Below are 57671 nucleotides of genomic sequence, written 5' to 3'. Positions count from 1 at the left end.
TGATGATGCTGTGGCTGATCGCCCGCCCGCTGAACGTGCCTGGCAGACAGCGTCGCTGGTTCGCCGTGCTGCTCGGACAGGGAAGCGAATTCGCGTTTGTGGTTTTCGGCGCGGCGCAAATGGCCAATGTGCTCGATCCCGAGTGGGCGAAAGCGCTGACGCTGGCGGTCGCGCTGTCGATGGCGGCAACGCCGATCCTGCTGGTGCTGCTGACGCGTCTGGAAAAAACAGGCAGCGAACAGGAACGCGAAGCCGATGAGATTGACGAGGAACAGCCACGTGTGATCATCGCCGGATTCGGTCGCTTTGGGCAGATCACCGGTCGTTTACTGCTCTCAAGCGGAGTAAAAATGGTCATTCTCGATCACGATCCGGACCATGTGGATACCCTGCGTAAGTTCGATATGAAAGTCTTCTACGGCGATGCGACGCGTGTTGATCTGCTGGAATCAGCCGGCGCAGCGAAAGCGGAAGTCCTCATCAACGCGATTGACGATCCCCAGACCAGTATGCAGCTGGTTGAGCTGGTGAAGGAGCATTTCCCGAACCTGACCATTATCTCCCGCGCGCGCGATGTGGATCACTACATCCAGCTGCGACAGGCAGGGGTGGCCGCACCCGAGCGTGAAACCTTCGAAGGGGCGCTTAAGTCTGGCCGTATGGCGCTGGAAAGCCTGGGCCTGGGCGCGTATGAAACGCGAGAACGCGCGGACCTGTTCCGCCGCTTCAATACCGATATGGTGGAAGAGATGGTGGCGATGGCGGGCAGTACGGCCACAGAACGTGCGGCGGTGTTTAAACGCACCAGTGCAATGCTGACAGAGATCATTAACGAGGATCGTAATCATCTGTCGCTGGTGCAGCGTCATGGATGGCAGGGAACCGAGGAGGGCAAGCATACCGGCGATCCGGCGGACGAACCGGAGAGTAAACCTTCCGCGTGAAGTGGAGTTGCCAGCAATATTAAAAAATTTCTCTTTCTTTACCATGCCGCCAGTCGACGAAAGATTAAGCTTTCCGTATAGTGGCGGCAATTTTTTGCATCCGGGAAATTTTCAATGATCAGTCTGATTGCAGCGCTGGCGGTGGACCGTGTTATCGGTATGGAAAATGCCATGCCGTGGAACCTGCCTGCCGATCTCGCATGGTTTAAACGTACGACGTTAAACAAGCCGGTAGTGATGGGCCGCCTGACCTGGGAGTCGATTGGTCGTCCATTGCCGGGCCGTAAGAATATCGTGATCAGTAGCCAGCCTGGCACAGACGATCGCGTCGAATGGGTGAAATCCGTGGACGAGGCGATTGCCGCGTGCGGTAACGCCGACGAGATCATGGTGATTGGTGGTGGGCGTGTGTATGAGCAGTTCCTGCCGAAAGCGCAAAAGCTCTATCTAACGCATATTGATGCGGAAGTGGAAGGCGATACCCATTTTCCGGACTACGATCCGGACGAATGGGAATCGGTATTCAGCGAATTCCATGATGCGGATGCGCAGAACTCACACAGCTACTGCTTCGAGATTCTGGAACGTCGCTAGTTGCTTTTCCCTCTCCCGGCCGGGAGAGGGAATTCACTCTCAGGAGGCGACCGCCTCGCCTTCCCCCAGATCCAGCTGTCGGTTGGACGGCTGCACGAAGTAGGTTTTATCTTCCCAGCGTAAGCAGGTTAAATCCCCGCCCCAGCAACAACCGGTATCAAGACCGTAGATCCCGTCTGGCGTGCCTTTCCCTTCTAGCGCGGCCCAGTGGCCAAACACCACGCTGTACTCACTGGTGACCGGTCCGGGGATCGCAAACCACGGTTTAAGCGGCGCAGGCGCACTTTCCGGCGTCTCTTTGGAGTACATATCCAGTTGCCCGTTCGGGAAGCAGAAACGCATCCGTGTGAACGCGTTCGTGATAAAACGCAGGCGTGCCAGACCGCTCAGATCTTCGCTCCAGTGGTTTGGCATATCGCCATACATGGCATCAAGGAAGAAAGGATAGGAATCGCTCGCCAGTACCGCTTCAACGTCACGTGCGCAGGTTTTTGCCGTCTCAAGATCCCACTGTGGGGTGATCCCGGCGTGGGCCATAACCAGTTTTTTCTCCTCATCGACCTGCAACAGCGGCTGACGACGCAGCCAGTTGATCAGTTCGTCGGCGTCTGGCGCATCCAGCAGCGGGGTGAGGCGATCTTTCGGCTTATTGCGGCTGATGCCGGCAAAGACGGCCAGCAGATGTAAATCATGATTACCCAGCACCATGCGTACGCTGTCGCCAAGCGATTTTACGAAGCGTAAAACCTCGAGGGAACCTGGCCCACGCGCCACTAAATCGCCCGTCAGCCAGAGAATATCCCGTCCTGGCGTAAAGTCGACCTGTTTTAATAATGCGATCAGTTCATCGTAGCAACCATGAACGTCGCCAATCAGATATGTAGACATTAGATTAATGAATGAGTGTTGTAACGGCGAGACGGAACACAGGGATCGCAACGCGGAATACATTGCCATCGACGTCGACCATTTCATAATGGCCTTGCATGGTTCCCAGCGGCGTTTCTATCACCGCACCGCTGGTGTACTGATACTCTTCGCCAGGGTCGATGTGGGGCTGTTCACCAACCACACCTTCACCCTGAACTTCGATTTCACGGCCATTGCCGTTAGTGATAAGCCAGTAACGCCCGAGCAGCTGCACAGGCATCCGCCCCAGATTGCGAATGGTCACGGTGTAGGCAAAAACAAAGCGCTCTTCATCGGGTGAGGACTGCGATTCAACGTAAACGCTTTGTACCTGGACACATACGCGGGGCGAATCAATCATGGCTTAACTCTCCTTCGGCGGCGCTTTTTCGCTAATGTAATTAGCCAGTTTACAGTACTGCTCAACAGAAATATTTTCTGCACGCATTGCCGGGTCAATGCCCAGCTCGGCCAGCACGTCAACGGTGAACAGATTGCCGAGGCTGTTACGGATCGTTTTACGGCGCTGGTTAAACGCTTCTGTCGTGATGCGGCTCAGTACGCGCAGGTCTTTGACCGGGTATGGCATCGTTTTATGCGGCACAAGGCGCACAACGGCAGAGTCGACTTTCGGTGGCGGCGTGAAGGCGGACGGCGGCACTTCGAGCACCGGGATCACATTGCAGAAATATTGCGCCATCACGCTTAAACGACCATACGCTTTACTGTTTGGTCCTGCAACCAGACGGTTTACGACCTCTTTTTGCAACATGAAGTGCATGTCGGCAATGGCATCAGTATAGCTAAAGAGGTGGAACATTAGCGGCGTGGAGATGTTATATGGCAGGTTACCGAATACGCGCAGCGGTTGACCCATTTTTTCTGCCAGCTCGCCAAAGTTCATGGTCATGGCATCTTGCTGATAAATAGTCAGCTTTGGCCCCAGGAACGGGTGCGTTTGCAGACGAGCAGCGAGATCGCGGTCGAGTTCGATTACGGTCAGTTCGTCCAGACGTTCGCCTACAGGTTCAGTCAGTGCTGCCAGACCCGGGCCGATTTCGACCATCGCCTGGCCTTTTTGTGGATTAATAGCCGAGACAATACTGTCGATCACGAACTGATCGTTGAGGAAGTTTTGCCCGAAGCGTTTACGGGCTAAGTGGCCCTGATGGACTCGATTAGTCATTGAGTATTAACAATCATTTTGATGGCGAGATTAAGCGCCGTAATAAAACTGCCGACATCCGCTTTTCCCTGGCCTGCCAGATCCAGCGCAGTACCGTGGTCGACGGACGTTCGAATAAAAGGTAAACCGAGGGTGATATTCACCCCACGGCCAAAGCCCTGGTATTTTAGCACGGGCAGGCCCTGATCGTGGTACATCGCGAGCACGGCGTCGGCATTATCCAGGTATTTGGGCTGGAAAAGGGTATCGGCAGGCAACGGCCCGCTGAGGTTCATCCCTTTCGCACGCATCTCATCAAGCACCGGAATGATGGTGTCGATCTCTTCGGTACCCATATGCCCGCCTTCCCCGGCGTGCGGGTTCAGGCCGCAGACCAGAACGTGCGGCTGTTTAATGCCAAATTTGGTCTGCAGATCGTGATGCAGTATCCCGATGATCTCCCGCAGCAGTTCTGGGGTGATGGCATCAGGAATGGCCTTGATGGGCAAATGGGTTGTCACCAGGGCCACCCGCATCGCTTCCGTCGCCAGCATCATCACCACTTTCGGGCTGTGCGATCGCTCTTCAAAAAACTCGGTATGCCCGGTGAACGGAATACCCGCTTCGTTAATCACCCCTTTGTGCACGGGGCCCGTGATCAAGGCAGCAAACTCACCCTTCAGGCAACCATCGCAGGCGCGCGCCAGGGTTTCGACAACATAGTGGCCGTTTTCAGTGCTGAGCTGACCTGGAATTACAGGAGTACGAAGAGGGACGGGAAGAAGCGTGAGCGTTCCGGCTTGCTGCGGTGCAGGCTGTTGACCTTCAACGTAGGGGATGAGCGTTAAAGGCAGACCGAGCAGTGTTGCCCGGTCTTGTAACAGTGTTGCATCAGCACAGACAACCAGTTCCACCGGCCAGCTACGTTGGGCAAGCTGGACCACGAGGTCTGGCCCAATCCCGGCGGGTTCGCCGGGTGTGATCACAACACGGTGCTGTTTCATTAGTTGCTCAGAACTTTCACATAAGCACTGGCGCGTTGTTCCTGCATCCAGGTCGCCGCTTCTTCAGAGAACTTACGGTTGAACAGCATACGATAGGCTCTGTCTTTTTGCGCCGCGTCGGTTTTATCAACGTTGCGGGTATCCAGCAGTTCGATCAGATGCCAGCCAAAGGAGGAGTGTACCGGCGCACTCATCTGGCCTTTGTTCAGCTTCATCAGCGCATCGCGGAATGCCGGATCGTAGATATCCGCAGCCGCCCAGCCCAGGTCGCCGCCCTGGTTAGCAGAGCCAGGATCCTGAGAGAACTCTTTTGCGGCATTCGCAAACGACGTTTTTCCGCTCTTGATGTCCGCGGCAATCTGTTGCAGCTTCGCACGCGCCTGATCGTCCGTCATGATCGGTGACGGTTTCAGCAGAATGTGGCGGGCATGAACTTCAGTGACGGAGATGTTCTGGCTCTGACCACGCAGGTCGTTGACTTTCAGGATATGGAAGCCGACACCTGAACGGATTGGACCCACGATGTCGCCTTTTTTCGCCGTGCTCAGCGCCTGTGCAAAGAGGGATGGCAGTTCCTGAATACGTCCCCAGCCCATCTGGCCGCCTTTCAGCGCCTGTTGGTCAGCGGAGTAGGTGATGGCCAGCTTGCCAAAGTCACTGCCGTTACGAGCCTGCTCGACGATAGCGCGTGCCTGGCTTTCCGCTTCAGCGGCCTGATCGGAGGTTGGGTTCTCTGGCAGCGGGATCAGAATGTGGCTCAGGTTCAGCTCGGTGCTGGCGTCGTTCTGGTTGCCTACCTGTTTTGCCAGCGCGTCGACTTCCTGCGGCAGGATAGTGACGCGGCGACGGACTTCATTGTTACGCACTTCCGAAATCAGCATCTCTTTACGGATCTGATTACGGTAAGTTGAGTAGCTGATGCCATCATAGGCCAGACGACTGCGCATCTGATCCAGGCTCATGTTGTTCTGCTTTGCGATGTTAGCGATCGCCTGGTCGAGCTGCTCGTCAGTGACTTTCACCCCCATCTTCTGACCCATTTGCAGGATAATCTGATCCATGATCAGACGTTCCAGGATCTGGTGGCGCAGCGTTGCGTCATCCGGAAGTTGCTGACCCGCTTCGCCCGAATTGAGCTTCACAGATTTCATTAAACCGTCAACGTCACTTTCGAGCACGACACCGTTGTTAACTACAGCGGCGACCTTATCAACAACCTGGGGGGCCGCGAAGCTGGTATTCGCAACCATAGCGACACCGAGCAGCAGCGTTTTCCAGTTCTTCATACTTTTTCCATTTCAATTAACCGCAAAGCGGATTACGTTGCAAATCAAGCACATTACAAGGAACTGCGGTACGGCAGAATGTTCGAGCGCAGCATCTGCTGCGTGCCCAGGCCGTAGTTGGAACTCAGGCCGCGCAGTTCGACATTAAAGCCAATCACGTTATCGTATTTGCCCTGATTATTTTGAGTATCCCAGCCGTTAAGCTTGCGTTCGTAGCCGACACGCAGCGCGTAGCAGCAGGAGTTATATTGCAGACCAACCATCTGGTCAGCTGGCTTATTGGCGTTGGTGTCAAAGTAGTAAGCACCTACAATTGACCAGCGATCGGCAATTGGCCAACTCGCTGCACCACCCACCTGAGAAATGCCGTCTTTGTACTGTTCGCTGGTGGCATAGTTTGGCAACGTCGCCTGAATATATTCCGGGCTGGCGTAACGATACGTCAACTGCATCATGCGGTCTTCATCACGACGGTACTCAATTGCCGCACTGCTTGTGGCAATATTGTCGAGACGCGTATCGTACTGCAGACCACCGCGTAAGCCCCAGCGATCGGTCATGCGCCAGTAGGTATCGCCCGCCCACACCAGGGAACCTGTTTTGTTGTCTTTCTCCCAGTTGATATCGTCATCACCGGTACGAGACTCGGTGAAATAGTAGATTTGACCAACAGAAACGTTAAAACGTTCAACGGCAGCGTCATCATAAACGCGCGTTGTGACGCCGGTCGTTAACTGGTTCGCGGAGGCAATACGGTCGAGACCACCATAGGTACGGTCACGGAACAGGCCACTATAGTCAGACTGCAGGAAAGAGGAGTCGTAGTTCTGGATTTTGCTCTGATCGCGATAAGGCACGTATAAATACTGCATACGCGGCTCCAGCGTCTGGGTATAACCATCTGCCAGCAGCCCCATATCACGTTCGAAGATCAGTTTGCCGTCCATTTTGAATTGTGGAAGGACGCGGTTCACGGATTCGTCAAGATCGGTGCCGTAACGGTTGTTGTACCAGTCCACGTTTTTCTGCTGATAGTGGGTCGCCATCAGCTTGGCTTCGGTATTCAGGCTCGACCAGTTATTAGAGATCGGTAAATTGATCGTCGGTTCTAAGTGAACACGCGTGGCTTCTGGCATATCCGAGTTGGTATTAACGAAATGTACCGCCTGAGCGTAAACGCGGGTGTCGAACGGACCAACATCGTTCTGATACCAGTTAACATCCAGCTGCGGTTCTGCACCGTAAGTGCTTCGCGTCTGGGTGTTAAAGACCTGGAACTGCTTCGTCGACACCGTGGCATTGAAGTTCTGAACGGCGTAGCCAACGCTGAATTTCTGCGTGGCGTAGCCATCGGTACTGGAACCGTACTTGGAATCGAAGTCGTTGAAATAGTACGGATCGCTGACTTTGGTATAGTCGACGTTAAAACGCCAGACCTGGTCCATTACGCCAGCGTGACGCCAGTAATACATCCAACGGTGTTTATCACCTTCTGTTGGATGCTCATCCTGGAAGACTTTATCCGATGGCAGGTAATCCAGCTCCATCAAACCGGTACCCGCCTGGGTCAGATAGCGGAACTCGTTTTCCCACATGACGTTGCCGCGCTTATGGATATAGTGCGGCGTGATCGTGGCGTCCATGTTGGGCGCGATGTTCCAGTAATACGGCAGGTAGAACTCAAAATAGTTCGAGGTGCTGTATTTGGCATTCGGGATCAGGAAGCCTGAACGACGTTTATCGCCCACGGGAAGCTGCAGGTACGGGCTATAGAAAACCGGTACCGGGCCGAGTTTAAACCGGGCGTTCCAGATTTCTGCGACCTGTTCTTCACGGTCGTGAATCACTTCACTCCCGACCACGCTCCAGGTATTTGAACCCGGCAGGCAGGAGGTAAACGAACCGTTTTCCAGAATCGTATAGCGGTTTTCACCGCGCTGTTTCATCAGGTCTGCTTTACCGCGCCCCTGACGACCCACCATCTGGTAATCACCTTCCCAGACGTTAGTATCTTTGGTATTCAGATTTGACCAGGCTTTCGGACCTTTCAGGATGACCTGATTGTCGTCATAGTGCACATTACCCAGCGCATCCACCGTTCGTACCGGCTCGGCCGCACCTTCCGGCTGCTTCTGGTGCAACTGCACTTCGTCTGCCTGCAGGCGGCTGTTACCCTGGTTAATATCCACATCGCCAGTGAACGTCGCGTTGTCAGGATAGGTACCTTTAGAACTGTCGGCAGTAATGGTTACTGGCAAGCTATTTGTATCGCCACTCACCAGTGGGCGATTATAACTTGGGACGCCAAGCATACACTGCGAGGCAAGATCGGCCGCCAGCCCCTGTTGACTGTACAGGGCGGTGCCAATCATTGTGGCCAGAAGGGTGGGGATACGTTTTTTCATACGTTATATTTTAGTGTTCCGTCATCAGTGGCTACGGCTTACAAACGCTCAGAGACTATCTTACTCATCAGCGCAGTACCAGCGTTAATCCTGCCCGTTTGCGTGCCAGAGTGTTAGGCTCGCTATCGAATGACGAGTATGATAATGCAAATTATAGGCGATGTCCCTCAATTGACCGTGGCTCGACCACTGTAATGATGGCGTTGCGTCGACAAGGGACATGACTATCCGGGGAGTATATGCAGTATTGGGGTAAAATCATCGGCGTTGCGTTCGCCATCATAATGGGTGCCGGGTTTTGGGGCATCGTTCTTGGCCTGATTATTGGCCATATGTTCGATAAGGCACGCAGCCGCAAAATGGCCTGGTTCGCCAACCAGCGCGAGCGTCAGTCCCTCTTTTTCTCCACCACCTTTGAGGTGATGGGGCACTTAACCAAATCAAAAGGGCGAGTGACGGAAGCCGATATTCAGATCGCCAGCGTATTTATGGACCGCATGAATCTGCACGGGGAATCTCGTGTGGCGGCGCAAAATGCGTTTCGCATCGGTAAATCGGATAACTATCCGCTGCGCGAGAAAATGCGTCAGTTCCGCAGTATCTGTTTCGGCCGTTTTGATTTAATTCGGATGTTTCTGGAGATCCAGATTCAGGCGGCGTTTGCCGACGGGTCTCTTCATCCGAATGAACGCGATGTCTTATACGTGATTGCTGAAGAGCTGGGGATCTCCCGGATGCAGTTCGACCAGTTCCTGCGCATGATGCAGGGCGGGGCACACTTTGGCGGTGGTTATCAGCAACAGCAATCCTCTGGCGGCGGCTGGCAGCAGGCGCAGCGTGGCCCGACGCTGGAAGATGCCTGTAACGTGCTTGGCGTGAAACCTTCGGATGATGCGACAACCATCAAGCGCGCCTATCGTAAGCTGATGAGCGAGCACCATCCGGATAAACTGGTCGCGAAGGGCTTACCGCCACAGATGATGGAAATGGCGAAGCAGAAAGCGCAGGAAATCCAGAAAGCGTATGAGCTGATAAAAGAGCAGAAAAATTTCAAATAAAAAATGGCCCGACACAGTCGGGCCATTTTTTTAGAAGTCCACCGGTGCTTTAAACGTCATTGCGTTGCCAAACGCCGGATGGGTGAGGGTGAGCGTCTGGGCATGAAGCTGCAGGCGTGGCGCTAACGCCAGTGCCTCAGGCGGTGCGTAAAAGCGGTCTCCCAGTATCGGGTGCCCCAGCGCGAGCATATGCACACGCAGCTGATGTGAACGCCCGGTAATGGGCTTAAGCAGCACGCGTGCGGTGTTATCCGGCGCGTACTCCAGCACTTCATACTCGGTTTGCGCGGCCTTGCCGGTCTCGTAACACACCTTCTGCTTTGGCCGGTTTGGCCAGTCGCAAATCAGCGGCAGATCCACCAGCCCCTCCGCCTGCGCGGGATGGCCCCAGACGCGTGCGACATACTGCTTTTTCGGTTCACGCTCACGGAACTGGCGTTTGAGTTCACGTTCAGCCGCTTTATTCAGCGCCACCACAATCACACCGCTGGTTGCCATATCCAGGCGATGAACGGACTCCGCCTGGGGATAATCACGCTGAACACGTGTCATCACGCTGTCTTTGTGCTCATCCAGACGCCCCGGCACGGACAACAGGCCGCTTGGCTTGTTGACCACCATAATGTGCTCATCCTGATAAAGAATGACCAGCCACGGGTCTTGCGGCGGATTGTAAGGCTCCATCACCATCTTGTGCTCCGTTTACTGATGCGTCACAACGATAAGACGCAGGGCATCCAGACGCCAGCTTGCCTGATTCAGGCTTTCCAGCACCTGCTGACGGTTGCTCTCAATCGCGGTCAGTTCGTCATCACGGATGTTTGGGTTCACCGCTTTTAACGCTTCCAGACGAGACAGCTCTGCAGACAGTTTCTCATCGGCTTCCTCGCGCGCGGCATCAATCAACGCCCTGGCCGCTTTTTCGATTTGCGTTTCACCCAACTGCAGAATGGCGTGCACATCCTGTTGGACGGCGTTGACCAGTTTGCTGCCCGTGTGGCGGTTTACTGCGCTCAGCTGGCGGTTGAAACTCTCGAATTCAACCTGTGCGGCCAGGTTGGTGCCGTTTTTATCCAGCAGCAGACGCACTGGCGTTGGCGGCAGGAAGCGGGTGAGCTGAAGCTGTTTCGGCGCTTGCGCTTCCACAACGTAGATCAGCTCAACCAGCAGCGTACCAACGGGTAATGCTTTGTTTTTCAACAGGGAAATTGTGCTGCTACCCGTGTCGCCGGAAAGGATCAGGTCGAGGCCGTTGCGGATCAACGGGTGTTCCCAGGTGATGAACTGCGCATCTTCGCGAGACAGCGCCACATCACGCTCGAAAGTGATGGTGCAGCCATCCTCAGGCAGACCCGGGAAATCCGGAACCAGCATATGATCGGATGGGGTCAGCACAATCATGTTCTCGCCGCGATCGTCCTGGTTAATCCCGACGATGTCGAACAGGTTCATGGCGAAGCTGATCAGGCTGGTGTCGTCATCCTGCTCTTCGATGCTTTCAGCAAGCGCCTGCGCTTTCTCCCCGCCGTTGGAGTGGATCTCCAGCAGACGATCGCGCCCCTGCTCCAGCTGCGCTTTCAGCGCTTCATGTTTTTCGCGACAGGATTTGATCAGTTCATCAAACCCGTCCGTATTTTCCGGCGCAGCGAGGTAACCGATCAGATCCGTATGCACCTGATCGTAAATGGTGCGTCCCGTCGGACAGGTATGTTCGAACGCGTCCAGACCTTCGTGGAACCAGCGTACCAGCACCGACTGGGCGGTTTTTTCCAGGTAAGGGACATGGATCTGAATATCATGCGCCTGACCGATACGATCCAGACGACCGATACGCTGTTCCAGCAGGTCGGGGTTGAACGGCAGATCGAACATCACCAGGTTGCTGGCGAACTGGAAGTTACGCCCTTCAGAACCGATTTCAGAGCACAGCAGAACCTGTGCGCCGCTGTCTTCTTCACTGAACCAGGCCGCGGCGCGGTCGCGCTCGACGATGGACATCCCCTCGTGGAACACGGCGGCTCGAATACCTTCACGCTCGCGCAGAACCTGCTCCAGTTGCAGCGCGGTGGCCGCTTTGGCGCAGATCACCAGCACTTTCTGTGAACGATGAGCCGTTAAATAGCCCATCAGCCATTCAACACGCGGGTCGAAGTTCCACCAGGTTCCGGTATCGCCTTCAAATTCCTGATAAATCTGCTCCGGGTAGAGCATGTCGCGCGCACGTTCTTCCTGGCTTTTGCGCGCCCCCATAATGCCGGAGACTTTTATCGCCGTCTGATACTGCGTCGGCAGCGGCAGCTTGATGGTATGCAGTTCGCGTTTTGGGAAGCCCTTCACGCCGTTACGGGTGTTACGGAACAGCACGCGGCTGGTGCCGTGGCGGTCCATCAGCATATCGATCAGCTCTTTACGCGCGGATCCCGCGTTGTCGCTGTCACTGTTGGCTGCCTGCAGCAGCGGCTCAATGTCCTGTTCGCCAATCAGATCGCTCAGGGTGTTCAGTTCGTCATTCGAGAGGCGTTTGCCCGCCAGCAGCATGGCGACAGCATCGGCAACCGGGCGGTAATTATTCTGTTCTTCGACAAACTGCTCAAAGTCATGGAAACGGTTTGGATCGAGCAGGCGCAGACGCGCGAAGTGGCTCTCCAGCCCCAGCTGCTCCGGCGTTGCGGTCAGCAGCAGGACGCCCGGCACGCGCTCGGCAAGCTGTTCAATCGCCATGTATTCACGGCTCGGTGCCTCTTCGCTCCAGACCAGGTGGTGCGCTTCGTCGACCACCAGCAGATCCCACTCTGCGTCGCACAGATGCTCAAGACGCTGCTTGCTGCGGCGCACGAAGTCCAGGGAGCAGATGACCAGCTGTTCGGTTTCAAACGGGTTGTCCGCGTCATGCTGGGCTTCGGCGTAGCGCTCGTCGTCAAACAGAGAGAAACGGAGGTTAAAGCGGCGCAGCATCTCAACCAGCCACTGATGCTGCAGCGTTTCCGGTACCACGATCAGCACGCGCTCGGCGGCGCCAGAGAGCAGCTGTTGATGCAGGATCATACCGGCTTCAATGGTTTTACCGAGGCCCACTTCGTCTGCCAGCAGTACGCGAGGCGCATGACGACGGCCAACGTCATGGGCGATATTCAGCTGATGAGGGATCAGGCTGGTACGTTGACCGCGCAGGCCGCTCCACGGCATGCGGTACTGTTCACTCTGGAACTTACGCGCGCGATAGCGCAGAGAGAAGCGATCCATACGGTCGATTTGCCCGGCAAACAGGCGATCCTGCGGCTTGCTGAAAACCAGTTTGCTGTCGAGCAGCACTTCACGCAGGATGACATTGCTCTCGTCAGTGTCGAGGCGAGTCCCAATATAGGCGAGCAGACCATTCTCTTCTTTTACGTCTTCAACCTTTAGCTGCCAGCCGTCGTGGCTGGTCACGGTGTCACCTGGATTGAACATCACGCGGGTAACAGGGGAGTCATTGCGAGCGTACAGGCGGTTTTCACCGGTAGCAGGGAAAAGGAGGGTGACCATGCGTGCGTCGACTGCAACCACGGTTCCCAATCCAAGTTCGCTTTCTGTATCGCTGATCCAGCGTTGACCAAGTGTAAAAGGCATATGTGTTCGGCTCTAATCTTTAATTGCAGGCAATAGTTCAACCACCGTCAAAAAAGACGGTCATCGAAAAATGGGTCCGGGAGTGGAAAGGGCGCTATGGTACTGGATGGCAGCGATTTCGTCACGTGTCAAAATAGGCCAAGTTGCCCTGTCACTAGTGTAGCAAAATCGTCGTCAATGAAAGGCAAAATTCCATCCGCGACGGGCTGAAGCTGGCGCGTCAGGTAGTGATCGTAATCCAGCGGAGACTGCTGATAATCCACCGGCTCTGGCCCGTTAGTCGTCCAGACATACTTGATGGTGCCCCGGTTCTGATACTGCGGCGCGCGCCCACGACGGACGTTCTCTTCATCCGCCAGACGCGCGGCACGGACGTGCGGCGGAACGTTACGCTGATACTCCGCCAGCGGGCGACGCAGGCGTTTGCGATACACCAGCTGGTCGTCGAGCTCGCCGGCCATCAGGCTGGCTATCGTCTCGCGGACATAGTCCTGATAAGGCTCATTGCGAAAGACCCGCAGATAGAGCGTTTGCTGGAACTGTTGCGCCAGCGGTGTCCAGTCAGTACGCACCGTCTCCAGCCCTTTAAACACCATGCGCTGCTTTTCACCTTCCTGAATCAGTCCGGCATAGCGCTTCTTGCTGCCCTGATCGGTTCCGCGAATGGTGGGCATTAAAAAGCGGCTGAAATGTGTTTCAAACTCCAGCTCTAACGCACTGGTTAACCGCTCTTTTTGCAAATGCGCTTGCCACCAGTCATTCACGAAGGCGACCAGTTGTTTGCCAATTCGCGCGGCATCCTCTTCGGCGTGCGCGCCTTTCAACCAGACGAAGGTGGAGTCGGTATCGCCATAGATCACTTCATAGCCCTGGGATTCGATAAGCGCCTTTGTCTGACGCATAATCTCATGCCCGCGCATGGTGATGGAGGAGGCGAGACGCGGGTCGAAGAAGCGGCAGGCGCTGGTGCCCAGCACACCGTAAAAGGCGTTCATGATAATTTTTAGCGCCTGAGAAAGCGGCTTGTTGCCATGGCGCTTGGCCTCATCGCGACCGTGCCAGATCTGCCCCACGATCTCCGGCAGGCAGTGTTTCTCTCGTGAGAAACGCGCCCCCAGAAACCCGTCGGTGCTGTGCGTATCGTCCGGCTGCGCCATCCCCTCAACCAGCCCCACCGGATCAATCAGAAAGGTGCGGATAATAGACGGATAGAGGCTTTTGTAGTCCAGCACCAGCACGGAGTCATACAGCCCCGGCCGGGAATCCATCACGTAGCCGCCAGGGCTTGCCTGCGGCGGCACATCACCCAAATTAGGGGCGACGTAACCTGCCCGGTGCATACGGGGGAAGTAGAGGTGGCTAAATGCAGCCACGGACCCGCCGTGCCGGTCCGCGGCAAGACCGTTCACGGTGGCGCGTTCCAGCAGAAACGGCATGATCTCGGTTTTGTGGAAAATTTGCGTAACCAGTTCACAATCTTTCAGGTTGTAGGTGGCCAGTGCCGGCTTGTCTTCATTGAAGCGGCGGTCGATCTCATCCATTCGGTCCCATGGGTTATCGATGGATTTCCCTTCACCCAGCAGCTCCTGCGCCACCGCCTCCAGCGAGAAGGAGGAGAAATTCCAGAACGCCGATTTCAGCGCCTCGATGCCGTCGATGATCAGGCGACCGTTGGCCTGTACGAAGAAGACGCCGTTTTTGAAACCGTGCTCGCGCCATTCCAGTTCGCTATGACCCCGCCCAAGCATGAGCGGGATGCGGTAACGCTCGGCGTGTTTTTGCAGTACCCGCAGGTCGAACTGCACCACGTTCCAGCCGATCAGGACATCGGGATCGCGATCGGCAAACCACTGGTTCAGTTTCTCCAGCAGCTGCGGCCGGCTGTTGACGTACTCCAGCCGGAAGTCCAGCGCGGAGGCATCACCATTCGGTGGCCCGAGCATATAGACAACCCGGTCGCCGCAGCCTTCAAGGCCAATACAGTACAGTTCACCGTGACGGGTGGTTTCGATATCCAGTGAGACCCATTTCAGCGGCGGACGGTAATGTGGGTTGGGCTTCAGACGGGCATTAATCAGCCCACCGTTGTGCGCCGTGCCATCAACCCAGACAGGGGCGGTAATAAACCGCTCCATCAGGAAACGTTCCGGGGGACGAATATCGGCTTCGTATAGCGTGACGCCCGCCTCGCGCAGCAGTTTCTCATAGCGCATGAGCTGGCGATGGGCACGACAATAGAGACCGTAAACCGGCTGGCGATGGAAATCTTTCAGCTCAAGTGGCGTGATGCGCCAGTTGTTTTCCCCGCGCAGTAGCTGCTTTACTTTGTCGACGTGGGCTTCAGGAATAAACGCCACGGACTCCTGTGGCGGCAGCGTAACGTGCAACGGGCCGTTGTCCGTCGCCAGCCAGAACTCCACCTCTGTTCCCTGGGGCGTATCCCGCCAGTGTCGGGTCAGTAAAAAACCTTCTTGCGCCTGCGTCACGCCGTTATCCCATAAAACAAAACCAGGCCTGATTATAGCCTGGTTAGCGGTTTTATGCTGGGTTTATATACAGTTTATTGCCCGTAATAGGCTTTTGCACCGTGCTTGCGCAGGTAGTGTTTGTCCAGCAGCGTCTGTTGCATGTCCGGCAATTGTGGTGCCAGTTGACGACAGAAGATGCCCATATAGGCTACCTCTTCCAGCACAATCGCGTTATGCACTGCATCCTCCGCATTTTTGCCCCACGCAAACGGGCCGTGGGAATGCACCAGCACCCCGGGCATCTGTGCTGCGTCGATGCCCTGTTTTTCAAAGGTTTCGACAATCACATTGCCGGTTTCCCATTCATACTCGCCGTTGATTTCCGCATCGGTCATCAGGCGGGTGCACGGGATGGTGCCGTAAAAGTAGTCTGCGTGCGTGGTACCGGTAGCCGGGATGGACTGGCCTGCCTGCGCCCAGATAGTCGCATGACGCGAGTGGGTATGCACAATGCCGCCGATGGTCGGAAATGCCTGATACAGCAGGCGATGGGTGGGGGTATCGGAGGAGGGTTTTTTCTTCCCTTCCACCACTTCACCGGTTGCAATGCTGACCACAACCATATCGTCAGCGGTCATTATCGTATAATCCACGCCGGAAGGCTTGATGACGAACACCCCTTTTTCGCGGTCAACGGCGCTGACGTTGCCCCAGGTCAGGGTCACCAGATTATGTTTAGGCAGCGCCAGGTTAGCTTCGAGTACCTGGCGTTTGAGATCTTCTAGCATTGTTGTCTCCCGCCGGATGGCGCTTCGCTTATCCGGCCTACATAATCGTAGGCCCGGTAAACGCAGTGCCACCGGGCACGTCGTACTTAACGTTTCGAACCGTAATAGACTTCATTCCAGCGCAGCGCATCTTTAAACGCGGGCAGGCGGGTATCGTTATCGATCACAGTCAGTTCGATATCGTGCAGTTCAGCGAACTGACGCATATCGTTGAGATCCAGCGCGTGACTGAAGACGGTATGGTGCGCGCCACCGGCGACGATCCAGGCTTCGGAGGCGGTTGGCAGGTCGGGCTGCGCTTTCCACAGGGCGTTGGCGACCGGCAGTTTTGGCAGCGCGTGTGGCGTTTCAACCGCATCCACACAGTTCACCAGCAGGCGGAAACGATCGCCCAGGTCGATCAGGCTGGCGTTGATGGCCGGGCCGGTACGGGTGTTGAAGATCAAACGTGCCGGATCCGCTTTACCGCCAATGCCGAGATGCTGCACGTCGAGGATCGGTTTCTCTTCGACGGCAATGGACGGGCAGACTTCCAGCATGTGTGAACCGAGTACCAGGTCGTTGCCATTTTCGAAGTGGTAGGTGTAGTCCTCCATAAAGGAGGTGCCGCCCTGCAGACCGGTTGACATCACTTTCATGATGCGAAGCAGAGCGGCAGTTTTCCAGTCGCCTTCGCCCGCAAAGCCGTAGCCCTGCTGCATCAGACGTTGTACTGCCAGACCCGGCAGTTGTTTCAGACCATGAAGATCTTCAAATGTCGTGGTAAAGGCGTGGAAGCCGCCTTGTTCCAGGAAGCGTTTCATCCCCAGTTCAATGCGTGCTGCATCCAGCACGTTCTGGCGTTTTTCACCGTGAACCTGCGCCGCTGCAGTGAGGCGATAGCTGCTTTCGTATTCGTCGACCAGCGCGCTCACGTCGCCATCGCCGATCTCATTCACGACCTGCACCAGGTCACCCACGGCCCAGGTGTTCACGGAGAAACCGAACTTGATCTGCGCGGCAACTTTGTCACCGTCAGTGACTGCCACTTCACGCATGTTGTCGCCAAACCGCACCACTTTCAGGTGGCGCGTATCCTGTTTGGATACGGCCTGACGCATCCAGGAGCCGATGCGTTTCTGCGCATGTTGATCCTGCCAGTGTCCGGTTACTACGGCGTGCTGCTGACGCATGCGGGCACCGATGAAGCCGAACTCACGGCCGCCGTGTGCGGTCTGGTTCAGGTTCATAAAGTCCATATCAATGCTGTCCCATGGCAGGGAGGCGTTGAACTGGGTATGGAATTGCAGCAGCGGTTTGTTGAGGATAGACAGACCGTTGATCCACATTTTGGCGGGTGAGAAGGTGTGCAGCCACACCACCAGACCCGCGCATTTATCGTCGTAGTTCGCGTCACGGCAGATATGGGTGATCTCATCCGGCGTGGTGCCCAGCGGCTTCAGCACCAGTTTGCACGGCAGTTTGGCTTCCGCGTTCAGCGCGTTAACGACGTGCTCCGCGTGTTTCGTCACCTGTTGCAACGCTTGCGGTCCGTACAAATGCTGGCTGCCAATCACAAACCACACTTCATAATTATCAAAAATGGTCATCGTCGAGTCCTTAATGGGTCAGGGTTGCCGTCGTGTCCGCGGTGTGTTTTGACGGGGCGGCGACAGGGAGATAGTGAAGTTCGGCGCTTTTTGCCCATTGCTGGTAGCGCTGATAAAGCTGTTCAAAGCGTTGCGCCTGTTGAGCACGCGGCTGAAGGGTGTTTTCGACCGCGCTTGCCATATGCTGCTGTGCAGTCGGGATATCGGCGTGTACGCCCGCGGCAACGGCGGCGAAAATGGCCGCACCCAGCGCGCAACATTGATCGGACGCGACAATCTGCAGCGGACGGTTCAGCACGTCGCAGCAGGCCTGCATGATCACCGGGTTTTTACGGGCGATACCGCCCAGCGCCATGACGTTGTTGACGTCGATGCCCTGTTCGGTGAAGCACTCCATAATCGCGCGGGCACCGAAGGCGGTGGCTGCAATCAGGCCGCCAAACAGGGCCGGGGCATCGGTCGCCAGATTGAGATCGGTGATAACGCCTTTAAGACGCTGGTTGGCAAATGGCGTACGGCGGCCGTTGAACCAGTCGAGCACCACCGGCAGGTGTTCAAGAGACGGATTTTTCGCCCACGCGGCGGTGAGCTGGGGCAGCAGCTGTTTCTTACTCTCGGCAATCTGGGTTTTCAGTTCCGGGTGCGCGGTCGCGAGCTGGTCCAGCGGCCAGCCCAGTACCCGACCAAACCAGGCGTAAATATCGCCAAACGCAGACTGGCCGGCTTCCAGACCGATAAAGTCCGGCACCACGCTGCCGTCGACCTGGCCGCAGATACCTTTCACTGCGCGGTCGCCGACGCTGGCTTTATCCGCCGTCAGGATGTCGCAGGTGGAGGTACCGATCACTTTCACCAGCGTATTGGGTTGGGCTCCAGCGCCCACCGCGCCCATATGGCAGTCAAACGCACCGCCGGAGATTGCCACGTTTTGCGGCAGGCCCAGACGTGTTGCCCACTCTTCGCAGAGCGTGCCCACCGGAATATCGGCGGTAAAGGTGTCGGTAAAGAGCGGGTATTTCAGGCTCTTGTTGATAATGGGATCGAGTTCATCGAAGAAGGCTGCTGGTGGCAGACCGCCCCAGCTTTCATGCCATAGCGATTTATGCCCGGCGCTGCAGCGGCCGCGGCGAATATCCTGCGGACGGGTGGTACCCGAGAGCAGGGCAGGAACCCAGTCACACAGTTCAATCCACGATGCGGCTGCCTGTGCAACCGCTGCGTCAGCGCGGGTGACATGCAGGATCTTGGCCCAGAACCATTCACTGGAATAAATTCCGCCGATGTAGCGCGAATAGTCGGTTTTGCCTGGCTGGTGGCACAACCGGGTGATGGCTTCGGCCTCTTCGACGGCGGTATGGTCTTTCCACAGCACAAACATGGCGTTCGGGTTGTCGGCGAACTCAGGACGCAGCGCCAGCACCCGGCCTTCCGCATCCACTGGCGCGGGGGTAGAACCGGTGCTGTCTACGCCGATCCCAACCACCTCTGCACGCTGTTCGTCAGTCAGTTCTGCCAGCACGGTTTTGATTGCCGCTTCCATCGACTCGATATAGTCGCGTGGATGGTGACGGAACTGGTTGTTTGGCGCATCGCAGTAGCGCCCCTCTTGCCAGCGTGGGTACCACTCAACGCTGGTTGCTATCTCCTGGCCGGACGTACAGTCCACTGCCAGGGCGCGAACCGAGTCGCTGCCAAAATCGAGGCCAATCGCAATTGCCATGGTGTTGCTCCATCAGAAAACAGGTATGAGAGAACATTAGAGACTGAGGGCGAAAATCGTCAGGCAGGATCCGCTAATCTTATGGACTAAATTGCTGTTGCGATGGAAAGTGTGACGCCGTGCAAATATTCAATGTGGACATTTCTGCCGCACTTATAGACACTTTTGTTACTGCTTATCTGCCCACTCTGGCGGAGAAATCAGGGGGAAAGGCTGAAACATGGCGGACGTAAAAGAGGCGTGATACTTTTTGGATCTTTTCGCAGGCCATTTTTATGCGGCTTTTAACGATATGGACAATTGGTTTCCTTCAGGACCGTTGGGAGAACTGAATCTATGGCCGAAACGCAAAACGATCCCTTACTGCCGGGTTATTCGTTTAACGCCCACCTGGTGGCGGGGCTGACCCCTATCGAGGCTGAGGGATATCTCGATTTTTACGTTGACCGTCCGCTCGGCATGAAAGGGTACATTCTGAACCTGACCGTGCGTGGGGAAGGGATTATCAAAAACAACGATCAGCAGTTCGTCTGTCGTCCCGGCGATATGCTGCTGTTTCCGCCTGGCGAGATCCACCATTACGGGCGTCATCCGGATGCCAAAGAGTGGTATCACCAGTGGGTCTACTTCCGCCCCCGCGCCTACTGGCAGGAGTGGCTATCCTGGCCGGCCATTTTTGCGCACACCGGTTTTTACCGCCCGGACGACGCTCATCTGGCCCAGTTCCGCGAGCTGTTTGCCCAGATTATTGAGGCAGGGCAGGCGGGTGGGCGCTACGCTGAACTGCTGGCGATTAATTTGCTTGAACAGGTTTTACTGCGCCGGATGGAGGCAATTAACGCGTCGCTTAATCCGCCGCTGGATAACCGTGTGCGCGATGCCTGCCAGTACATCAGCGATCACCTTGCCGACAGCCAGTTTGATATCGCCAGCGTTGCCCAGCATGTCTGCCTGTCGCCGTCGCGGCTTTCGCACCTGTTCCGGCAGCAGTTGGGTGTCAGCGTGCTGAGCTGGCGCGAGGATCAGCGTATCAGCCAGGCTAAACTGCTGCTCAGCACCACCCGGATGCCCATCGCCACCGTAGGGCGCAATGTGGGATTCGAAGATCAGCTCTATTTTTCCCGCGTATTTAAAAAATGCACGGGGGCCAGCCCCAGCGAATTCCGGGCAGGATGTGAATAAATGGTAAAAAAAGATAAACAAGCAGGTGAACAACGGAAGCAACCTGTAAACTATTCAGACAATTGTTGTCTTGACGCGGTGCAGGGCGCTAAGCAGAATCCCTGATTCGTTTTCTGACCGGAATAGTTATGCAGGCATTGCTGGAACATTTTATTACCCAGTCCGTTATGTATTCGCTTATCGCCGTTGCGCTGGTGGCATTTCTGGAATCGCTGGCGCTGGTTGGGCTTATCTTGCCCGGCACAGTGATGATGGCGGCGTTGGGCGCGTTGATTGGCAGCGGTGAGGTCAATTTCTGGCAGGCGTGGCTGGCCGGTATTATCGGCTGCTTACTGGGCGACTGGATCTCCTTCTGGCTGGGCTGGCGCTTCAAGAAGCCACTGCACCGCTGGTCGTTTATGAAAAAGAACAAAGCGTTGCTGGATAAAACCGAGCATGCGCTGCATCAGCACAGCATGTTTACTATTCTCGTGGGACGTTTTGTCGGGCCAACGCGTCCGCTGGTGCCGATGGTGGCCGGGATGCTGGATCTGCCCGTCGCAAAATTCGTTGTGCCGAACATTATCGGCTGCGTCTTCTGGCCTCCGTTTTACTTCCTGCCGGGGATCCTGGCGGGGGCGGCAATTGATATTCCTGACGATATGCAAAGCGGCGGTTTTAAATGGCTACTGCTGGCAACAGCGCTGCTGTTATGGCTCGCGGCATGGTTGTGCTGGCGACTATGGCGCAGCGCGAAAGCGAATGTCGATCGTCTTACGCGCTATCTGCCTCGCTCGCGTTTGCTGTGGCTGGCACCGCTGACGCTGGGTGTTGCCGTTGTGGCGCTGATTGCGCTGGTTCGTCATCCGCTGATGCCGGTGTACGGTGAGATCCTGTTAAAGGTTGTCAGCCGTTAAGGATCCCCAGCAGGTGCGACGCGCTTGCTTTGCCACTCATCAACTCTTCGGTTTCACCATCCCACACGATACGCCCCTCCGCGATCACCACCGATCGCGGGGCGATGCGTGCGGCATCTTCGATACTGTGTGACACCATCAGCATCGTCAGCTGCTGACGCAGGCAGACCTCCTGTACCAGCGCGAGCATCTCCTGGCGCAAGGCAGGGTCGAGTGCAGAGAAGGGCTCATCCAGCAGCAGCACCGGTTGTTCGCGTACCAGACAGCGAGCCAGCGCCACGCGCTGACGTTGTCCGCCAGAGAGCTCTCCGGGGAGCCGGTCAATAAACGTGGTGATGCCCATTTGCCCGGCAATCCTCTCCAGCTTCTGGCGCTGGGCGTCGTTCAGTTTCAGCCCCGGATCCATACCCAGCGCGATGTTTTGCTGCACCGTCAGATGGGTGAACAGATTATTTTCCTGGAACAGCATCGAGACCGGACGCCTGGCGGGCGGGGTGAGGGTATGGTCGTTGTTTTCAATCTCTATTGACCCGCTCGCCGGTTGCAGAAAACCGGCAATCAGATTGAGCAAGGTGCTCTTGCCTGCCCCGCTTGGGCCAAGTACGGCAATCATCTCCCCCTGACGCACAGAGAGGGTGAAACGCATAGGCAGATGCTGGTAGAGCCAGGTGACATCAGTCAGTTTTAACATTGCGCCCCGGAAGTTTTTCGATAACGGTAAATAAGGCAAAGCACAGCAACAGCAGTAACAGCGCCGTGACGGCCCCCTCCTGGCTGCGGTAGGACCCGATCTGCTGATACAGCCAGTACGGCAGCGTGCGGAAATCTTCATTGCCGAAGAGCGCCACCACACCAAAGTCACCAATGGAGAGCACACAAGCGAAGGCCAGCGCCTGAGCCAGCGGGCGTTTCAGCGCGCGCAGTTCGACTACCTTTAGCCGCTTCCAGCCCTGCATGCCGAGCGACTGACACAGCAAAGCATAGCGGCTGTTGATGTCGCGCATGGGATTTTCCAGAACCTTCAACGCATAGGGGATGGCCATCAGGGCGTTGGTAAAAATCACGATCCCGTCGGCGCTTTCCGGCAGACCAATCGTACTGTTGAACACTAAAAAGAAGCCGGTTGCCAGGACGATGCCCGGCATTGCCAGGATCAACATTCCCGTCAGCTCCAGCGCTTGCCCGGCTTTGCGCGCCTGGCGTGCATAAAGTTCACGGCTGCTCCATAGCAGCATCATGGTCAGCACGACACACAATAGCCCGGCAGCCAGTGCGATGCGCAAGGATGTCCAGGTCGCCTGCCAGAGGACGGGCTGTTGCAACACGGAGACGAGGTTAAGGTTAACGCCATCGACGATAACGGCCATCAGCGGCGGCAGAAGCAGCAGCAGGGCCAGTACGATCAACATCACATCCGCGATTCGGCTGTGCAGGCTGTCCTGTGGATCGCGCCAGCCTGTAATCTGATGACTGCCCGGTGGAATGGCTTTGCTCAGACGCTGACTCAGCAGGACCAGCACAAGACAGCACAGCATCTGCACCAGGGCCAGAAGCGCAGCGCGACCGGGGTCGTAGTCGTAACTCAGCGCCTGGTAAATCGCCAGTTCGATGGTGGTGGCCTGTGGCCCGCCACCAAGTGAAAGTACGGTGGCGAAACTGGCAAAACAGAGCATAAAGATCAGCGCCGCAACCGGAGGGATTTGACGGCGCAGCCATGGCCATTCGACAAAGCGGAAGAATGACCAGCCGCGCATACCCAGCTGTGCCGCAAGCTGACGCTGCTCGCCGGGGATAGCCTCCAGCGCCTGTAAAAAAAGCCGGGTCGCCATGGGCATGTTGAAAAAGATGTGTGCCAGCAGAATACCTTTCAGCCCGTAAGGGGAGAAGGTCCACTCCAGACCAAGCAGGTTAAAGAGAGCGGCCAGCCAGCCCTGACGACCATACACGCTCAGGATCCCAAATACCGCCACCAGAACGGGCAGGATCAGCGTCATGGCGCACAGTCTCAACAGCGCCTCCCTGCCGGGGAAGCGTCTGCGGTAGAGCGCCCGCGCGAGAAAAATGGCCGGGATCACTGACAGCAGGGCAGAGAGAAACGCCTGCCAGAAAGAGAACCGGATGACATGCCAGAGATAGCTGTCGTACCAGAGGGAGAGCAGATCACTCTCCGGCGCGTTAAACCACAATGCCAGAAAAGCGCCGAGACTGACCGCCACCATCACTACGGCGGCGAGCAGTCCGGGAAATAACCAGCCGGGAATTAGCGGCTGACGGCGCGTTGCCATTCACTTACCCATGCTGCTCGCTGCGCGGCGACCTGCTGTGGCGTAAACTCCAGCGAGGTTTGCGGTTTGGTCAGTTGCTCAAAGCCGGCAGGCAGCGTCACGTTGGTCACCGGATACATCCAGTTACCCGTTGGGATCGCATTCTGGAACGCCGGGGAAACCATAAATTTCAAAAACTTCTCGGCCAGTTCCGGCTGCTTGCTGGCGGCAGTGCGGGCGGCCACTTCCACCTGCAGATAATGCCCTTCAGCGAAATCAGCGGCGGCGTAGTTGTCTTTCTTCTCGGCGATAATGTGATAAGCCGGGGAGGTGGTGTAGCTCAGCACCAGGTCGCTCTCCCCTTTCAGGAACAGACCATAGGCCTCGCTCCAGCCTTTGGTGACGGTCACGGTTTTGGCGGCCAGCTTCTGCCACGCTTCCGGCGTTTTATCACCATAGACCTTCTGCATCCACAGCAGCAGGCCCAGACCCGGCGTGCTGGTGCGCGGATCTTCATAAATCACGCGCCATTTTTGGTCGCTTTCCACCAGCTCCTTCAGGCTTTTCGGCGGATTCTTCAGCTTGTTTTTATCGTAGACAAACGCAAAATATCCGTAATCGAACGGCACAAAGGTGTCGTTCTTCCAGCCGCCCGGCACGTTAACCGCCTCTGCCGCCACGCCGCTTTTGGCGAACAGTTTTGTTTGCGACGCCGCATCCAGCAGGTTGTTATCCAGACCGAGTACCACGTCGGCCTTACTGTTTTTGCCTTCCATACGCAGACGATTAAGCAGCGAGACGCCATCTTCCAGCGCCACGAATTTCAGTTCGCAGTTGCAGTCGGCTTCAAAGGCTTTTTTGACTACCGGACCTGGGCCCCAGTCGGCAGAAAAGGAGTCGTAGGTGTAGACCGTCAGGACGGGTTTTGCGAAAGCAGGCAGCGCAAACAGCGCCAGCAGGGGAAGCACTTTTTTTAACACTTTGCACCTCAAGGTTGAGTGGCAAAGGATTTTGAGCGACAGCCTCAAATCCCTTCGCCGGCGTTATCCGGATCAGGTTCGACGGGTATTATCTCAGCGCACATCAGTGATGCAGCACCCCGTTGAGAACGGCGGTATTGTAATGATTTGGCGAATATTACGAAAGTGTTATGGCTCGGGTGGCGCAAACCAGGCGGATTTAAAATCAAACCAGCCGAGCGTATTCATCCGTAACCCCCGCATACTGCGCTGACCCTGGATCATCAGCCAGTGGTGGATCAGCGGCACGATCGCCTGTTCGGCCAGCAACGCCTGACACCATGTGGCCAGATTCATCTCGCCCGCGCGCCACTGTGCGGCGTCCTGCTGCCAGTCCCGAGCGATACAGTGCTGGATCAGCGGGACTTCATACAGGTGTGAGAAGAGCGAGAAATCGAGCGGCAGGGTGAAGTTGGCGCTGTTCAGCCAGATATCGCTTACGATATCGCCACGATGCCACTCATCATAGTCGACCTCCTGAATCGTCAGCTGAACACCTTCTGCGGCCAGCAGTCTGGTCATGATTCTGGCGATAAAACGATGCTCCACATGCTCGCGGTAGTAGGTCAGGGTGATGGACTCCAGCCCTGCCGGCTTGTCACACTGCACAGGCCGGGCGTGATGCCAGCGGGGAAGCAGACCGTACGCCGGGAACCAGTACGTCTGATACTGCTCTTCCGCATGGTAAATCAGATTGGAGGGGGATAAGACATGACTAATCCATTTGCGTACCGCCTGATTGGCCCCGCGGTGGGTGCGACTGTCAAACAGCAGATAGTAGCAGCCCTCTTCAAGGCGACTTTCCACCGCCTTTTCACCCGTAGTGGGACCTTCAAGCGTCAGCCCGGCGCTGAGCTCTTCATTGAGATCCGGTAATACCCAGACGTTCACTTCGTCGATCAGCGCCCGGTAACCAAAATAGTCATCAAACGCGCGAATTTTCAGCTGGTTATTATTGTTACGCGACACGGCATAGGGGCCGGTGCCAATAGGTTGACTGGCAAAATTGTCCAGCGATCCCCATTCACCGGGCAGAATCATCGAGGGCACATAGCCCAGCAACCAGGGAAGCCATTTGTCCGGCTGAGACAGTTCAATATCCAGCGTCCAGGCCGTAGGGGAATGAATCCGCGAAATGTGCGAGTAGAGCGGAAGCTTGCGGGCACGTTCCAGAGACGCGATGACATCGCGCATTTCCAGCTCGCGGCCGTGGTGAAAGTGGATGCCGGGACGTAAGAAGAAGCGCCAGTGAAGCGGGGAAAGTTGCTGCCAGTGGTGCGCGATATCGGCTTCCAGTTCCCCATTTTCCTCATTTATCCGCGTCAGGCCGCTGAATATTTGTCGGGCCATATGGGTTTCTGAACGGCGTAATGCCGTGCCGGGAAGCAGATTTTTCATCGGACGATAGTAGAGCACGCGCAGGATGTGGCGGCCCTGACGGAAACTTCGCCCGAGATGGGAGACCAGCATTTGACGTACTGCGGCTTTATCGCCCACCAGTTGCACCAGCTGATCGATTCGGTCCTGTTCCAGCAGATCTTCCGCTCGCTGTTGCTGCAAGGCCAGGCCGGTATAGAGAAAGGTCAGGCGTGAGCGTTTGCCGCGTCCTGCTTCGGCTTCCCAGTTTAACCAGCCCTGCTGCTGCATGGTATTTAGCAGCGTGCGCATATGACGACGGGAACAGTTAAGGAGCTCTGCCAGTTCGTTAAGCGTGGTCTCCTGCGATTGCCCTTCGCAGCACTGCCAGAGGCGGATAAATTGTTGTTGCAGACGACCAGAAGGCATAAAAGGGGAACTCCTGACAAAAAATCAGCAATTTATTAATCCCTATATTAAGCCAATAATTCTTCCTGATGAAGTGAGGAGGTAAATTATGAAGAGGTCTACCGCTCGTCAGTTTTATCAGCAGTACTTTTCAGCGACAAAAGGAACGTCCTGGCTGGCCCGTCAGTGTGCTGAGCAACGGCTGAAAATGTTAGAAGAATTGATGCAGTGGGACGTTACGAAACCGACCTCTTCTCGCTAACTCGCCTCGATCATGTGTGACTGAGTATTGGTGCTTATCACCCGCCAGCAAAATGTTTTTTGCTGGCTTTTTTCGTTTATTCTTTCACCCAATTCGATTCGCTTTCACAAGGACTTGCAGATGCTCTGGTTAATGACAATGGGGCGACGCCTGAACGGCGTGTATGCCGCTTTTATGCTGGTGGCCTTTATGATGGGCGTGGCGGGGGCGTTGCAGGCACCGACGCTGAGTCTTTTTCTCAGTCGGGAGGTGGGGGCGCAGCCGTTCTGGGTCGGTCTGTTTTATACCGTGAACGCCATCGCCGGGATCCTGGTCAGCCTGTGGCTGGCGAAACGATCCGACAGCCAGGGCGATCGCCGTAAGTTGATCCTCTTTTGTTGCGCCATGGCCGTGGGTAACGCGCTGCTGTTTGCCTTTAATCGTCACTACCTGACGCTGATCACTTGCGGCGTGCTGCTGGCCTCACTGGCAAACACCGCCATGCCGCAACTCTTCGCGCTGGCCCGGGAATATGCCGATAATTCGGCGCGGGAAGTGGTGATGTTTAGCTCGGTGATGCGTGCGCAGCTCTCTCTTGCGTGGGTCATTGGCCCGCCGCTGGCCTTTATGCTGGCGCTGAATTACGGTTTTACCGCCATGTTTTCCATCGCTGCGGGGATTTTTGCCATTAGTCTGGCACTGATTGCCTTCGCGCTGCCGTCAGTGGCGCGTGTCGAACAGACAGCGGATAAACCCATTACACAGGTGAGCGGCTGGCAGGATAAAAACGTCCGTATGCTGTTTATCGCTTCCACGCTGATGTGGACCTGTAACACCATGTATATCATCGATATGCCGCTATGGATCAGCAGCGATCTGGGGCTGCCTGATAAGCTCGCCGGGATCTTAATGGGGACGGCTGCCGGGCTGGAAATTCCGGCGATGATTCTGGCGGGGTACTACGTCAAATATCTCGGAAAACGCCGGATGATGGTGGTAGCCGTAGCGGCCGGGGTGCTGTTCTACCTGGGGCTGATTTTCTTCCATTCGCGAGAGGCGTTGCTGGCACTGCAGCTGTTTAATGCTGTGTTTATCGGGATTGTGGCCGGAATAGGGATGCTCTGGTTCCAGGATCTAATGCCCGGGCGGGCGGGTTCGGCGACCACACTCTTTACCAACAGTATCTCCACGGGGGTAATTCTGGCGGGGGTGATTCAGGGGGCGCTGTCACAAAGCTACGGGCATGCAGCGGTGTACTGGATGATAGCGGCCATATCTGTTCTCACGCTGATGCTGACCTGGCGCGTAAAAGACGTTTGATTCTGGAAGGCGTCTTCACGAAATGAAACGATTTTCTGACAGGACCTGAGAAGACACATAGAGTGCGTGGCGGGTGCTTGAGGCTGTTTGCCTCAGGCTTTCGCAAGAGGCAAACAGTGGAGAGTCCCACATCAAAAAACTGATGGGGAGACCAACTTCACAACCAACATTGCGAGGTTAGTCTCTTCATTGCCGAAAAGCAATAAGGAGGCTGGAATGCCAAAACGTACTCTGCTGTTAGGTTTGTTTCTGATCTGTACAACGCTGTTGATCTTCACCTGGATGGTGCGTGATTCACTGTGTGAACTGCATTTCAGACAGGAGAAAACAGAGCTGGCAGCAGTGTTGGCTTACGAAGCAAAACGTTAGCGGTATGGGCGGGGAAAGTTCCCCGCCTCTCCAGAGGGGTTGAGCCTCAATGCACCTTTATCAATGGCCCGCATCGTGCGGGCCATTGCCTTTAGCCCATAAACGCAGGCTGTTTTTTCTCGTACGCGGAGATGGCGTCTTCGTGCTGAAGCGTCAGGCCAATGCTGTCCAGGCCCTTCAGCATGCAGTGGCGACGGAAGGCATCGATGCTGAAGTTATAGATCTTATCCCCGGCTTTCACCACTTCCGCTTCCAGATCCACTTCAAACGACATGCCCGGATTTGCCTTAACCAGCGCGAACAATTCATCCACTTGCTCGTCACTCAGCGTCACCGGCAGAAGCTGGTTGTTGAAGCTGTTGCCGTAGAAGATATCCGCAAAGCTCGGGGCGATCACGACTTTAAAGCCGTAGTCGGTCAGTGCCCATGGCGCGTGCTCGCGCGATGAACCGCAGCCAAAGTTTTCCCGCGCCAGCAGAATGGAGGCGCCTTTATATTCCGGGAAGTTCAGTACAAATTCCGGGTCAGGAACCTGGCCTTTATCATCCAGAAAACGCCAGTCGTTAAACAGATGAGCGCCAAAACCGGTGCGGGTGACCTTCTGCAAAAACTGCTTCGGAATGATTGCATCGGTATCGACATTAGCGGCGTCCAGGGGGACAACCCGGCCTGTATGTTGGGTAAATTTCTCTGCCATGATTGTCTCCTTATTTCAGGCTGCGAATATCGGCGAAATGGCCGGTAACTGCCGCAGCGGCGGCCATGGCCGGGCTGACCAGATGGGTGCGCCCACCGCGGCCCTGACGACCTTCAAAGTTACGGTTACTGGTGGAGGCACAACGTTCGCCAGGATTCAGGCGGTCATTGTTCATGGCCAGACACATGGAGCAGCCAGGCAAGCGCCACTCGAAGCCCGCTTCGATAAAGATCTTATCCAGGCCTTCGGCTTCCGCCTGCGCTTTTACCGGGCCAGATCCTGGCACGACCAGCGCCTGTACGCCGGGTGCCACTTTACGACCTTTGGCGATCTCCGCCGCGGCGCGCAAATCTTCGATGCGCGAGTTAGTGCAGGAGCCGATAAAGACTTTATCAATAGTCACATCGGTCAACGGCACACCGGGTTTCAGGCCCATATAAGCCAGCGCTTTTTCGGCACTGGCGCGTTCGACCGGATCGGCAAATGAGGCCGGATCGGGGATAGTGTCATTCACGGAAATGACCTGACCCGGATTGGTCCCCCAGGTCACCTGCGGGGCAATCTCTTCCGCCTGCAGGGTAACAACGGTATCAAAGACAGCGCCATCGTCAGTTTTCAGGGTTTTCCAGTACGCGACGGCGTCAGCGTAATCCTGACCTTTCGGCGCATGCAGACGCCCTTTCACATAGTTAAACGTGGTTTCGTCTGGCGCCACCAGGCCTGCTTTTGCCCCCATCTCGATGGCCATATTGCACAGAGTCATACGACCTTCCATGCTCAGCGCCTGAATAGCCTCACCGCAGAATTCAACAACGTGCCCCGTACCGCCGGCGCTGCCCGTTTTACCAATGATGGCCAGCACGATGTCTTTCGCGGTGATCCCTGGTGCGGCTTTGCCTTTCACTTCAATCTTCATGGTTTTGGCTCGGCCCTGTTTCAGGGTCTGCGTAGCCAGAACATGCTCAACTTCAGAGGTGCCAATACCGAAGGCCAGGGCACCGAATGCGCCGTGTGTGGCGGTATGGGAGTCACCGCAGACGATGGTCATGCCGGGCAGGGTAATACCCTGCTCTGGCCCCATGACGTGAACGATACCCTGATACGGATGGTTCAAATCGTAGAGCTCAACGCCAAACTCGTTACAGTTCTTAATCAACTCCTGCATCTGGATACGCGCCATTTCACCCGACGCATTGATATCTTTGGTCTGAGTGGAAACGTTGTGATCCATTGTCGCGAAGGTTTTACCCGGCTGACGTACCGGGCGTTTGTGCGCACGCAGGCCGTCAAATGCCTGTGGAGAGGTCACTTCATGTACCAGATGCCTGTCGATATACAGCAGTGGGGTTTCGTTTGGTGCCTCGTAGACAACGTGCGCATCAAACAATTTTTCATATAACGTCTTCGCCATGATTACACCCCTTCAGCGACATAGCGGGCAATGATGTCGCCCATTTCATCGGTACTGACTGCCGCCGTGCCGCGTGCTAAATCACCGGTACGGACGCCTTCTTCTAACGCGCGATTAATGGCGTTTTCAATTGCGGTCGCTGCATCGTCTGCATCCAGGCTGTAGCGCAGCAGCAGAGCCAAAGAGAGGATCTGCGCAATTGGGTTAGCAATGTTTTTACCTGCGATATCCGGCGCTGAGCCACCTGCCGGCTCGTACAGACCAAACCCTTCTTCATTCAGGCTCGCTGATGGCAGCATGCCCATGGAGCCGGTGATCATTGCGCACTCATCCGAGAGAATATCGCCGAACAGGTTAGAGCACAGCAGCACGTCAAACTGGGACGGATCTTTAATCAATTGCATTGTCGCGTTGTCGATGTACATATGCGACAGCTCAACGTCAGGGTATTGCTTCGCGACTTCACTGACGATTTCACGCCACAGGATGGAAGACTGCAGCACGTTCGCTTTATCAATAGAGGTCACTTTATGGCGGCGTTTGCGCGCAGACTCGAAAGCGATATGGGCGATACGTTCAATTTCGAAACGGTGATAAACCTCGGTATCAAAGGCTTTTTCATGCTGACCGCTGCCTTCGCGACCTTTTGGCTGGCCAAAATAGATGCCGCCGGTCAGTTCACGCACGCACAGTATATCGAAGCCATTGGCGGCAATATCCGCACGCAGTGGACAGAACTCTTCCAGGCCCTGATAGAGCTTCGCCGGACGCAGGTTGCTGAACAGCTTAAAGTGTTTACGCAGCGGCAGCAGCGCACCGCGCTCTGGCTGCTCTGCGGGTGGCAGGTGTTCCCATTTCGGGCCACCCACGGAACCAAACAGGACGGCATCGGCGTTCTCGCAGCCCTCAACGGTTGCCTTTGGCAGCGGCGTACCGTGATTATCGATAGCAATACCGCCCACGTCGTAGTGGCTGGTGGTAATTTTCATCGCAAAACGCGAGCGAACAGCTTCCAGTACTTTCAGCGCCTGTGCCATCACTTCCGGGCCAATACCGTCACCCGGCAACACAGCAATATGGTAATTCTTCGACATTACACGGTTTCCTTGTTGTTCTCTTTATTCTGAGCTTTGCGTTGCAACTCTTTTTCAACTTCAGCGGCGCGCCAGATATTGTTCAGGACATGCACCATCGCTTTGGCAGAGGATTCGACGATATCGGTCGCCAGACCTACACCATGGAAGCGACGGCCGTTATAATTGACCACGATATCCACCTGACCGAGCGCGTCTTTGCCATGGCCTTTGGCCGTCAGGTCATATTTGACCAGTTCAACGTCGTATTCGGTGACGCGATTAATGGCCTGGTAGATGGCATCGACAGGACCATTACCATTTGCCGCTTCCGCTTTAATCTCATCCCCACAGGCCAGCTTGATGGACGCCGTCGCGATATCGCTGGAGCCGGACTGCACGCTGAAGTAATCCAGGCGGAAGTGTTCTGGCTCTTCCTGCTGCTTATTAATGAAGGCCAACGCTTCCAGGTCATAGTCGAACACCTGACCTTTTTTGTCGGCCAGCTTCAGGAACGCGTCGTACAACTGATCCATGTTGTAATCGCTGTCTTTGTAACCCATCTCTTCCATACGGTGCTTCACTGCCGCGCGACCTGAGCGGGACGTCAGGTTCAACTGTACCTGGTTCAGACCAATGGATTCCGGGGTCATGATTTCGTAGTTTTCGCGGTTTTTCAGCACGCCATCCTGATGAATACCGGAAGAGTGCGCGAATGCGCCGGTACCAACAATCGCTTTGTTGGCTGGAATAGGCATGTTGCAAATCTGGCTGACGGTCTGACTGGTACGCCAGATTTCATTGTGATTGATGCGGGTGTGCACGTTCATGATGTCTTTGCGCACCTTAATTGCCATGATCACTTCTTCCAGTGAACAGTTACCTGCACGTTCACCGATACCATTCATCGCACCTTCTACCTGTCGGGCACCGGCGTGAACGGCGGCGATGGCGTTCCCGACGGCCAGGCCTAAATCGTCGTGGGTATGAACAGAGATAATCGCCTTATCAATGTTTGGCACACGTTCATACAAGCCAGTAATGATGTTGGAGAATTCAAACGGCATGGTGTAGCCGACGGTATCCGGGATGTTGATGGTTTTGGCGCCGGCATTGATGGCGGCTTCCACCACCCGCGCCAGATCGTCAATTGGCGTGCGGCCTGCATCTTCGCATGAGAATTCAACATCATCCGTATAGTTACGTGCACGTTTGACCATGTATACCGCGCGTTCAATCACCTCGTCGAGCGTGCTGCGCAACTTGGTGGCGATGTGCATGGGGGATGTGGCAATAAAAGTATGGATACGGAAGGCTTCAGCCACTTTCAGTGACTCGGCGGCAACGTCGATGTCTTTCTCAACGCAGCGTGCCAGACCACAGACGCGGCTGTTTTTGATGGTGCGTGCGATGGTCTGTACCGATTCGAAATCACCCGGAGAAGAGACAGGGAAACCCACCTCCATCACGTCGACACCCATACGTTCGAGAGCCAGCGCGATCTGCAGTTTCTCTTTCACACTCAGGCTCGCCTGTAATGCCTGTTCACCGTCACGTAAAGTGGTATCGAAAATAATGACTTGCTGGCTCATGGGTTAGGTCCTTGTCAGTCTTAGGGCGCCTTGCTACGAGCATAAAAAAACCCGCGCAATGGCGCGGGTTTCTAGTCTTACTGGTGACGATTCAACGCTGAATTTCGCCCGCCAGTCTACCGCGCACAGAGGATGCGTTTAGTAGTAGTAGACCGGTGAAACGAATGGTGCGAATCATGAATCGTGCTCCGTTAAATTCAATATGCTTTTAGTGGTACTGGATATGGTGGTTGATGTCAACCCCTGAAGAGAAAAACGAGCCCGAACGGAGAAAGTCGTGGTGAGTTTGTATTAGCTAATTGTGCTGGTTTTTATCTTTTATGCCTTTCGAAAAGTCTATTTTTGGACTGGAGATTCATCTTTGGAACGATTTAAATATAATTAGTATCAATTCAACATAGGTCTGTAATGGATGGGGTGGGCGAGAAAAGCAGTTTAAATTCATTAATTTATAATTGCGGTGAATGGTTTTGTAGCAAATAAGACGTGAGCATTGATACGACTTTGTTAATTGTTTGCTGTGCGATCAGGTGAATAGTTTAATAATACTAAAGTTATCATTAACTGAAGGGTGATTGAGTATTTGTCTTAATTATGGTTTCATGCAAACCATAATGTCATTGTTATCATTCATACTCAATTTTACCTCGTCATCAATAAGATGTGTAATGTCACTCTTTTGAAGCGGTGTTCTTTATATTTTCCGAATTTTAAATAATTCTCTTTCGCTGGTTGTATCTGCATGGTAAATCATATTTTTCGAGTTTATTACAGTAAATTGGCAAAGGGAGTTTAGCGTGACAGTGGAGCCAGGAATGCCAGAAAATAATATTAATCAACCTCAGGTTTATAATGGGGTCAAACCTCAGCTACGCACCGTTGATCTCAATCTCTTGACCGTGTTTGACGCGGTGATGCAGGAACAGAATATCACGCGAGCAGCGCAGTCTCTGGGGATGTCTCAGCCTGCCGTCAGCAATGCGGTATCCCGGCTTAAGCTGATGTTTAACGACGAATTGTTTGTTCGTTACGGGAGGGGGATTCAACCCACGGCGCGTGCATTTCAACTGTTTGGCTCCATCCGCCAGGCGCTGCAGTTGGTGCAGAACGAGCTGCCGGGATCGGGTTTTGAGCCCTTAAGCAGTGAGCGTGTTTTCCATCTTTGTGTATGCAGTCCGTTAGATAATTATTTGACATCGGTTATATACAATAAAGTGGAAGAAATAGCGCCAAATATTCACCTGGTATTTAAATCATCGCTTAATCAGAACACGGAGCATCAGCTTCGGTATCAGGAAATTGAGTTTGTTTTGGGATACGAAGAATTTCGTCGGCCGGAATTTTCCTGCGTACCTCTGTTTAAAGATGAAATGGTACTGGTTGCCAGTAAAACGCATCCGCGAATGAATACGCCACTGCGTGAAAGTGATGTTTATAACGAGCAGCACGCCGTGGTTGCCCTCGACCGATATGCCTCATTTAGTTTGCCGTGGTATGACACTGCGGATAAGCAGGCGAGCGTGGCTTATCAGGGAATGGCAATGGTCAGCGTATTAAACGTGGTTTCTCAAACCCACCTGGTGGCCATTGCACCGCGTTGGCTGGCAGAGGAGTTTTCTGAACAGTTAAATCTGCAAATTCTGCCGTTGCCACTCAAGCTCAATAGTCGTACCTGTTATCTTTCCTGGCATGAAGCAGCAGGCCGGGATAAAGGCCATCAGTGGATGGAAGAGCTGCTTATTAGCATTTGTCGCCGATAAGCGCGTCAGGGTAAATCGCATCCTGGTGTGTGGTTTATCCTGTGTGTTTTTATTTTTCCGGTGTTTTGTGCTGTTGTTATTTTTACTGGTTGCTGCCAGGCTCGCAAAAATAGATGATTTCCTGAAACGTCGCGCTTTTCAACGATGATTTATCACCTCATCAACGAATCACAGAGGAATTAACCATATCCTCTCCTGATGCCTGTCTTTTCTGCTTTATGCACCGTTTATCTCGCCTGGTTTGCTAATTGCCTGCCTCATAACGAGCGGTTAAGGTAACGATCACTCTGCAAAATATAAGATTGGTTCATCACGATCGTAAGACGGTGTGGAAATGAATTCTGCAGTCCGTCTATAACACAATGCCTGGAGGCAAAGCATGGAGATGTTGTCTGGCGCGGAAATGGTCGTCCGATCGCTAATCGATCAGGGCGTGAAGCAAGTGTTCGGCTATCCAGGAGGCGCCGTTCTCGATATTTATGATGCGCTCCATACGGTTGGCGGCATTGACCATGTTTTGGTGCGCCACGAACAGGCGGCGGTGCACATGGCTGACGGGCTGGCGCGTGCGACGGGTGAAGTGGGGGTGGTATTGGTCACCTCGGGTCCCGGTGCTACAAACGCGATTACCGGCATTGCGACGGCATATATGGACTCCATTCCGCTGGTCATTCTTTCCGGCCAGGTCGCAACATCCCTGATTGGCTACGATGCGTTTCAGGAGTGCGACATGGTGGGGATTTCCCGTCCTGTTGTGAAGCACAGTTTCCTGGTGAAGCAAACCGAAGACATTCCCGGCGTACTGAAAAAATCGTTCTGGCTGGCGGCGAGTGGGCGTCCAGGTCCTGTGGTGGTTGATCTGCCGAAGGATATACTGAACCCGGCAAACAAACTGCCGTATGTCTGGCCGGAAACGGTAAGCATGCGCTCCTATAACCCAACGACTCAGGGACATAAAGGCCAGATCAAGCGGGCGCTGCAAACGCTGCTGTCCGCGGAAAAGCCGGTAGTCTATGTGGGAGGCGGCGCAGTTAACTCTGCGTGTGAAACGCAGTTGCGTGCGCTGATTGAAAAATTGAATCTCCCTGTCGCCTCTTCACTGATGGGACTGGGGGCGTTCCCGGCGACGCATCGCCAGGCTTTAGGTATGTTGGGGATGCACGGTACCTATGAAGCCAACATGACGATGCACCATTCTGATGTGATCTTCGCCGTCGGCGTGCGCTTTGACGATCGCACGACCAACAACCTGGCGAAATATTGCCCGAACGCCACCGTGCTGCATATTGATATCGATCCGACTTCTATCTCGAAAACGGTGCCAGCAGATGTGCCGATTGTTGGGGACGCCCGACAGGTCCTGGAACAAATGCTGGAGTTGCTGGCGCAGGAAACCCCTTCACAACCGTTGGATGAGATCCGCGACTGGTGGCAGCAGATTGAGCAGTGGCGTGCGCGTCAGTGCCTTAAATACGATACGCAAAGCGAGAACATTAAGCCGCAGGCGGTGATCGAAACCCTCTGGCGTCTGACAAAAGGTGAAGCGTATGTCACATCAGATGTGGGTCAGCATCAGATGTTTGCCGCCCTCTATTATCCGTTCGATAAACCACGTCACTGGATAAACTCGGGTGGTCTGGGGACGATGGGCTTTGGATTGCCTGCCGCGCTGGGCGTCAAGCTTGCGCTGCCGGATGAAACCGTCGTCTGCGTCACGGGTGATGGCAGTATTCAGATGAATATCCAGGAGCTTTCCACCGCGTTGCAATATGAGCTGCCGGTACTGGTTCTGAACCTCAATAACGGTTATCTCGGTATGGTGAAGCAGTGGCAGGATATGATCTACTCTGGTCGCCATTCTCAATCTTACATGAAGTCACTGCCGGATTTTGTTCGTCTGGCCGAAGCCTATGGTCATGTCGGGATGAGGGTGACCGAGCCGGCAGAGCTTGAAGCGAAACTTGCTGAAGCACTTGAACACGTTAAAAACAACCGCCTTGTTTTCATGGATGTCATTGTTGATGGCTCAGAGCACGTTTATCCGATGCATATTCGCGGTGGTGGCATGGATGAAATGTGGTTAAGTAAAACGGAGAGAACCTGATATGCGCCGGATATTATCTGTATTACTGGAAAACGAGTCTGGTGCACTGTCACGCGTCATTGGACTCTTTGCACAACGCGGCTACAACATCGAAAGCCTGACCGTGGCACCCACCGAGGATCCGACGCTGTCGCGCATGACGATCCAGACCGTCGGTGACGCCAAGGTGCTTGAGCAGATCGAGAAACAGTTACATAAGCTTGTCGATGTTCTACGCGTGAGCGAGCTCGGGCAGGGGGCTTATGTTGAACGTGAGGTCATGCTGGTGAAAATCCAGGCCAGTGGCTACGGGCGTGAAGAAGTTAAACGCAATGCGGATATCTTCCGTGGGCAGATCATTGACGTCACGCCTTCTCTTTATACGGTTCAGCTGGCGGGAACGAGTGACAAGCTGGATGCTTTCCTGGCGTCTGTCCGGGATGTGGCAAAAATTGTTGAGGTTGCGCGATCGGGCGTTGTCGGTCTTTCGCGCGGCGAGAAAATCATGCGTTAGGTGTCAATAAGGTTCGCCTCTTTCTGCCCGGTCACCAAAGCCGGGCTTTTTTTTGCGTAATACGCCGATAACACAGATAAAAGCGGTTGCCGCGAAGGCTATTCTGCGTTTAGATGTTAAAAGATTTAACCATAACCTTGACAGGGCCATGGACTCTTTTCTTTTTTTAAGGGGCAATTGTGAAACTGGATGAAATCGCCCGGCTAGCCGGCGTGTCACGAACTACGGCCAGCTATGTGATTAACGGTAAAGCAAAGCAGTACCGTGTCAGCGACAAAACCGTTGAGAAAGTCATGGCGGTGGTTCGTGAGCATAACTACCATCCGAATGCTGTCGCAGCCGGCTTACGCGCCGGGCGCACCCGATCGATTGGTCTGGTGATCCCTGATCTGGAAAACACCAGCTACACCCGTATCGCTAACTATCTTGAACGTCAGGCTCGCCAGCGCGGCTATCAGCTCTTGATTGCCTGCTCAGAAGATCAGCCTGATAACGAGATGCGCTGTATTGAGCATCTGCTCCAGCGTCAGGTCGATGCCATCATTGTTTCGACCTCCTTACCGCCAGAGCATCCGTTCTATCAACGCTGGGCGAACGATCCCTTCCCGATTGTCGCACTGGATCGTGCCCTGGACAGAGAGCACTTCACCAGTGTCGTCGGCGCCGATCAGGATGATGCGGAAATGCTGGCCGCGGAGCTGAGAACCTTCCCGGCTGGAACCGTGCTTTATCTTGGCGCGCTGCCTGAGCTTTCCGTGAGCTTCCTCCGTGAGCAAGGTTTCAGGACGGCGTGGAAAGACGATCCGCGCGAGGTTCACTACCTCTATGCCAACAGTTATGAGCGTGAAGCCGCCGCGCAGTTGTTTGAGAAATGGCTGGAGACCCACCCGATGCCTCAGGCGCTGTTCACCACCTCATTTGCCTTACTGCAGGGCGTAATGGATGTTACCTTGCGTCGGGACGGTAAGCTGCCATCCGATCTGGCTATCGCCACCTTCGGTGATAACGAACTGCTCGACTTCCTGCAATGCCCGGTACTGGCCGTCGCGCAGCGCCATCGTGACGTGGCTGAGCGTGTGCTGGAGATCGTCCTGGCGAGTCTGGATGAACCGCGTAAACCGAAGCCGGGGCTGACGCGTATCAAACGTAATCTTTACCGTCGCGGAATTTTGAGCCGCCATTAATGAATGAGGGGGAGTGAAAACTCCCCCTTCTTTTGCCCGGATAATTCTGTCGAATAATTCCCGGAGAAAAATTAGGACGATTCCTTAGGAATCAGAATCTGCTATTTTTTTAATTCTTTTTGGCCTTTTAAAATGGCCTTGAAAGAAGATTTATACGATTTATAAAGCCTCTCTTTGTATTGTTTTGTTACAAAGCTGCCCGGTCGATGAATATTCAGACGTTTTTTCCCCTACCCTGGCGTGCTCGCCTGCCAGCCGGTTCGTTCATTGCGTGCTGTGGTGAATCTGGCGCTGTTATCCCCTGTGAATATGTCTTAAAATGCTGCCCGCGTCGCAAACTGACACTTTATATTTCGCTGCGATGATATTGAGTGAGCCTTAACGCTAGTGTGCATATTCGGTTTTTTTCTTACAAATATTCATAACGTTAATTTTGCCTCGCCAGTTGTGCAGTTATTAACCAGGACTGTTTATCTCTGTAAATAGAGGGCTTTCGGGCTTCTATAGAGAGAGTCCTGGCTTGACAAGCTTTTCCCTCGCTCCGTAAACTCCTTTAGGTGGGAATTTGTGGGTTAAAGTGGTGAGGAGGGGTAAGACTGGCATGTTCCGTGGAGCAACGTTAGTCAATCTCGACAGTAAAGGGCGTTTATCGGTACCAACCCGATACCGCGACCAGCTGATCGAGAACGCTTCGGGTCAACTGGTTTGCACCATTGACATCAACTCCCCCTGCCTGCTGCTTTACCCCTTGCCTGAATGGGAAATTATTGAGCAAAAGCTGTCGCGACTGTCGAGCATGAACCCACAGGAACGCCGCGTGCAGCGGTTGTTATTGGGACATGCCAGTGAGTGTCAGATGGATAGTGCAGGGCGATTACTGATTGCGCCCGTGCTGCGGCAACATGCCGGTCTGACCAAAGAAGTGATGCTGGTCGGGCAGTTCAACAAGTTTGAACTGTGGGACGAAACGACCTGGTATCAACAGGTCAAGGAAGATATCGACGCTGAGCAGTCTGATTCCGCAACATTGTCGGAACGGCTGCAGGACTTGTCTCTATAAATATGATGGAAAATTATAAACATACAACGGTGTTGCTGGATGAGGCCGTCAACGGCCTGAATATTCGTCCGGACGGCATCTACATTGATGGCACTTTTGGTCGCGGTGGCCACTCGCGTTTGATCCTCTCCCAACTGGGAGCGGAAGGACGTCTGCTGGCAATTGATCGTGATCCGCAGGCGATTGCTGTTGCGCAAGCCATCGATGACCCACGCTTTTCCATCGTGCATGGACCTTTCTCTGCGCTGGCAGATTACGTTGCTGAGCGCGGCCTGACGGGCAAGATCGACGGGATTCTTCTCGATCTTGGCGTCTCTTCACCCCAACTTGATGATGCTGAACGCGGTTTCTCCTTTATGCGCGACGGCCCGCTGGACATGCGCATGGATCCTACGCGCGGTCAGTCTGCCGCCGAGTGGTTACAGACTGCGGATGAAGCGGATATTGCCTGGGTGATCAAAACCTTTGGTGAAGAACGTTTTGGCAAGCGCATCGCGCGCGCCATTGTTGAGCGCAATCGTGTTGAACCGATGACCCGCACGAAAGAGCTGGCCGAGGTGATTGCGGCGGCAACACCGGTGAAGGATAAACACAAACACCCCGCGACCCGTACCTTCCAGGCGGTGCGCATCTGGGTAAACAGTGAACTGGAGGAAATAGAGCTGGCGCTAAAAAGCTCGCTCGACGTGCTGGCCCCGGGTGGGCGGTTATCCATCATCAGCTTCCATTCGCTGGAGGACCGTATTGTGAAGCGCTTTATGCGTGAACAAAGCCGCGGTCCACAGGTTCCAGCAGGGCTGCCGATGACGGAAGAACAACTCAGGAAGCTGGGTGGCCGTCAGTTGCGAGCATTAGGCAAGTTGATGCCGGGCGAAGAAGAGGTGGCAGAGAATCCACGCGCCCGTAGTTCAGTGCTGCGTATTGCAGAGAGGACGAACGCATGATCAGCAGAGTGACAGAGACCCTAAGCAAAGTTAAGGATTCGTTAGGAAGCAACGAGCGCCATGCCTTGCCTGGCGTGATCGGCGACGATCTTTTGCGGTTTGGGAAGCTGCCACTCTGCTTGTTCATTTGCATCATTGTGACGGCAGTAACGGTAGTCACTACAGCCCACCATACACGTTTATTGACTGCGCAACGCGAGCAGATGGTACTGGAACGCGATGCGCTGGATATTGAATGGCGAAATCTGATCCTTGAAGAAAACGCGCTCGGCGATCACAGCCGGGTTGAACGGATCGCAACGGAAAAGCTGCAATTGCAGCATGTTGATCCTTCCCAGGAAAATATCGTAGTACAAAAATAAGGGAAAACGCGACGCATGAGAGCAGCGGCAAAAACGCTAAAACCAAAACGTCAGGAAGAACAGGCCAACTTTGTAAGTTGGCGTTTTGCGTTGCTTTGCGGCTGCATTTTACTCGCGCTGGGCTTCCTGTTGGGACGCGTGGCGTGGCTACAAATCGTCGCGCCTGACATGCTGGTACGGCAGGGCGATATGCGCTCGCTGCGCGTACAGGAAGTCTCCACATCCCGCGGAATGATCACCGACCGTTCCGGCCGTCCGCTGGCGGTGAGCGTACCGGTGAAGGCGATCTGGGCCGATCCAAAAGAGCTGCACGATGCTGGCGGTATTACGCTCGACAACCGCTGGAAAGCGCTGTCTGATGCCCTGAAAATGCCGCTGGATCAGCTTGCCTCCCGTGTTAACGCCAACCCAAAAGGGCGCTTTATCTATCTGGCGCGTCAGGTTAACCCTGACATGGCCGATTACATCAAAAAACTGAAGCTACCGGGTATTCATCTTCGTGAAGAGTCTCGCCGTTACTATCCTTCAGGCGAAGTGACTGCTCACCTCATTGGCTTTACCAACGTCGATAGCCAGGGGATCGAAGGGGTAGAAAAAAGCTTCGATAAGTGGCTTACCGGTCAGCCAGGCGAGCGAATCGTGCGAAAAGACCGCTATGGTCGCGTAATTGAAGATATCTCTTCCACAGACAGCCAGGCTGCCCACAACCTGGCGTTGAGCATTGATGAGCGTCTGCAGGCGCTGGTGTATCGCGAGTTGAACAATGCCGTGGCCTTTAACAAGGCGGAGTCGGGCAGCGCCGTGCTGGTGGATGTCAGCACCGGTGAAGTACTGGCGATGGCCAACAGCCCGTCCTACAACCCGAACAACTTTACCGGTACCGCCAAAGATGCAATGCGTAACCGGGCCATTACTGACGTGTTCGAACCCGGCTCCACGGTGAAACCGATGGTGGTGATGACGGCGCTGCAACGCGGCATCGTCAATGAGAACACGGTTCTGAACACCATTCCTTATCGTATTAACGGCCACGAGATCAAAGACGTGGCGCGCTACAGCGAATTGACCCTGACCGGGGTATTACAGAAGTCGAGTAACGTCGGTGTTTCAAAGCTGGCGTTAGCGATGCCGTCCTCAGCGTTAGTAGAGACTTACTCACGTTTTGGGCTAGGAAAGGCGACCAATTTGGGGTTGGTCGGAGAACGCAGTGGCTTATATCCTCAAAAACAACGGTGGTCTGACATAGAGAGGGCCACCTTCTCTTTCGGCTACGGGCTAATGGTAACCCCGTTACAGTTGGCGCGAGTCTACGCAACGATTGGCAGCTATGGCGTCTATCGCCCGCTGTCAATTACCAAAGTTGATCCACCGGTTCCGGGCGAGCGTATCTTCCCGGAATCTATCGTTCGTACCGTTGTGCATATGATGGAAAGCGTGGCGCTACCTGGCGGCGGCGGCGTGAAGGCGGCGATCAAAGGCTATCGCATCGCCATTAAAACCGGTACAGCGAAAAAAGTGGGGCCAGACGGCCGCTACATCAACAAATACATTGCCTATACCGCAGGCGTTGCGCCTGCAAGCAATCCGCGTTTTGCGCTGGTGGTCGTGATTAACGATCCACAGGCGGGTAAATACTACGGCGGCGCCGTTTCCGCGCCTGTGTTTGGCGCCATCATGGGCGGCGTATTGCGCACTATGAACGTTGAACCGGATGCGCTGGCAACGGGCGAAAAAAGTGAATTTGTAATTAATCAAGGCGAGGGTACAGGTGGCAGATCGTAATTTGCGCGACCTTCTCGCTCCGTGGGTGCCAAATGCACCTGAGCGAGCGCTACGGGAGATGGTACTGGACAGCCGTGTGGCTGCTTCCGGCGATCTTTTTGTGGCTGTAGTTGGTCATCAGGCGGACGGGCGTCGATATATCCCGCAGGCGATTGCGCAAGGTGTAGCTGCCATTATTGCTGAGGCTAAAGATGAGGCAACCGACGGTGAAATCCGTGAAATGCATGGTGTGCCGGTTATCTATCTTAGCCAGTTAAATGAGCGACTCTCCGCACTGGCGGGACGTTTCTATAACGAGCCTTCAGACCAACTGCGTCTGGTGGGCGTGACGGGCACCAACGGAAAAACGACGACCACTCAGCTGATGGCGCAATGGGCGCAGCTGCTGGGTGAAACCGGCGCCGTGATGGGCACCGTGGGGAATGGGCTGTTGGGTAAAGTGAGCCCGACGGAAAACACCACCGGCTCCGCGGTTGACGTGCAGCATGTGATTGCCGGGCTGGCAGGGCAGGGCGCGACCTTTGCGGCGATGGAAGTCTCCTCTCATGGTCTGGTACAGCATCGTGTAGCGGCGTTGAAATTTGCCGCCTCCGTGTTCACGAACCTGAGTCGCGATCATCTTGATTATCATGGTGATATGGAGCATTACGAGGCCGCGAAATGGCTGCTCTTCTCCACGCATCACTATGGACAAGCCATCATCAACGCTGACGACGAAGTCGGGCGCCGCTGGCTTGCGAAGCTGCCGGATGCGGTGGCGGTGTCGATGGATGACCATATCAATCCGAACTGCCATGGCCGTTGGCTGAAGGCGGTTGAGGTTAATTATCATGACAGCGGCGCGACGATTCGCTTTGCCTCTTCCTGGGGGGAAGGCGAAATTGAAAGCCGCCTGATGGGGGCCTTTAACGTCAGCAACCTGCTGCTGGCACTGGCTACATTGCTGGCGTTGGGCTATCCGATGGCCGAACTGCTGAAATCCGCAGAGCGTCTGCAGCCAGTCTGTGGCCGTATGGAAGTGTTCAGTGCGCCAGGTAAACCGACCGTGGTTGTCGATTATGCTCACACGCCCGATGCGCTGGAAAAAGCGCTCGAAGCGGCACGCCTGCACTGCACCGGTAAGCTCTGGTGCGTGTTTGGCTGTGGAGGCGATCGCGACAAGGGCAAGCGTCCGTTGATGGGAGCCATTGCCGAACAGTTCGCGGATATTCCGGTTGTGACCGATGACAACCCGCGCACTGAAGAGCCGCGCGCCATTATCAACGATATCCTGGCCGGTATGCTGGACGCAGGACGTGCCCGCGTGGTGGAAGGCCGTGCAGAAGCCGTGACCAACGCCATTATGCAGGCGCAGGAGAACGACGTTGTGCTTCTGGCGGGTAAAGGCCATGAAGATTATCAGATTGTTGGCAACCGTCGTCTGGACTATTCGGATCGTGTAACGGCAGCGCGTCTGTTGGGAGTGGTGGCATGATTAGCTTAACGCTCGGCAAGGCGGCAACTCTCCTGCAGGGTACGTTGCATGGTCAGGACGTCACCATTGACGCCGTGACAACAGATACCCGCAAAGTGACCGCCGGGTGCCTGTTTGTGGCGCTGAAAGGCGAACGTTTTGACGCCCACGATTTTGCTGAACAGGCGAAAGAAAACGGTGCAGGTGCGCTGCTGGTGAGCCGCAAACTCGCTATCGATTTGCCACAGCTTGTGGTGAAGGATACGCGTCTGGCTTTTGGTGAGCTGGCTGCCTGGGTTCGTCAGCAGGTCCCGGCTCGCGTTGTCGCCCTGACGGGGTCGTCGGGTAAAACGTCGGTCAAAGAGATGACGGCGGCCATTCTCAGTCAGTGCGGTAACACACTTTACACCGCAGGCAATCTAAATAATGACATCGGTGTGCCGATGACATTACTTCGCCTCACCAAAGAGCATGAGTTTGCGGTGATTGAATTAGGGGCAAATCATCAGGGCGAAATCGCCTGGACCGTGAGCCTGACGCGTCCGGAGGCCGCGCTGGTGAATAACCTGGCCGCTGCACATCTGGAAGGCTTTGGTTCACTCGAAGGCGTGGCAAAAGCCAAAGGCGAGATCTATACCGGCCTGCCGGATGATGGTATCGCCATTATGAATGCCGACAATAATGACTGGCTGAACTGGCAGAGCATTATTGGTTCGCGTAAGACGTGGCGTTTCTCGCCAAATGCGGCCAACAGTGATTTTACCGCAACCAATATCCATGTGACCTCGCATGGCACGGAATTCACACTCAATACCCCAACGGGGGGCATTGAGGTTCTGCTGCCACTGCCCGGGCGCCATAACATCGCCAACGCGCTCGCTGCCGCGGCGTTGTCGATGGCTGTAGGCGCGACACATGACGCGATAAAAACCGGTCTGGCAAATTTAAAAGCCGTACCGGGGCGTCTGTTCCCCATCCAGCTTGCAGAAAACAAACTGCTGCTGGATGACTCCTACAACGCGAACGTCGGTTCGATGACGGCGGCCGTACAGGTGCTGTCCGAAATGCCGGGTTATCGTGTGATGGTCGTTGGCGATATGGCCGAGTTGGGCGATGAAAGCGAAGCCTGTCATACCCAGGTGGGTGAAGCCGCGAAAGCGGCGGGGCTGGATTGTGTCCTGAGCGCCGGAAAACTGAGCCAGGCGATTAGCCATGCCAGCGGTGTTGGCGAACATTTTGCCGATAAAGCCGCAATGATTGAACGTCTGAAGGCGTTGATTGCTGAAAAACAAATGGTGACTGTGTTAGTGAAAGGTTCACGTAGTGCCGCCATGGAAGAGGTTGTGCACGCATTACAGGAGAACGGGACATGTTAGTTTGGCTGGCCGAACATTTGGTCAAATATTACTCAGGCTTTAACGTCTTTTCCTATCTGACGTTTCGCGCCATTGTCAGCCTGCTGACTGCGCTGTTCATCTCATTGTGGATGGGCCCGCGCATGATTGCCCGTCTGCAAAAACTCTCTTTTGGCCAGGTCGTGCGTAACGATGGTCCGGAATCGCACTTCAGTAAACGCGGTACGCCAACCATGGGCGGGATTATGATCCTGACCGCGATCGTGGTTTCCGTGCTGCTGTGGGCCTATCCATCCAATCCGTACGTCTGGTGCGTGCTGACTGTGCTGGTGGGCTACGGAATCATTGGGTTTGTGGATGATTACCGCAAAGTGGTGCGTAAAGACACGAAAGGTCTGATCGCCCGCTGGAAATATTTCTGGATGTCGGTGATTGCGCTGGGCGTGGCCTTCGCGCTGTATCTGGCAGGAAAAGACACTCCCGCTACCGAGCTGGTGGTGCCGTTCTTTAAAGACGTCATGCCGCAACTGGGGCTGTTCTACATTCTGCTGGCGTACTTCGTGATTGTGGGCACCGGTAACGCGGTGAACCTGACAGATGGTCTGGATGGTCTGGCGATTATGCCAACGGTCTTCGTGGCCGCAGGTTTCGCGCTGGTGGCGTGGGCGACCGGCAACATGAACTTTGCTAATTATCTGCACATTCCGTACCTGCGTCACGCGGGCGAGCTGGTGATCGTCTGTACGGCCATTGTCGGGGCGGGGCTGGGCTTCCTGTGGTTCAACACCTATCCGGCCCAGGTCTTTATGGGTGACGTCGGTTCACTGGCTCTGGGTGGCGCGCTGGGCATTATTGCCGTGCTGCTGCGCCAGGAGTTCCTGCTGGTGATCATGGGCGGTGTATTTGTGGTTGAAACCCTGTCAGTGATTCTGCAGGTCGGTTCGTTTAAGCTGCGCGGCCAGCGCATCTTCCGTATGGCGCCGATTCACCATCACTATGAACTGAAAGGCTGGCCAGAGCCGCGCGTCATCGTGCGCTTCTGGATTATTTCGCTGATGCTGGTGCTGATTGGCCTGGCAACGCTGAAGGTACGTTAATCATGGCAGATTACCAGGGCAAAAAAGTCGTTATCATCGGGTTGGGCCTTACTGGCCTGTCCTGCGTGGACTTTTTCCTCGCGCGCGGCGTGACGCCACGGGTGATGGATACGCGTGTTTCTCCGCCGGGTCTGGACAAACTGCCGGAACAGGTTGAACGCCACCTTGGTGGTCTGAATGATGACTGGCTGCTGGCAGCCGATCTGATTGTGGCCAGCCCCGGTATGGCGCTGGCGCACCCTTCACTGAGCGCCGCAGCCGATGCGGGCGTTGAGATTGTCGGTGATATCGAGCTGTTCTGCCGCGAAGCGCAGGCGCCTGTTATCGCCATTACTGGTTCCAACGGAAAAAGCACCGTCACTACTCTGGTCGGGGAGATGGCGAAAGCGGCGGGCATGAACGTTGGCGTTGGCGGAAATATCGGCCTGCCTGCACTGATGCTGCTGGACAAGGGCTATGAACTGTATGTCCTGGAGCTTTCCAGCTTCCAGCTGGAAACAACCTCCAGCCTGCATGCGGCAGCGGCGACGATCCTCAACGTGACCGAAGATCATATGGATCGCTACCCATTTGGCCTGCAGCAGTATCGCGCCGCAAAACTACGCATTTATGAAAACGCGAAGGTCTGCGTCGTTAATGCCGATGATGCCCTGACCATGCCGGTACGCGGTGCCGACGAGCGCTGCATCAGCTTTGGTATCACCATGGGTGATTATCATTTGAACCGCCAGCTGGGGGAAACCTGGCTGCGCGTGAAAGGCGAAAAAGTGCTGAACGTGAAAGAGATGAAGCTTTCCGGCCAGCATAACTACACCAATGCGCTGGCGGCGCTGGCGCTGGCGGATGCCGTCGGTCTGCCACGCTCTTCCAGCCTGCAGGCGTTAACCACCTTTACCGGTCTGGCGCACCGTTTCCAGCTGGCGCTGGAGCATAACGGGGTGCGCTGGATCAATGATTCCAAAGCCACCAACGTAGGCAGTACTGAGGCCGCGCTGAATGGTTTGCAGGTTGAAGGTACCCTGCATCTGCTGCTGGGGGGCGACGGTAAATCCGCTGATTTCTCCTCACTGAAACAGTATCTTTCTGGCGATAACATCCGTCTGTACTGCTTTGGTCGTGACGGCAGTGAACTGGCTGAACTGCGCCCTGAAATTGCCGAGCAGACTGAAACCATGGAACAGGCCATGCGCCTGATTGCCCCTCGCGTGAAGCCGGGCGATATGGTGCTGCTCTCCCCGGCATGCGCCAGCCTCGATCAATTCAAGAATTTCGAACAGCGTGGTGATCTCTTTACCCGCCTGGCGAAGGAGTTAGGCTGATGCGTTTATCTCTCCCTCGCCTGAAAATGCCGCGCTTACCAGGATTTGGTATCCTGGTGTGGTTGTTTGCGGCACTGAAAGGCTGGGTGATGGGCTCTCGTCAGAAAGATAACGACAGCCTGATTATGTACGATCGTACGCTCTTCTGGCTCACCCTGGGGCTGGCGGCGGTCGGCTTTATCATGGTGACGTCAGCATCGATGCCCGTCGGGCAGCGACTGGCGAACGATCCTTTCCTGTTTGCCAAGCGTGATGGTCTGTACATCATCCTGGCGTTCTGTCTTGCACTGGTAACCTTACGTCTGCCAATGGCGTTCTGGCAGCGACACAGCACCGCGATGCTGATCGCCTCGATCATTATGCTGCTGATCGTCCTGGTGGTAGGTAGCTCCGTAAACGGGGCATCGCGCTGGATCGCCTTTGGCCCGCTGCGTATTCAGCCGGCAGAATTTACCAAACTGTCCCTGTTCTGCTACCTGGCGAACTACCTGGTGCGCAAAGTGGATGAAGTGCGTAACAACCTCCGCGGCTTCCTGAAACCGATGGGCGTGATTCTGGTGCTGGCGGTCTTACTGCTGGCACAGCCTGACCTCGGTACCGTGGTGGTACTGTTTGTAACGACGCTGGCGATGCTGTTCCTGGCGGGAGCGAAACTGTGGCAGTTCATCGCCATTATCGGGATGGGGATCTCAGCCGTTGTCCTGCTGATCCTCGCCGAACCCTACCGTATCCGCCGTGTGACCTCGTTCTGGAACCCGTGGGAAGACCCGTTTGGCAGTGGCTATCAGCTGACGCAGTCACTCATGGCGTTTGGCCGCGGTGAAGTCTGGGGACAAGGCCTGGGCAACTCGGTACAGAAACTGGAGTATTTACCCGAAGCGCATACTGACTTCATCTTCTCCATTATTGCGGAAGAACTGGGTTATATCGGTGTGGTATTAGCGCTATTAATGGTATTCTTCGTCGCTTTCCGCGCCATGTCGATTGGGCGGAAAGCGCTGGAGATCGATCACCGCTTCTCAGGTTTCTTAGCCTGCTCAATTGGTATCTGGTTTAGCTTCCAGGCATTGGTTAACGTCGGGGCCGCAGCGGGTATGCTGCCGACCAAGGGCCTGACGTTGCCGTTGATCAGTTATGGTGGTTCCAGTCTGTTGATTATGTCGACGGCCATCATGTTTTTGTTACGCATAGATTATGAGACGCGTCTGGAGAAAGCCCAGGCGTTTACACGAGGTTCACGATGAATCAACCGAAGCGGTTAATGGTGATGGCAGGCGGTACCGGCGGACATGTGTTCCCGGGGCTGGCGGTTGCGCACCATTTAATGGATCAGGGCTGGCAGGTACGCTGGCTGGGAACCGCAGACCGCATGGAAGCCGACCTGGTACCGAAGCACGGTATTGAGATCGACTTTATTCGTATTTCTGGCCTTCGTGGCAAAGGTATTAAGGCCCAACTTCTGGCGCCGGTGCGCATTTTCAACGCGTGGCGTCAGGCGCGCAGCATCATGAAGCGCTTTCAGCCTGATGTGGTGCTGGGCATGGGCGGTTATGTTTCAGGTCCGGGGGGACTTGCCGCGTGGTCGTTGGGCATTCCCGTCGTATTACATGAGCAGAATGGTATCGCCGGCCTGACCAACAAATGGCTGGCGAAAATCGCCACCAAAGTTATGCAGGCGTTTCCTGGTGCGTTCCCGAAAGCGGACGTCGTGGGTAACCCGGTGCGCGTGGACGTACTGGCGCTGCCGTTACCGGATGCCCGCATGGCTGGCCGTGAAGGACCGGTCCGTGTGTTGGTCGTCGGTGGATCGCAGGGGGCACGTATCCTGAACCAGACGATGCCGCAGGTTGCCGCAAAGCTGGGTGATGCCGTGACAATCTGGCATCAAAGCGGAAAAGGTGCTCAGCAGACCGTTGAGCAGGCTTATGCGGCAGAAGGCCAGCCGCAGCACAAAGTAACAGAGTTTATCGACGATATGGCAGCAGCGTATGCCTGGGCCGATGTCGTGGTCTGCCGCTCTGGCGCATTAACGGTCAGTGAAATTGCCGCTGCAGGTTTACCGGCCCTGTTTGTGCCGTTCCAGCACAAAGACCGTCAGCAGTACTGGAATGCGCTGCCGCTTGAAAAAGCCGGTGCCGCGAAAATTTTTGAGCAGCCACAATTTACCGCCGATGCGGTCGCCACCACCCTGGCGGGCTGGAACAGAGAAGCATTAATGGAGATGGCGCAACGCGCACGTGCGACAGCCATTCCTGATGCAACGGAACGGGTGGCAAAAGAAGTGAGCCTGGCAGCCCAGGCTTAACCCTCGCAGCGCGTGTTGCGCTGCACGAATTTTTAAGTAGTCGATGGCGTTTAGAGAATGAATACACAACAACTGGCAAAACTGCGTTCAATCGTGCCCGAGATGCGTCGCGTCCGGCACATTCACTTTGTTGGCATCGGTGGTGCTGGCATGGGCGGTATTGCCGAAGTGTTAGCTAACGAAGGCTATCAGATCAGCGGGTCTGACCTGGCGCCAAACCCTGTTACGCAGCAACTGGCGTCGCTTGGGGCGACTATCTATTTCAACCATCGCCCTGAAAACGTGCGCGATGCGAGTGTGGTGGTGGTATCCAGCGCCATCTCCTCTGATAACCCGGAAATCGTGGCCGCGCATGAAGCGCGTATTCCGGTGATCCGCCGCGCGGAAATGCTGGCAGAACTGATGCGTTTCCGTCACGGGATTGCGATTGCCGGGACGCACGGTAAAACCACGACGACGGCGATGGTGTCCAGTATTTATGCCGAAGCGGGTCTCGACCCGACCTTCGTTAACGGCGGCCTGGTAAAAGCAGCAGGTGTGCATGCGCGTCTGGGCCACAGCCGTTATCTGATTGCGGAAGCAGATGAGAGCGATGCGTCGTTCCTGCATCTGCAGCCGATGGTGGCGATTGTCACTAACATCGAAGCTGACCACATGGATACATACCAGGGCGACTTCGAGAACTTAAAGCAGACCTTTATCAACTTCCTGCACAACCTGCCGTTCTATGGACGCGCGGTAATGTGTGTGGACGATCCGGTCATTCGCGAGTTGCTGCCGCGGGTTGGTCGTCAGATCACCACCTATGGCTTCAGCGAAGACGCGGATGTCCGCGTGGAAGAGTACAAACAGATTGGTGCGCAGGGGCATTTCACCCTGGCGCGTCAGGACAAAGAACTCCTGCACGTGACGCTGAACGCTCCAGGACGTCATAACGCCCTGAACGCAGCCGCGGCGGTGGCCGTCGCGACGGAAGAAGGTATTGATGACGAGGCGATCCTGCGTGCGCTGGAAAGCTTCCAGGGAACCGGGCGTCGTTTCGACTTCCTGGGTGAGTTCCCGCTGGATGCCGTGAACGGCAAACCGGGCACAGCCATGCTGGTGGACGACTATGGCCACCATCCGACCGAAGTGGACGCGACCATCAAGGCGGCGCGTGCGGGCTGGCCAGAGAAGAACCTGGTGATGATCTTCCAGCCGCACCGTTTTACGCGTACGCGCGATCTGTACGACGATTTCGCCAGCGTGCTGTCGCAGGTGGACACATTGCTGATGCTGGATGTTTATTCTGCGGGCGAAACGCCGATCCCGGGTGCGGACAGCCGTTCTCTGTGTCGAACCATTCGCGGACGCGGCAAAGTAGACCCTATTCTGGTTTCTGATCCTGCTCAGGTCGCCGAAATTCTGGCGCCGGTACTGACAGGTAACGATTTGATTCTGATTCAGGGTGCGGGAAATATCGGCAAAATCGCCCGTACCTTAGCTGAAATCAAACTGAAGCCGCAAACGCAGGAGGATGAGCATCATGGCTGATAAGATTGCTGTCCTGTCTGGCGGCACCTCCGCTGAGCGCGAGGTTTCCCTGAATTCAGGCGCTGCTGTACTGGCGGGCCTGCGTGAAGGGGGCGTTAATGCTCATCTGGTCGATCCGAAAGAGGTCGATGTGACGCAACTGAAAGCCATGGGCTTCGATAAAGTCTTTATTGCTTTGCACGGTCGTGGCGGTGAAGACGGTACCCTGCAAGGATTGCTGGATTTAATCGGTATGCCTTACACCGGCAGCGGCGTGATGGCCTCCGCCATCTCAATGGATAAACTGCGCAGTAAACTGCTGTGGCAGGGCGCCGGTTTGCCCGTCGCGCCGTGGGTTGCGCTGACGCGTCGCGAATTTGAAATGGGCCTTCAGGATAGCGTTAATACACGCATTGCTGAGCTGGGCTTACCGGTTATTGTAAAGCCCAGCCGTGAAGGGTCGAGCGTGGGGATGTCCAAAGTGGATAAAGCTGACGATTTATCGGCTGCGTTAGCGCTGGCATTTCAACACGATGAAGAAGTTCTCATTGAAAAATGGCTCAGCGGACCGGAATTTACCGTGGCGATGCTTGGCGAAGAAATTTTACCGTCGATTCGCATCCAACCTGCAGGCGTATTCTATGATTATGAGGCGAAGTATCTCTCTGACGAGACGCAATATTTCTGCCCTGCAGGTCTTGAAGCAGAACGTGAAGCCGATTTACAGTCCCTGGTGCTTAAAGCCTGGAATGTTCTTGGCTGCAGTGGCTGGGGCCGCATTGATGTGATGCTCGACAGCGATGGGCAATTTTATTTGCTGGAAGCGAATACTTCTCCAGGCATGACCAGCCACAGCCTTGTGCCGATGGCCGCGCGTCAGGCGGGGATGAGCTTCTCGCAGTTAGTCGTACGTATTCTGGACCAGGCGGGCTGATATGTCTCAGGCTGCATTGAACACGCGCAACCGCGATGACGAGGAAGAATATTCTTCTTCACGCCGGAGTAATGGAACGCGTCTTGCAGGGATTATTTTCCTGCTCGGGGTGCTGTGCACCGTGTTTATCAGCGGCTGGATGGTACTGGGCTGGATGGAAGATGCGCAGCGGTTGCCGCTGTCGAAGCTGGTGGTCACCGGTGAACGCCACTACACGCGTAACGATGATATTCGCCAGTCGATTCTGGCACTGGGGTCGCCTGGCACCTTTATGACGCAGGATGTCAACATTATCCAGAGTCAGATTGAACGTCTGCCGTGGATAAAACAGGCGAGTGTAAGAAAGCAATGGCCTGATGAATTGAAGATTCATCTGGTTGAATATGTGCCCATTGCGCGTTGGAATGATCAGCACATGGTTGACGTAGACGGAAATTCCTTCAGCGTCCCGGCCGATCGTGTCAACAAGCAAAATTTACCGATGTTGTATGGTCCTGAAGGCAGCGAAAACGAAGTGTTACAGGGTTTTCGCGAGATGGGGCAAGTGCTGGCGAAGGACAGGTTTACGTTAAAAGATGCAGCGATGACGGCGCGCCGTTCATGGCAGCTCACCTTAACGAATGGCATTAAGCTCAACCTGGGCCGCGGCGACACAATGAAGCGTCTGGCGCGTTTCGTAGAACTTTACCCGGTTTTACAGCAGCAGGCACAGACTGACGGCAAACGGATAAGCTACGTTGATTTGCGCTATGACTCAGGCGCAGCAGTCGGTTGGGTACCGGCTCCGGTCGAGGAACCTAATCAGCAACAGAATCAGGCACAGGTACAGGCAGAACAACAATGATCAAGGCGACGGACAGAAAACTGGTAGTTGGACTGGAGATTGGCACCGCGAAGGTTGCCGCTTTAGTAGGGGAAGTTCTGCCCGACGGTATGGTCAATATCATTGGCGTGGGCAGCTGCCCGTCCCGTGGTATGGATAAAGGTGGGGTAAACGATCTTGAGTCGGTGGTGAAATGCGTCCAGCGCGCCATCGATCAGGCTGAATTAATGGCAGATTGCCAGATTTCTTCTGTCTATCTGGCCCTTTCTGGTAAGCATATCAGCTGCCAGAACGAAATCGGCATGGTGCCCATTTCTGAAGAAGAAGTGACGCAGGAAGACGTTGAAAACGTAGTACACACGGCGAAATCTGTGCGTGTCCGCGATGAGCACCGCGTATTGCACGTGATTCCGCAAGAGTACGCGATTGACTACCAGGAAGGGATCAAGAACCCGGTTGGCCTTTCTGGCGTGCGTATGCAGGCAAAAGTGCACCTGATCACATGTCACAACGATATGGCGAAGAACATCGTAAAAGCCGTTGAACGTTGTGGCCTGAAAGTTGACCAACTTATTTTCGCCGGTCTGGCGGCAAGCTATTCCGTGCTGACCGAAGATGAACGTGAACTGGGCGTCTGTGTGGTCGATATTGGTGGTGGTACAATGGATATGGCCGTGTATACCGGCGGTGCCCTGCGCCACACCAAAGTAATCCCTTACGCAGGGAACGTGGTAACCAGCGATATTGCCTACGCGTTTGGTACGCCGCCAAGCGATGCAGAAGCGATTAAAGTGCGCCACGGTTGTGCGCTGGGGTCTATCGTTGGTAAAGATGAGAGCGTTGAAGTGCCAAGCGTGGGCGGTCGTCCGCCGCGTAGCCTGCAGCGCCAGACGTTGGCAGAGGTGATTGAGCCACGCTATACCGAGTTGCTCAACCTGGTCAACGAAGAGATTTTGCAATTACAGGAACAGCTTCGCCAGCAGGGCGTAAAACATCATCTTGCGGCGGGGATTGTATTAACCGGCGGTGCAGCGCAAATTGAAGGTCTTGCGGCCTGTGCGCAACGTGTATTCCATACGCAGGTGCGTATTGGCGCACCGCTGAATATTACCGGTTTAACGGATTATGCCCAGGAGCCTTACTATTCAACGGCTGTGGGCCTGCTCCACTACGGGAAAGAATCCCATCTCAGTGGTGAAGCAGAAGTGGAAAAACGCGTCTCAGTGGGGTCGTGGGTCAAACGACTGAACAACTGGCTGCGAAAAGAGTTTTAATTTTTTTAAGAGACCGGAGAGAATTAACGGTCTCGGGCGACAGGCACAACGGAGAGAGAAATTATGTTTGAACCTATGGAACTGACCAACGACGCGGTGATTAAAGTCATCGGCGTCGGTGGCGGCGGCGGTAACGCCGTAGAGCATATGGTGCGCGAGCGCATTGAAGGTGTCGAATTCTTTGCGGTTAACACCGATGCACAGGCACTGCGTAAGACGGCTGTAGGCCAGACGATTCAGATCGGTGGTGGCATCACTAAAGGTCTGGGCGCAGGGGCTAACCCGGAAGTGGGCCGCAATGCGGCTGAAGAAGATCGTGAGGCCCTGCGTGCGGCACTGGAAGGTGCGGACATGGTCTTTATCGCAGCAGGTATGGGCGGCGGTACAGGTACCGGCGCAGCACCTGTTGTGGCCGAAGTGGCTAAAGATTTGGGGATCCTGACCGTTGCTGTCGTGACCAAGCCTTTCAACTTTGAAGGCAAGAAGCGTATGGCATTCGCGGAGCAGGGTATCACCGAGCTGTCCAAGCATGTGGACTCGCTGATCACTATCCCGAACGACAAACTGCTGAAAGTGCTGGGTCGCGGTATCTCCCTGCTGGATGCCTTTGGCGCAGCAAACGACGTGCTGAAAGGCGCGGTTCAGGGTATCGCTGAACTGATTACCCGTCCTGGCCTGATGAACGTTGACTTTGCTGACGTTCGCACCGTGATGTCCGAAATGGGCTACGCGATGATGGGCTCCGGCGTGGCGAGCGGTGAAGACCGTGCGGAAGAAGCGGCTGAAATGGCTATCTCTTCTCCGCTGCTGGAAGATATCGATCTGTCGGGTGCGCGTGGCGTGCTGGTCAACATCACCGCTGGCTTTGACCTGCGTCTGGATGAGTTCGAAACCGTGGGTAACACCATCCGTGCGTTCGCCTCTGACAACGCTACCGTGGTAATCGGTACATCCCTTGACCCGGAAATGAACGACGAACTGCGTGTGACGGTTGTAGCTACCGGTATCGGTATGGACAAGCGTCCTGAAATCACTCTGGTGACCAACAAGCAGACTCAGCAGCCGGTTATGGATCGTTACCAGCAGCACGGTATGTCTCCTCTGACTCAGGAGCAAAAACCGGCCGCGAAAGTGGTTAATGACCCAACGCCGCAAACGGCGAAAGAGCCAGATTATCTGGATATCCCGGCGTTCCTGCGTAAGCAAGCTGACTAAGAATTGGCTGGAATTTGGGGATTTCCGCTCTTTGTGCTAAACTGGCCCACCGTTAGTGATATACACTCTCGGTTGGATAGTTAATTTGGCGAGATTATACGATGATCAAACAAAGGACACTTAAACGTATCGTTCAGGCGACGGGTGTCGGTTTACATACCGGCAAGAAAGTCACCCTGACGTTACGCCCTGCGCCGGCCAATACCGGGGTCATCTATCGTCGCACCGACTTGAATCCACCGGTAGATTTTCCGGCCGATGCCAAATCTGTGCGTGATACTATGCTCTGTACTTGTCTGGTGAACGAGCATGACGTGCGGATTTCTACCGTAGAGCACCTGAACGCCGCCCTGGCGGGTCTGGGTATCGACAACATTATTGTTGAAGTCGATGCGCCAGAAATCCCGATCATGGATGGTAGTGCTGCTCCGTTCGTTTATCTGTTGCTGGATGCCGGCATCGAAGAACTGAACTGCGCGAAGAAATTTGTTCGCATCAAAGAGACCGTTCGCGTCGAAGATGGCGACAAGTGGGCTGAATTCAAACCGTACAATGGTTTCTCGTTGGACTTCACCATCGATTTTAACCATCCGGCGATTGATGCCAGCACCCAACGCTATGCGATGAACTTCTCTGCTGATGCGTTTATGCGCCAGATCAGCCGTGCTCGTACTTTCGGCTTCATGCGTGATATCGAATATCTGCAGTCCCGCGGCCTGTGCCTGGGCGGCAGCTTCGATTGTGCCATCGTTGTTGACGATTATCGCGTACTGAACGAAGACGGTCTGCGTTTCGAAGATGAATTCGTTCGCCACAAAATGCTTGATGCAATTGGCGACCTGTTCATGTGTGGTCACAACATTATCGGTGCCTTTACCGCGTTCAAATCCGGTCATGCACTGAATAACAAACTCTTGCAGGCCGTCCTGGCAAAACAGGAAGCCTGGGAGTATGTGACCTTCGAAGACGAAGCTGAACTGCCACTGGCCTTCAAAGCGCCTGGCCTGGTTCTGGCGTAACGGTTCAAGCCGTTTCGTAAAAAATCGACTGGTTAACCTGGTACTCTCTCCGACCAGGAAGACCAGTCGTTTTTATTTGTACCCTTCTAAGATTTGCCCCCAGCTTCTCCTTTCGCTTGGCAGGCGTAGAAAATCTGTGCGTTAGCTGCATTCTTGACCGTTTTTCCCCGCTGCAGTACGTCATTCCTGCTGCTGTGTATTGGCTTTAGTGGTAATATCTGGGCGCTTAAAAGAATAACTGAAATCAGCCTGTTTAAGACGGGCTTATGTGGTGGAGCAAGTGAGCGGAATTCTGACGCGCTGGCGACA

At 55.1% G+C, this 57671-nt stretch carries 50 protein-coding genes and 1 riboswitch (2 of these 51 cut by a window edge); of the genes, 29 read left to right on the top strand and 21 right to left on the bottom strand.

Going from position 1 to position 57671, the window contains the following annotated elements; genetic code table 11:
- Positions 1 to 944: the 3' portion of a glutathione-regulated potassium-efflux system protein KefC gene (gene kefC, locus ACTJJI_RS10595; protein WP_440653974.1), read on the top strand. Its footprint begins 922 nt before the window's first position; 944 of the gene's 1866 nt are visible here — the last part of the coding sequence; the start codon falls outside the window, past its left edge; it ends in the stop codon at positions 942 to 944.
- A 114-nt stretch (positions 945 to 1058) separates the two neighbouring features.
- On the top strand, positions 1059 to 1538 hold the full coding sequence (gene folA / locus ACTJJI_RS10590) for a type 3 dihydrofolate reductase (protein WP_047360425.1): 480 nt from the start codon (positions 1059 to 1061) through the stop codon (positions 1536 to 1538).
- Between the two features lie 39 nt (positions 1539 to 1577).
- Here folA and apaH read toward each other — a convergent pair whose 3' ends face one another.
- The 6 genes from apaH to lptD are packed head-to-tail and all read right to left on the bottom strand — an operon-like array spanning position 1578 to position 8307.
- Positions 1578 to 2426 (bottom strand): bis(5'-nucleosyl)-tetraphosphatase (symmetrical) ApaH, encoded by an 849-nt coding sequence (gene apaH, locus ACTJJI_RS10585; RefSeq protein ID WP_014830615.1) that lies wholly within the window; start codon positions 2424 to 2426, stop codon positions 1578 to 1580.
- A 4-nt stretch (positions 2427 to 2430) separates the two neighbouring features.
- Positions 2431 to 2808, bottom strand: coding sequence for a Co2+/Mg2+ efflux protein ApaG (gene apaG, locus ACTJJI_RS10580; RefSeq protein WP_014830616.1), 378 nt, complete (start codon positions 2806 to 2808; stop codon positions 2431 to 2433).
- 3 nt (positions 2809 to 2811) lie between these two features.
- Complete coding sequence (rsmA, locus tag ACTJJI_RS10575; RefSeq protein WP_014830617.1) at positions 2812 to 3633, bottom strand: 16S rRNA (adenine(1518)-N(6)/adenine(1519)-N(6))-dimethyltransferase RsmA; 822 nt, start codon at positions 3631 to 3633, stop codon at positions 2812 to 2814.
- Entirely contained in the window at positions 3630 to 4616 is a 987-nt protein-coding gene (gene pdxA, locus ACTJJI_RS10570; RefSeq protein WP_047360423.1) for a 4-hydroxythreonine-4-phosphate dehydrogenase PdxA, read from the bottom strand. The genes rsmA and pdxA overlap by 4 nt, the downstream gene beginning before the upstream one ends.
- Positions 4616 to 5902 carry a peptidylprolyl isomerase SurA gene (gene surA, locus ACTJJI_RS10565; RefSeq protein WP_014830619.1) on the bottom strand — a complete coding sequence of 429 codons (1287 nt, stop codon included), beginning with the start codon at positions 5900 to 5902 and terminating at the stop codon, positions 4616 to 4618. The genes pdxA and surA overlap by 1 nt, the downstream gene beginning before the upstream one ends.
- A gap of 53 nt (positions 5903 to 5955) precedes the next feature.
- On the bottom strand, positions 5956 to 8307 hold the full coding sequence (lptD, locus tag ACTJJI_RS10560) for an LPS assembly protein LptD (protein ID WP_083021530.1): 2352 nt from the start codon (positions 8305 to 8307) through the stop codon (positions 5956 to 5958).
- 239 nt (positions 8308 to 8546) lie between these two features.
- On the opposite strand from lptD, the gene djlA reads away from it, so the two are divergent.
- Complete coding sequence (djlA, locus tag ACTJJI_RS10555) at positions 8547 to 9365, top strand: co-chaperone DjlA (RefSeq protein WP_047360422.1); 819 nt, start codon at positions 8547 to 8549, stop codon at positions 9363 to 9365.
- 30 nt (positions 9366 to 9395) lie between these two features.
- On the opposite strand, the gene rluA is transcribed toward djlA, so the two are convergent.
- The 6 genes from rluA to araB all read right to left on the bottom strand — a co-directional run bounded on the left by rluA (position 9396) and on the right by araB (position 19539).
- Positions 9396 to 10055 (bottom strand): bifunctional tRNA pseudouridine(32) synthase/23S rRNA pseudouridine(746) synthase RluA, encoded by a 660-nt coding sequence (gene rluA / locus ACTJJI_RS10550; RefSeq protein WP_014830622.1) that lies wholly within the window; start codon positions 10053 to 10055, stop codon positions 9396 to 9398.
- A gap of 12 nt (positions 10056 to 10067) precedes the next feature.
- Positions 10068 to 12974, bottom strand: coding sequence for an RNA polymerase-associated protein RapA (gene rapA, locus ACTJJI_RS10545; protein WP_014830623.1), 2907 nt, complete (start codon positions 12972 to 12974; stop codon positions 10068 to 10070).
- A gap of 128 nt (positions 12975 to 13102) precedes the next feature.
- Positions 13103 to 15460 carry a DNA polymerase II gene (gene polB / locus ACTJJI_RS10540; protein ID WP_440653968.1) on the bottom strand — a complete coding sequence of 786 codons (2358 nt, stop codon included), beginning with the start codon at positions 15458 to 15460 and terminating at the stop codon, positions 13103 to 13105.
- Between the two features lie 74 nt (positions 15461 to 15534).
- Positions 15535 to 16230 carry an L-ribulose-5-phosphate 4-epimerase gene (araD, locus tag ACTJJI_RS10535; RefSeq protein ID WP_014830625.1) on the bottom strand — a complete coding sequence of 232 codons (696 nt, stop codon included), beginning with the start codon at positions 16228 to 16230 and terminating at the stop codon, positions 15535 to 15537.
- 86 nt (positions 16231 to 16316) lie between these two features.
- Positions 16317 to 17819: an L-arabinose isomerase gene (gene araA, locus ACTJJI_RS10530; protein WP_046889344.1), complete on the bottom strand. Its 1503-nt coding sequence runs from the start codon at positions 17817 to 17819 to the stop codon at positions 16317 to 16319.
- 10 nt (positions 17820 to 17829) lie between these two features.
- On the bottom strand, positions 17830 to 19539 hold the full coding sequence (gene araB, locus ACTJJI_RS10525) for a ribulokinase (RefSeq protein WP_046889343.1): 1710 nt from the start codon (positions 19537 to 19539) through the stop codon (positions 17830 to 17832).
- A gap of 336 nt (positions 19540 to 19875) precedes the next feature.
- Between araB and araC the strand changes: the two genes are divergently transcribed.
- Together araC and ACTJJI_RS10515 are read left to right on the top strand one after the other, a co-directional pair.
- Positions 19876 to 20721, top strand: a complete 846-nt coding sequence (gene araC, locus ACTJJI_RS10520) for an arabinose operon transcriptional regulator AraC (RefSeq protein ID WP_013095551.1) — start codon at positions 19876 to 19878, stop codon at positions 20719 to 20721.
- Positions 20722 to 20849: 128 nt separating this feature from the next.
- Positions 20850 to 21617: a DedA family protein gene (locus tag ACTJJI_RS10515; protein ID WP_046889342.1), complete on the top strand. Its 768-nt coding sequence runs from the start codon at positions 20850 to 20852 to the stop codon at positions 21615 to 21617.
- On the opposite strand, the gene thiQ is transcribed toward ACTJJI_RS10515, so the two are convergent.
- The 4 genes from thiQ to sgrR all read right to left on the bottom strand — a co-directional run bounded on the left by thiQ (position 21607) and on the right by sgrR (position 26685).
- Positions 21607 to 22308 (bottom strand): thiamine ABC transporter ATP-binding protein ThiQ, encoded by a 702-nt coding sequence (gene thiQ, locus ACTJJI_RS10510; protein WP_262788237.1) that lies wholly within the window; start codon positions 22306 to 22308, stop codon positions 21607 to 21609. The two genes, ACTJJI_RS10515 and thiQ, sit on opposite strands and share 11 nt — an antisense overlap.
- A complete protein-coding gene (gene thiP / locus ACTJJI_RS10505) occupies positions 22292 to 23902 on the bottom strand; it encodes a thiamine/thiamine pyrophosphate ABC transporter permease ThiP (RefSeq protein WP_182381929.1) in 1611 nt (536 codons plus the stop codon). Before thiP ends, thiQ begins: the two co-directional genes overlap by 17 nt.
- A complete protein-coding gene (gene thiB, locus ACTJJI_RS10500) occupies positions 23878 to 24861 on the bottom strand; it encodes a thiamine ABC transporter substrate binding subunit (protein ID WP_046889340.1) in 984 nt (327 codons plus the stop codon). The genes thiP and thiB overlap by 25 nt, the downstream gene beginning before the upstream one ends.
- Positions 24862 to 24892: 31 nt before the next feature.
- Positions 24893 to 24993: riboswitch (TPP riboswitch) on the bottom strand.
- Positions 24994 to 25029: 36 nt separating this feature from the next.
- On the bottom strand, positions 25030 to 26685 hold the full coding sequence (gene sgrR, locus ACTJJI_RS10495; protein WP_182381928.1) for an HTH-type transcriptional regulator SgrR: 1656 nt from the start codon (positions 26683 to 26685) through the stop codon (positions 25030 to 25032).
- A gap of 88 nt (positions 26686 to 26773) precedes the next feature.
- On the opposite strand from sgrR, the gene sgrT reads away from it, so the two are divergent.
- The 3 genes from sgrT to ACTJJI_RS10480 all read left to right on the top strand — a co-directional run bounded on the left by sgrT (position 26774) and on the right by ACTJJI_RS10480 (position 28594).
- On the top strand, positions 26774 to 26926 hold the full coding sequence (sgrT, locus tag ACTJJI_RS10490; protein WP_013095557.1) for a glucose uptake inhibitor SgrT: 153 nt from the start codon (positions 26774 to 26776) through the stop codon (positions 26924 to 26926).
- 120 nt (positions 26927 to 27046) lie between these two features.
- The gene (locus tag ACTJJI_RS10485; RefSeq protein ID WP_046889338.1) at positions 27047 to 28225 is read left to right on the top strand and encodes a sugar efflux transporter; all 1179 of its coding nucleotides are present in this window, start codon (positions 27047 to 27049) and stop codon (positions 28223 to 28225) included.
- Between the two features lie 216 nt (positions 28226 to 28441).
- The gene (locus ACTJJI_RS10480) at positions 28442 to 28594 is read left to right on the top strand and encodes a Hok/Gef family protein (protein WP_010427008.1); all 153 of its coding nucleotides are present in this window, start codon (positions 28442 to 28444) and stop codon (positions 28592 to 28594) included.
- 91 nt (positions 28595 to 28685) lie between these two features.
- Here ACTJJI_RS10480 and leuD read toward each other — a convergent pair whose 3' ends face one another.
- From leuD to leuL, 5 genes are all read right to left on the bottom strand, one after another.
- Entirely contained in the window at positions 28686 to 29291 is a 606-nt protein-coding gene (gene leuD, locus ACTJJI_RS10475) for a 3-isopropylmalate dehydratase small subunit (protein ID WP_063426368.1), read from the bottom strand.
- Between the two features lie 10 nt (positions 29292 to 29301).
- Positions 29302 to 30702, bottom strand: a complete 1401-nt coding sequence (gene leuC / locus ACTJJI_RS10470; protein WP_014830635.1) for a 3-isopropylmalate dehydratase large subunit — start codon at positions 30700 to 30702, stop codon at positions 29302 to 29304.
- Positions 30703 to 30704: 2 nt separating this feature from the next.
- Positions 30705 to 31796: a 3-isopropylmalate dehydrogenase gene (leuB, locus tag ACTJJI_RS10465; RefSeq protein ID WP_440653961.1), complete on the bottom strand. Its 1092-nt coding sequence runs from the start codon at positions 31794 to 31796 to the stop codon at positions 30705 to 30707.
- Positions 31796 to 33367: a 2-isopropylmalate synthase gene (leuA, locus tag ACTJJI_RS10460; protein ID WP_014830637.1), complete on the bottom strand. Its 1572-nt coding sequence runs from the start codon at positions 33365 to 33367 to the stop codon at positions 31796 to 31798. The genes leuB and leuA overlap by 1 nt, the downstream gene beginning before the upstream one ends.
- A gap of 91 nt (positions 33368 to 33458) precedes the next feature.
- Complete coding sequence (gene leuL / locus ACTJJI_RS10455; protein WP_071830037.1) at positions 33459 to 33545, bottom strand: leu operon leader peptide; 87 nt, start codon at positions 33543 to 33545, stop codon at positions 33459 to 33461.
- 637 nt (positions 33546 to 34182) lie between these two features.
- Between leuL and leuO the strand changes: the two genes are divergently transcribed.
- From leuO to secM, 21 genes are all read left to right on the top strand, one after another.
- Positions 34183 to 35127, top strand: a complete 945-nt coding sequence (gene leuO, locus ACTJJI_RS10450) for a transcriptional regulator LeuO (RefSeq protein ID WP_046889336.1) — start codon at positions 34183 to 34185, stop codon at positions 35125 to 35127.
- A 379-nt stretch (positions 35128 to 35506) separates the two neighbouring features.
- A complete protein-coding gene (gene ilvI, locus ACTJJI_RS10445; protein ID WP_440653959.1) occupies positions 35507 to 37231 on the top strand; it encodes an acetolactate synthase 3 large subunit in 1725 nt (574 codons plus the stop codon).
- A 1-nt stretch (position 37232) separates the two neighbouring features.
- Complete coding sequence (gene ilvN, locus ACTJJI_RS10440; RefSeq protein WP_014830640.1) at positions 37233 to 37724, top strand: acetolactate synthase small subunit; 492 nt, start codon at positions 37233 to 37235, stop codon at positions 37722 to 37724.
- Between the two features lie 179 nt (positions 37725 to 37903).
- Positions 37904 to 38908, top strand: a complete 1005-nt coding sequence (gene cra / locus ACTJJI_RS10435) for a catabolite repressor/activator (RefSeq protein WP_440653956.1) — start codon at positions 37904 to 37906, stop codon at positions 38906 to 38908.
- 601 nt (positions 38909 to 39509) lie between these two features.
- Complete coding sequence (mraZ, locus tag ACTJJI_RS10430) at positions 39510 to 39968, top strand: division/cell wall cluster transcriptional repressor MraZ (protein ID WP_014830641.1); 459 nt, start codon at positions 39510 to 39512, stop codon at positions 39966 to 39968.
- 2 nt (positions 39969 to 39970) lie between these two features.
- Positions 39971 to 40912: a 16S rRNA (cytosine(1402)-N(4))-methyltransferase RsmH gene (rsmH, locus tag ACTJJI_RS10425; RefSeq protein ID WP_063426372.1), complete on the top strand. Its 942-nt coding sequence runs from the start codon at positions 39971 to 39973 to the stop codon at positions 40910 to 40912.
- Positions 40909 to 41274 carry a cell division protein FtsL gene (gene ftsL, locus ACTJJI_RS10420; RefSeq protein ID WP_014830643.1) on the top strand — a complete coding sequence of 122 codons (366 nt, stop codon included), beginning with the start codon at positions 40909 to 40911 and terminating at the stop codon, positions 41272 to 41274. The genes rsmH and ftsL overlap by 4 nt, the downstream gene beginning before the upstream one ends.
- 15 nt (positions 41275 to 41289) lie before the next feature.
- Entirely contained in the window at positions 41290 to 43056 is a 1767-nt protein-coding gene (locus tag ACTJJI_RS10415; RefSeq protein ID WP_014830644.1) for a peptidoglycan glycosyltransferase FtsI, read from the top strand.
- Entirely contained in the window at positions 43043 to 44530 is a 1488-nt protein-coding gene (gene murE / locus ACTJJI_RS10410) for a UDP-N-acetylmuramoyl-L-alanyl-D-glutamate--2,6-diaminopimelate ligase (protein WP_047360414.1), read from the top strand. The genes ACTJJI_RS10415 and murE overlap by 14 nt, the downstream gene beginning before the upstream one ends.
- On the top strand, positions 44527 to 45885 hold the full coding sequence (gene murF / locus ACTJJI_RS10405; RefSeq protein WP_440653952.1) for a UDP-N-acetylmuramoyl-tripeptide--D-alanyl-D-alanine ligase: 1359 nt from the start codon (positions 44527 to 44529) through the stop codon (positions 45883 to 45885). Before murE ends, murF begins: the two co-directional genes overlap by 4 nt.
- Entirely contained in the window at positions 45879 to 46961 is a 1083-nt protein-coding gene (gene mraY, locus ACTJJI_RS10400; protein ID WP_008501985.1) for a phospho-N-acetylmuramoyl-pentapeptide-transferase, read from the top strand. Before murF ends, mraY begins: the two co-directional genes overlap by 7 nt.
- A gap of 2 nt (positions 46962 to 46963) precedes the next feature.
- Positions 46964 to 48280 (top strand): UDP-N-acetylmuramoyl-L-alanine--D-glutamate ligase, encoded by a 1317-nt coding sequence (gene murD, locus ACTJJI_RS10395; RefSeq protein WP_440653950.1) that lies wholly within the window; start codon positions 46964 to 46966, stop codon positions 48278 to 48280.
- The gene (gene ftsW / locus ACTJJI_RS10390; protein WP_428183797.1) at positions 48280 to 49524 is read left to right on the top strand and encodes a cell division protein FtsW; all 1245 of its coding nucleotides are present in this window, start codon (positions 48280 to 48282) and stop codon (positions 49522 to 49524) included. Before murD ends, ftsW begins: the two co-directional genes overlap by 1 nt.
- Positions 49521 to 50585: an undecaprenyldiphospho-muramoylpentapeptide beta-N-acetylglucosaminyltransferase gene (murG, locus tag ACTJJI_RS10385; RefSeq protein WP_046889331.1), complete on the top strand. Its 1065-nt coding sequence runs from the start codon at positions 49521 to 49523 to the stop codon at positions 50583 to 50585. Before ftsW ends, murG begins: the two co-directional genes overlap by 4 nt.
- 57 nt (positions 50586 to 50642) lie before the next feature.
- A complete protein-coding gene (gene murC / locus ACTJJI_RS10380) occupies positions 50643 to 52118 on the top strand; it encodes a UDP-N-acetylmuramate--L-alanine ligase (RefSeq protein ID WP_046889330.1) in 1476 nt (491 codons plus the stop codon).
- Positions 52111 to 53031 carry a D-alanine--D-alanine ligase gene (locus ACTJJI_RS10375; RefSeq protein ID WP_014830651.1) on the top strand — a complete coding sequence of 307 codons (921 nt, stop codon included), beginning with the start codon at positions 52111 to 52113 and terminating at the stop codon, positions 53029 to 53031. The genes murC and ACTJJI_RS10375 overlap by 8 nt, the downstream gene beginning before the upstream one ends.
- 1 nt (position 53032) lies before the next feature.
- On the top strand, positions 53033 to 53875 hold the full coding sequence (gene ftsQ / locus ACTJJI_RS10370; RefSeq protein WP_014830652.1) for a cell division protein FtsQ: 843 nt from the start codon (positions 53033 to 53035) through the stop codon (positions 53873 to 53875).
- Complete coding sequence (gene ftsA, locus ACTJJI_RS10365) at positions 53872 to 55128, top strand: cell division protein FtsA (RefSeq protein ID WP_006173845.1); 1257 nt, start codon at positions 53872 to 53874, stop codon at positions 55126 to 55128. Before ftsQ ends, ftsA begins: the two co-directional genes overlap by 4 nt.
- Before the next feature lie 63 nt (positions 55129 to 55191).
- On the top strand, positions 55192 to 56343 hold the full coding sequence (gene ftsZ, locus ACTJJI_RS10360) for a cell division protein FtsZ (protein ID WP_008501978.1): 1152 nt from the start codon (positions 55192 to 55194) through the stop codon (positions 56341 to 56343).
- 101 nt (positions 56344 to 56444) lie between these two features.
- On the top strand, positions 56445 to 57362 hold the full coding sequence (lpxC, locus tag ACTJJI_RS10355) for a UDP-3-O-acyl-N-acetylglucosamine deacetylase (RefSeq protein ID WP_013095578.1): 918 nt from the start codon (positions 56445 to 56447) through the stop codon (positions 57360 to 57362).
- Between the two features lie 280 nt (positions 57363 to 57642).
- On the top strand, positions 57643 to 57671 hold the start of the coding sequence (gene secM, locus ACTJJI_RS10350; protein ID WP_323282584.1) for a secA translation cis-regulator SecM. Its footprint extends 475 nt past the window's final position; only the first 29 of its 504 coding nucleotides appear in the window; it begins with the start codon at positions 57643 to 57645; its stop codon lies beyond the right edge, outside the window.

The sequence above is a fragment of the Enterobacter sp. 22466 genome, assembly GCF_052044775.1.
Taxonomy (GTDB): Bacteria; Pseudomonadota; Gammaproteobacteria; order Enterobacterales; family Enterobacteriaceae; genus Enterobacter; species Enterobacter dissolvens.
The sequence above is the reverse complement of the archived record's forward strand: the minus strand, read 5'-3'. Positions and strand labels throughout refer to the sequence as shown.

Coding starts and splice junctions, on each gene's coding strand:
- rsmA (WP_014830617.1), bottom strand. CDS start 3,633: ATGACTAATCGAGTCCATCAGGGCCACTTAGCCCGTAAACGCTTCGGG.
- ACTJJI_RS10485 (WP_046889338.1), top strand. CDS start 27,047: ATGCTCTGGTTAATGACAATGGGGCGACGCCTGAACGGCGTGTATGCC.
- djlA (WP_047360422.1), top strand. CDS start 8,547: ATGCAGTATTGGGGTAAAATCATCGGCGTTGCGTTCGCCATCATAATG.
- folA (WP_047360425.1), top strand. CDS start 1,059: ATGATCAGTCTGATTGCAGCGCTGGCGGTGGACCGTGTTATCGGTATG.
- pdxA (WP_047360423.1), bottom strand. CDS start 4,616: ATGAAACAGCACCGTGTTGTGATCACACCCGGCGAACCCGCCGGGATT.
- ilvI (WP_440653959.1), top strand. CDS start 35,507: ATGGAGATGTTGTCTGGCGCGGAAATGGTCGTCCGATCGCTAATCGAT.
- lpxC (WP_013095578.1), top strand. CDS start 56,445: ATGATCAAACAAAGGACACTTAAACGTATCGTTCAGGCGACGGGTGTC.
- rluA (WP_014830622.1), bottom strand. CDS start 10,055: ATGGTGATGGAGCCTTACAATCCGCCGCAAGACCCGTGGCTGGTCATT.
- lptD (WP_083021530.1), bottom strand. CDS start 8,307: ATGAAAAAACGTATCCCCACCCTTCTGGCCACAATGATTGGCACCGCC.
- thiP (WP_182381929.1), bottom strand. CDS start 23,902: ATGGCAACGCGCCGTCAGCCGCTAATTCCCGGCTGGTTATTTCCCGGA.
- leuD (WP_063426368.1), bottom strand. CDS start 29,291: ATGGCAGAGAAATTTACCCAACATACAGGCCGGGTTGTCCCCCTGGAC.
- mraY (WP_008501985.1), top strand. CDS start 45,879: ATGTTAGTTTGGCTGGCCGAACATTTGGTCAAATATTACTCAGGCTTT.
- murG (WP_046889331.1), top strand. CDS start 49,521: ATGAATCAACCGAAGCGGTTAATGGTGATGGCAGGCGGTACCGGCGGA.
- araD (WP_014830625.1), bottom strand. CDS start 16,230: ATGCTAGAAGATCTCAAACGCCAGGTACTCGAAGCTAACCTGGCGCTG.
- ACTJJI_RS10515 (WP_046889342.1), top strand. CDS start 20,850: ATGCAGGCATTGCTGGAACATTTTATTACCCAGTCCGTTATGTATTCG.
- surA (WP_014830619.1), bottom strand. CDS start 5,902: ATGAAGAACTGGAAAACGCTGCTGCTCGGTGTCGCTATGGTTGCGAAT.
- ftsL (WP_014830643.1), top strand. CDS start 40,909: ATGATCAGCAGAGTGACAGAGACCCTAAGCAAAGTTAAGGATTCGTTA.
- rsmH (WP_063426372.1), top strand. CDS start 39,971: ATGATGGAAAATTATAAACATACAACGGTGTTGCTGGATGAGGCCGTC.
- thiQ (WP_262788237.1), bottom strand. CDS start 22,308: ATGTTAAAACTGACTGATGTCACCTGGCTCTACCAGCATCTGCCTATG.
- leuB (WP_440653961.1), bottom strand. CDS start 31,796: ATGTCGAAGAATTACCATATTGCTGTGTTGCCGGGTGACGGTATTGGC.
- leuA (WP_014830637.1), bottom strand. CDS start 33,367: ATGAGCCAGCAAGTCATTATTTTCGATACCACTTTACGTGACGGTGAA.
- araA (WP_046889344.1), bottom strand. CDS start 17,819: ATGACCATTTTTGATAATTATGAAGTGTGGTTTGTGATTGGCAGCCAG.
- murD (WP_440653950.1), top strand. CDS start 46,964: ATGGCAGATTACCAGGGCAAAAAAGTCGTTATCATCGGGTTGGGCCTT.
- ftsW (WP_428183797.1), top strand. CDS start 48,280: ATGCGTTTATCTCTCCCTCGCCTGAAAATGCCGCGCTTACCAGGATTT.
- murF (WP_440653952.1), top strand. CDS start 44,527: ATGATTAGCTTAACGCTCGGCAAGGCGGCAACTCTCCTGCAGGGTACG.
- apaG (WP_014830616.1), bottom strand. CDS start 2,808: ATGATTGATTCGCCCCGCGTATGTGTCCAGGTACAAAGCGTTTACGTT.
- leuL (WP_071830037.1), bottom strand. CDS start 33,545: ATGATTCGCACCATTCGTTTCACCGGTCTACTACTACTAAACGCATCC.
- apaH (WP_014830615.1), bottom strand. CDS start 2,426: ATGTCTACATATCTGATTGGCGACGTTCATGGTTGCTACGATGAACTG.
- ilvN (WP_014830640.1), top strand. CDS start 37,233: ATGCGCCGGATATTATCTGTATTACTGGAAAACGAGTCTGGTGCACTG.
- ftsZ (WP_008501978.1), top strand. CDS start 55,192: ATGTTTGAACCTATGGAACTGACCAACGACGCGGTGATTAAAGTCATC.
- rapA (WP_014830623.1), bottom strand. CDS start 12,974: ATGCCTTTTACACTTGGTCAACGCTGGATCAGCGATACAGAAAGCGAA.
- ACTJJI_RS10415 (WP_014830644.1), top strand. CDS start 41,290: ATGAGAGCAGCGGCAAAAACGCTAAAACCAAAACGTCAGGAAGAACAG.
- murC (WP_046889330.1), top strand. CDS start 50,643: ATGAATACACAACAACTGGCAAAACTGCGTTCAATCGTGCCCGAGATG.
- leuO (WP_046889336.1), top strand. CDS start 34,183: ATGCCAGAAAATAATATTAATCAACCTCAGGTTTATAATGGGGTCAAA.
- ACTJJI_RS10375 (WP_014830651.1), top strand. CDS start 52,111: ATGGCTGATAAGATTGCTGTCCTGTCTGGCGGCACCTCCGCTGAGCGC.
- ACTJJI_RS10480 (WP_010427008.1), top strand. CDS start 28,442: ATGCCAAAACGTACTCTGCTGTTAGGTTTGTTTCTGATCTGTACAACG.
- sgrR (WP_182381928.1), bottom strand. CDS start 26,685: ATGCCTTCTGGTCGTCTGCAACAACAATTTATCCGCCTCTGGCAGTGC.
- araB (WP_046889343.1), bottom strand. CDS start 19,539: ATGGCAATTGCGATTGGCCTCGATTTTGGCAGCGACTCGGTTCGCGCC.
- ftsA (WP_006173845.1), top strand. CDS start 53,872: ATGATCAAGGCGACGGACAGAAAACTGGTAGTTGGACTGGAGATTGGC.
- mraZ (WP_014830641.1), top strand. CDS start 39,510: ATGTTCCGTGGAGCAACGTTAGTCAATCTCGACAGTAAAGGGCGTTTA.
- ftsQ (WP_014830652.1), top strand. CDS start 53,033: ATGTCTCAGGCTGCATTGAACACGCGCAACCGCGATGACGAGGAAGAA.
- sgrT (WP_013095557.1), top strand. CDS start 26,774: ATGAAGAGGTCTACCGCTCGTCAGTTTTATCAGCAGTACTTTTCAGCG.
- leuC (WP_014830635.1), bottom strand. CDS start 30,702: ATGGCGAAGACGTTATATGAAAAATTGTTTGATGCGCACGTTGTCTAC.
- araC (WP_013095551.1), top strand. CDS start 19,876: ATGGCCGAAACGCAAAACGATCCCTTACTGCCGGGTTATTCGTTTAAC.